The sequence below is a fragment of the Bittarella massiliensis (ex Durand et al. 2017) genome, assembly GCF_009876955.1.
Taxonomy (GTDB): Bacteria; Bacillota; Clostridia; order Oscillospirales; family Ruminococcaceae; genus Bittarella; species Bittarella massiliensis.
In genome coordinates, this window is the sequence record NZ_WWVY01000008.1 from 56,563 (window position 1) to 113,972 (window position 57,410).

A 57,410-nucleotide genomic window follows, 5' to 3' on the forward strand; every position below is an offset into this window, starting at 1 on the left:
GGGGATCATCAGGCGACCCTTTTTCGGCACCTGCGCCAGATGGCGCGACAGAGGGCAAAGAGCAGGTAGCAGGCCACGCAGCCCGAGAGGTTGAGGATCAAATCGTCGATCTCCACGGTGCGCACCAGAGAGCCGCAGAGCAGGTTGATCAGCAGCTGGCTGCCCTCGATGCCCAGGGAGATCCCCCCCGCCAGCAGAGCCACCCGCCCCAATTTCCAGCGGCGGGGCCAGAGGGCCGGCAGCAGCACCCCAAAGGGGGCGAGGAGGAAAAAGTTGCCCACCACCAGCCGCAGAAAGGGCCAGTAGTTTTGGATGGAGGCGCAGTTTTTGTAGATGAGGAGGGAGGATTCCAGCGGCCGGTACTGGATGTTTGCCAGCACGTACCGGACATTGGCCCCCGGATGCCACTGGCTGGGAAAGGCGATGGGGATGGTGAGGGAGAAGACCACCCCCGCCCAGAGAAAGAGCAGGGCCAGCAGCAGGAGGCGGCCCCCGCCCACCTCCCGCCCGCGGCGGGTGAAGAGGCGGCAGAAGAGAAAGGCCAGCGCCCCCAGCGCGGCGCCCCCCAGCGGGGTGAGGGAGAGAAAGCCGGGCAGGTAGCTGCCCAGCGGCGTGATCACCGGCATGGCAAAGTTCCTCTATCAAATATCGTCGAGCGGGCGCGCCCGCGGCGGGCCCGGTTCATTTTGCTGCAAAGGGGCGGGGGGGGGGGGGGCGACCGCGCGCCCCGCCCCCGCGCAAGGGTATTATACTCCTAACCCAGCGCCACGTCCAGTACCATCATCAGGGCAAAGCCGGCCATGGCGCCCAAGGTGCCGGCGTGGCCGTGCTCCCCCTCCTGGCTCTGGGGGATGAGCTCCTCCACCACCACGTAGATCATGGCCCCGGCGGCAAAGGCCAGCATCCAGGGCATGATGCCCGAGACGGTGCTGGCCAGCAGCACCCCGATCAGCCCGGCCACCGGCTCGACAAAGCCGCTGGCCGCGCCGTAGAAGAAGGCCTTCCCCCGACCCAGCCCCTCCCGGTGAAGCGGCAGGGAGATGGCGGCCCCCTCAGGGAAGTTTTGCAGCCCCATCCCCAGGGCCAGGGCAAAGGCGGCCGTCAGGGCCCCGGGCTCGCCGGTGGCGGCCAGGGCAAAGGCCAGGCCCACCGCCATCCCTTCGGGCACGTTGTGGAGGGTGACGGCAAAGACCAGCATGGTGGTGCGCTTGAAGGAGCTCTTGGGCCCCTCGGGCTCCCTCGCCCCCAGGTGGAGGTGGGGCAGCAGCCGGTCGAGCAAAAAGAGGAAGGCGCCCCCCAGCACAAAGCCGCCCAGGGCGGGGACCCAGCCGGTCTTCCCCTGCTCCTCGGCCATCTCGATGGCGGGGATGAGCAGCGACCAGACCGAGGCCGCCATCATCACCCCGGAGGCAAAGCCGAGAAAGCCCAGCCCCAACTTGGGACTCAGCTCCCGCCTGACAAAAAAGACCACTGCCGCCCCCAGGGCGGTGCACAAAAAGGTAAAGCCGGTGCCCAGGGCCGCCAGGGCCACCGGGTCGCTTGCCAAATGGGACATCAAAAGCCCCCTCCTCTCTCCTCGGCGGGCCGGGCGGGGGTCCCGCCCGGCCAAATGGGGCAAAAAACGGGTGCTGCCCACCCGCTCTCGCCGGTGTGCGGCACCCGCCCCGCGGCCCGCTTGGGGCCGTTTCGCCGTTTTTAGTAGTTTTCGGCCTTGATCTGGAAGTAGGCCTTGGGGTGCGAGCAGACCGGGCAGACATCGGGGGCCTTCTCGCCGATGACGATGTGGCCGCAGTTGGCGCACTGCCACATGACCTTCTCGCCCTTGATGAAGACGGCGCCGCCCTCCACGTTGGCCAGCAGCTTGCGGTAGCGGGCCTCGTGCTCCTTCTCGATCTCGCCCACGGCCTCGAACAGGTAGGCGATGTGGTCAAAGCCCTCCTCCTTGGCCTCTTTGGCGAAGGTGGCATACATGTCGGTCCACTCGTAGTTCTCGCCGGCGGCCGCGTCGGCCAGGTTGGCGGCGGTGTCGCCGATGCCGTCGAGGAGCTTGAACCAGATCTTGGCGTGCTCTTTCTCGTTGTTGGCGGTCTCCAGGAAGAGGGCGGCGATCTGCTCGTATCCCTCTTTCTTGGCTTTGGAGGCGTAGTAGGTGTATTTGTTTCTGGCCTGGGACTCACCGGCAAATGCGGTTTGCAGGTTGGCTTCGGTCTTGGTGCCCTTCAGGTTCATGTTTCATTACCTCACTTTTTAAATTTCCCCTCACAGGGATTTTTATTGCTGACAGGCCCGGCAGACGCCCCTGACGATCAGGTCGTGGGAGTGCACCAGAAAGCCTGTTTGGGACTGGATCTGTCCGTCCAACTCGGAGAGGGTGTCCAGCTGCACATCGTATACCCGGCCGCACTTCTGGCAGAGCATGTGATAGTGTTCGTCGGTGCGGCCATCAAAGCGGTCGCTCCCCTCCGGCATGCCGATTTTGTGGATCTGGCCCATCTGGGCCAGCAGGTTCAGGTTGCGGTAGACCGTGCCCAGACTGAGGCTGGGGTTGTCGGCCTTGAGGGCGGCGTAGACCATGTCCGCCGTGGGGTGCTCCCGGCTGGACTTGACTTCCGCCAGCACCAGCTCCCTCTGTCTGGAGTACTTCAAGCAGCTCACCTCTCTTTCCCTTCAAGTGATAACAGGAATCATTCCTATTTTCTGACACCAGTATACCAGAGGGGAAAAAGAAAGTCAACTATTATTATCCAATTTAATTCACACCGCCCCATCGGCAGAAAAAAGGCGGGTTTGCCGCGGCTCACTGCTACGCTTTCAGTATATCACAAATCCCCCGCGGACACACAGGTGATTTGTAAATATTTTTCCAAAATCAAATGCATATTTTGGAAGCTGGCCGCCGAAAATGGGTAAAAAGAGGGACATCCCCTGCCATCTTCGCCTTTTTTTGTGCAGGCCGTTGCAACTGGGCGGCAATATGGTATAATATGTGAGGATAGGGTCAGAGCGGCCCATCTAATCTGCAGCAGAGCAAAAATGGAGGTATCAACCTATGGCAAAAGTGAGTGTAAAAATCGATGACCTGGCAAAAGCGGTCCGTCTGTACGAGCTGGCTTCCGCCGCCAAAGACGAGGTTGCCGTCGAACAGGGCCAGTGGAGATCGCCGGTGGTATCCCCCCTGGGCTTCTTCGGTCTCTGCTCTTTCAACATGTCCGAGCCGATGACGGTCATCAGCGAGGACGAGGACTTCCTGGCAAAGGTAAAATCGGACGTGACCCTGAAAGCCGAGTAGACGCTGCCCGGCAAAGTTATCAATGAAGATACAAGCCTGGCCGGGCGGCTCCATCCACCCGGTCTCCCAAGGGGGGCGGTCGGCCCCCGGAGCGGCGGCAGCCGCCTCCGGGCGGCAGATACCGCCCCCTTTGGCGACCGGCCCGAACGGCCGGCAAAAAAATTGCGCCCTGGGCGCAGAAAAGTGGTGAGCAGATGAAGGAACGAATTCAGCGCTTTATCGAGGAGAACACCCCCGCCATGCTGGAGGACCTGCGCCGCCTGGTGGCCATCCCCTCCATGGCGCCGGTGGTGCCCGCCAGCGGGCGCTACCCCTACCTGGAGGGCTGCGCCAAGGCCCTGGACTACATGCTGGCCCGAGGGAAAGAGCTGGGCCTCTCCGCCGACAATGTGGACTACCACTGCGGGGTCCTCAGCTACGGCAGCTCAGCCGCGGGGTCCATCGGCATTGCCTGTCACCTGGACGTGGTGCCCCCCGGCTCCGGCTGGAGCCACGACCCCTTTGACATGGTGGAAAAGGACGGCCGGGTCTACGGTCGCGGGGTCAACGACAACAAGGGCGCGGCGGCCATGGCCCTCTACGCCATGAAGTTTTTGCAGGAGAGCGGCCTCCCCCTCAAGCACCGGGTGGATCTGATCCTCGGCTGCGACGAGGAGACGGGGATGACCGACATGCCCTACTACCTGAAACACCGCACCGCCCCCAAAATGACCCTGGTGCCCGACGGCACCTTCCCGGTCTGCATCGGCGAGAAGGGGCTGTGCGAGGGGGACATCATCTCCCGGCCCATCGACAACAGCCCCATCGTCGTCTTTGAGGCGGGGGTCGCTTCCAACGTGGTGCCCGACAAGGCCCACGTGGTCATCGACCGGGCGGGGCTGCCCCCGGTGGACGACGGCGAGCTGTTGGTGCGGGAGGAAAACGGCCAGACCATCCTCGACGCCTTCGGTCGCTCGGCCCACGCCTCCACCCCCGAAAAGGGGGACAACGCCATCGCCAAGGCGGTGCGCTACCTGCTGGACAACGACGTGGTGGACGGCTACGAGCGAGAGGTGCTGGAACTGTGCTGGGACCTCTCCTCCACCATCTACGGCGAGGGGTTCGGCGTTGCCTGCGAGGAGGAGGTCTTCAAAAAGCTGACCTGCATCTGCGGCACCCTCAACAAGAAGGAGGAGCGCTACCTGATTGGCTTCAACATCCGCTGGCCGATGGCCATCGACGCCGAGGCGCTGAAGGCGGGCATCGAGCTCTGCTGCGACGACATCGGCGGGGAGCTCTTCCTCCCCCTCTTTGACCCGCCCCACTACATCGACCCCGACCACCCGGGGGTGCGCACCCTCTGCGACTGCTACGACCGGGTCACCGGCGAGCAGTGCGAGCCCTATGTGGTTTACGGGGCCACCTACGCCCGCTACTTCCCCCTGGGGCTGACCTACGGCCCCTCCTTTGTCGGGGACGACGCCTCCCTGCCCGAGGGGTTCGGCGCCCCCCACCAGCCCGACGAGGTGATGCCCATCGCCACCCTGCAAAAGGCCCTGGGCCTCTACATCGAGACCCTGTTGGAATTGGACAGCGTTCTCTAAAAGGCCGACCGAGCCGTTTCAAAAGAGCTCTGCGCCCCCTCTGTGGGGGCCGGGGCTCTTTTTTTCTCTCCCGGCAGAATCCATGTGGGGGCAAGGGACTTGCGGGATAGAGGGGGCAAAGGGCGGGTAAAAGGCAGGCGGTGGGTGACCCGCGCTGGGCGCTTGCAGAGGGCTGGAAAGGGGCTTTGGGCAGAGGGCCGCCGCGCCGGAGCTCTGGAGGATGGCAGGGGCGGCCCCCTCCCGCAGCAGGCTCCTCTTCCCTGAAGGCCGCAGGGGAAAAGGGGACCTTGAAAGGACGGGGCAGCCTTGGCCGTCCCCCACCGTCCACCGCTTCTTTTTGCCGGCCAACCGCCTTTGGGCGCCGCCTTTCTGTGGAAGCACTCTGTAAAGGCACCTCCCTTTCCCCTGCGGCGGTGGGGTCGCCCCACACAGAGAGGGGGTGGGCAGGGCGCGACCCGGCCCTACTGGTGTGGCGGAGTGAGGGTGAAGCCCTTGTCCTGCATGCGGGGGAAGGGACAGAGCTCTGCCCTCTGATGTGAGGAGAAGCGGCGGACCACACCCCGCCTTACCATCACAAAGAGAGAAAAAAAAGGGGGGCAACTCCATCCTATCGATGTGGGAAAAGAGAGAGGGCACCCTACTCCGCTGCCGCAAGGAGAGGCGGAACAGTCTCTCTGTCCCACCGCCGCAAGGAGAGGCGGAGCGGCCTCTCTGCCCCACCGCTGCGAGGAGAGGCGGAGCGGCCCCTCTGTCCCACCGCTGCGAGGAGAAGCGGTGCGGCCCCTCTGTCCCACCGCTGCAAGGAGAGACGGAACGGCCTCTCTGCCCCACCGCTGCGAGGAGAGGCGGAACGGTCTCTCCGTCCCGCTGCTGCGAGGAGAGGCGGAGCGGCCCCTCTGTCCCACCGCCGCGAGGAGAAGAGGGGAAGTCGGCCCTTCCGCCTATCAGTACAGGGAAAAGGGGGCGGGCAGTGCCGACACACCCCATGGACGCAAGGGAAAGAGAGGCCGTCGGCGCAGGGAGAAAAGGGGCGAAGGGCCGCCACCCATCCCCACAGCGAGAGGCAGGCCGAGCGGCAACCCGGCCACCGCCGATGCAGGGGAAAAGGGCTGGATGGCCGATGGCCGCCCGGTGCTGATGGCACGGCAAAAACAGTCTGGGGCGGCACATCGACCACAGGGTACAGGGGCGGAGAGAAAAAAGGAGTGAACCGTCTCCGGCCCCTGCCGGGATAAAAAGGGGGGGACGCCCCCTCCCTTCCCCGCCGTCGCCCCGTCTCGGCCGCCCTCTTTGTATACAAATCGTATTTTTCGACTTAAAAACGACAATTTGTTTTCTGTTTTATTCCCTTTGAAAGGCAAATTTCTGCCAATTCTGCCACTTCCCCCCGCAGGCGCGCCGGGGCGCATATCCCCTGCAAAAGCCGCAACACTAATCTTCGCAACCCTATTTTGCAAGCGATGCAGCCCGCTGGCGGGCCGCACCCGGAAAGGACAGACGAGTATGAAAAAATGCGCCGCACTGGCTCTCTGCCTGGCCATCTGTCTCTCGATGGCAGGCTGCACCAACAATACCGGCGGGATCGGGAGCACCTCCTCCATCACCAAAAACCAGGACGGGGACGACACCTCCCGCGGCAGCGCCTTTGCCGCCAACGCCGGGACCACCGCCTCCAAGACCGACTACGACAGCCTGAAAAACAACAAGATCGGCTGGGGACAGGGGCGGGAGATGGACGACAAAAACCGCCCGGTGGCCGCCGTGGAGACCCAGCAGAAGCTGGGGGACGAGTACAACGCCGCCTTCATCGGCCCGGAGGACAAGGTCATCTACCTGACCTTTGACCAGGGGTACGAAAACGGCTACACCGGCAAGATCCTCGACACCCTCAAGGAAAAGCAGGTGCCCGCCACCTTCTTTTTGACCTACGACTACTGCAAGGAGGCCCCCGACCTCTGCCGGCGGATGGTCGCCGAGGGGCACACCCTGGGCAACCACTCCCAAAAGCACAAGTCCTTCCCCACCCTCTCGGTGAGCGAGGCCAACGCCGACATCGACTTCATGCACCAGTATGTCAAGGAGACCTTCGGCTACGATATGAAGGTCTTTCGCTTCCCCATGGGCGAGTACTCTGAGCGGATGCTGGCCGTGGTGCGCGACTACGGCTACAAGTCGATCTTCTGGTCCTACGCCTACAAGGACTGGGTGCCCGAGGCCCAGCCGGACAAGGCCGAGAGTTTGGAAAAGCTGAAAAAGAACCTCCACCCTGGGGCCATCTTCCTGCTGCACTCGGTCTCCAGCACCAACACCGCCATCCTCGGCGATTTCATCGACTACGCCCTCTCCCAGGGCTACACCTTTCAGACCATGTGACGCCGCCCTTCAACTGGCAGGCGGCCGGGGCGACCGGCCGCCTGCCTTTTTTGTAAAGTCTTTGTAAATCGCCCCCTCCCCTCTTAAGACAAGATTCCTTTTTTTGGATATTTTCTTGTCGCTTTGGGCGATCCATGCCGGGCTTTTTCCGGAGTATTTTAGCCAAAACATCGAAAAATATCGCCTTTGCAAAATAATATTAAAGTGCCCATAAAGAGCTGTTATATTGTCCCTGGCAAAAAGCGCCGACAAAACGAGCGGCCTTTTCCCGCGGCGCCCGCCTTTTAGGGACGGGCAGGGGGAGCGAGGCGGCGGACCAATTCTTGTGTTTTGGGGGAACGACATGAATTTCTTCAACTTTCTCTCGCTGGCCGGCGGGCTGGCCATGTTTCTCTACGGAATGAACATCATGGGGTCGGGGCTGGAGAAGCTGGCCGGCTCCAAGCTGGAGATCATCCTCACCAAGATGACCTCCAACATCTTCAAGAGCGTGCTGCTGGGGGCGCTGATCACGGCGGTCATCCAGTCCTCCTCGGCCACCACCGTCATTGTGGTGGGGCTGGTCAACTCGGGCATCCTCAAGCTGGACCGGGCCATCGGCATCATCATGGGGGCCAACATCGGCACCACCATCACCGCCCAGATCCTGGCCCTGGGGGACATCAGCTCCTCCAACTTCTTCCTGCAGCTGGTCAAGCCCACCGCCCTGGCGCCGCTGATGGCGGCCATCGGCATCATCCTCTTCATGTTCTTGCAGGGCAACAAGCAGAAAAACCTGGGCCAGATCCTGATGGGCTTCGGCATCCTCTTCATCGGGATGCAGTCGATGGAAAGCTCCATGGCCCCCCTGCGGGACCTGCCCCAGTTCGCCGACATTCTCACCGCCCTCTCCAACCCCATCCTCGGGGTGCTGGCGGGGACCATCCTCACGGCGGTCATCCAGTCCTCCTCGGCCTCGGTGGGCATTTTGCAGGCCGTCTCCTCCACCGGACAGCTCCGCTACTCCACCGCCATCCCCATCATCATGGGGCAGAACATCGGCACCTGCATCACCGCCATCCTGGCCTCCATCGGCGCCAACAAAAACGCCAAGCGGGCGGCGGCAGTCCACCTCTACTTCAACGTCATTGGCACCGCGGTCTTCCTCACCGCCATCTATGCGGTGCAGCACCTGGTGGGCTTTGCCTTCTGGAACGAGGCCATCACCCGGGCCGACATCGCCAACTTCCACACCATCTTCAACATCTGTACCACTGTGCTGCTGGCCCCCTTTTACAAGGGGCTGGGCAAGCTGGCCGAGATGTCCATCCGCTCCAAGAAGGGGGAGGAGGACCTCACCCCCGAGGTGCCACTGCTGGACGAGCGGCTGCTGGCCTCGCCGGGGCTGGCCATCGAGCAGGCCCGCAGCGTGGTACTGAAGATGGGGGAATACGGGCAGAAAAACTGCTCGAAGATGGTCTCGCAGCTGTTCAGCTACGACCAGAAGACCGCCGACAGCATTGCCGAGTACGAGGCGGCCATCGACAAGATGGAGGTCACCCTCTCCCGCTACCTGTTAAAGCTGACCAACCAGCCCTTGAGCGACCAGGAGAGCCGCCAGGTGTCCGAGATGTTCTGGCTGGTGACCGAGTTCGAGCGCATCGGCGACTACGCCATCAACGTGTTGGAGCGGGGCGGGGAGATCGCCGACAAGAAGGTCGTCCTCTCGGACATGGCCAAGAGGGAGCTGATCATCCTGGACAAGGCCATCGGCGAGATCTTGGGCAAGGCGGTCGCCGCCTTCCGGGACCGGGACGTGGAGGTCGCCCGGGAAATCGAGCCGCTGGAAGAGACCATCGACCAAATCAAAGACGAGCTGAAGGCCCAGCACATCGAGCGGCTGAAACAGGGCACCTGCTCCATCGACGCGGGGGTCATCTTCTTGGAGATCTTGACCAACCTGGAGCGGATCGCCGACCACTGCTCCAACATCGCCGCCTATGTGGTGGGGTACGAGGGGGAACAGAAGGGCGATTTCGACGCCCACCAGTACCGCCAGACCCTGCACGACGGGCGGGAGGAGGAGTACAACCGCCTCTACCAGGAGTACAGCGAGAAGTACTCGGTCCACTGACCGAACGCGAACCGACAAAAAGAGCCGCCCCGGCTGGGACGGCTCTTTTTTTGATTCAATAAGCGCTCTGCCAGTCGTCGCCCTCGTCCTCGTCCCCTGGGGGGAGAAAGGTCCAGAAGGAGGCGGGGTCCCGGGGAGCGCGGCTCTCCACCTCCACCGAAAAGATCCGGTTTTCGCAGGCGCCTTGCAGGGAGACCGGGGTCCACCCCGCCCCGGTGGGGGCGCCGAAGCAGACCTCCAGGCGGCCGGCGGTGACATTGAAGAGCATGGAGCGGAGGGTGCCCAGCCCGTCTTGATAGTAGGGGCAGGCGACCCCGTCGGGCATGGGTCGCTCCAGCAGGGCCTTGAGGGCGGGCCCGTCCAGCCGGCCCGCCCCCTCCTCCAGGGCGCGGCGGGCGATCTTCCAGCGCCGGACCGAGTGGCGGCCCCGGTGGTTGTCAAAGGGGCGCATCTCCTCATTTTGATAGTGGTTGGTGGCCACCAGCCACCGCTCGCTGTCGCGAAAGGAGAGGCGGTGCGCGCCGCCGACACTGGCCATCTCCGCCACCCGGGCGCGGCCGCTGCGGTCGGCCAGCAAGAAGACGTCGTTGGTGCGCAGGGGGAGCTGGGCCAGCAGATCGCTGGCCTCGGCCACTGTGGCGCAGCGCTCCAACAGAGCCCGCAGGACCACGGGGAACCAGAGCCCCTCCCCCTCGGCCGGCTGCAGGAAGGAACAGGTGGACATGGTGACGCAGAGCCCCCGGTCGTTCATCCCGTCCATCCGCCCAAAGAGGAGGAGGGAGAAGCCCGCCTGGGCCGGACTGCCCGCCGCCCGGGTGACACAGAGGCAGAGCTCGTCCGCAAACCCGTACTCGTAGCTGCGGGCCAGGTAGAGGTGTCCGTCCCGGGTGATGGCGGGGAGGGCGGCGATCTGGCTGCAGCGGCCGGGCTGACAGCAGCGATCGGAAAAGATGGCCAGCCGGCCGGGGCGGATGCCCAGGGCCTCACTGGTGCCGGCGATCTCCTCCCCCAGCCCGGGGATCGCCGCCTCCAGCAGCCGCATCTTCGCCCGCAGGGCGGGGCCGGTGACCTCCTCCCCCTCCGGCAGGAGGTTGATTTGCCGCAGGAGGGGGTTTTGCCGCAACTGGGCGGCATAGGCCTGCCCCACCTGGTAGCGGCTCCCCTCGGCCACAAGACTGCCAAACAAGACGCTTCTCTTCACCGGCATTTCCCCCAATCGTTTTTTCCACTTTAGCAGAATAAAAAATGTTTGGCAAGGGGGATCGGGGCCGCCCCATTTATAGACGGGTGCCCAGCCAGGAGATCGCCAGCCCCGCCCCGATGGAAAGAAGGGTGAGGCGGTAGCGGCCAAAGCCCCAGGAGGCGGGGATCAGCTCCTCCACGGCGATGAAGAGCATCACCCCGCAGACCAGGGAAAAGACCGCCCCCAGCAGGGCCGGCGAGAGAAAGGAGCCCAGCACCAGCCAGGCCAGAAGGGCCCCCACCGGTTCGGAGAGGCCGGAGAGAAGGGCGCAGCCAAAGGCGCGGGCGCGGCTGCCGGTGGACTGGTAGATGGGCATCGCCACCGTGACCCCTTCGGGGATGTTGTGCAGGGCGATGGCCAGGGCCACCGAGAGGCCCAGCCTCGCGTCCTGGTAGCCGGCCATGAAGGTGGCCATCCCCTCGGGGAGGTTGTGCAGCAAGATGGCCAGCATCGAGACCAGCCCCAGGTGAAAGAGGCTCCTCTTCCCCGGGGCGCTGCCGGGCGCCCCTTTCCTCGCGGCCGGCCGGTCGGGGACCAGCCGGTCAATGGCAAAGGTGAGGGCGATGCCCGCCAAAAAGGCGGCGAAGAGGAGCCAGAAGCCCCGCCTGCGGCCCAGCGCCCCGGCCAACAGGGAGATGGCTTCGGGAAAGAGGTCCCAGAGGCTGACGCCGGCCATCACCCCGGCGGCAAAGCCCAGGGCCGCCGCCATGGGGGTGTCGCTCCCCCGCCTGCCCAAAAAGACCGCCAGCGCCCCCAGCGCGGTGGAGAGACCCGCCGCGCTGGAGAGGGCCAGGGCCTGCAAAACGCCGCTGTCCACCGGGCAACCCCTCCCCTCTTTTCCACATATAGATATGCGCCGCGCATCGGGGCCATTCGGGAAGAGGGGTGGATGGGGGAAAACAAAACCGCCGGTGAAACAGAGGGCCAGCACCGGCCTTAAACGGGCGGCACCGGCAAACCGGCAGCACAGGAACCCGTTTCGCGCTGTCCACCACTCCAACCCCTGTTTTCGGCTCCTACAACGTCTTCCCCTTCAAGAAATCCTGTGAGAAAAGCACGCTGTCTCCCCCGGTAAAACCGAGCATCGGGGCGGGAACGCCGCAAAAAAAGGACCGCACCCTGCGGTGCGGCCCCCCAAAAAGCGGTCTGTACTGTGTCGGTCTGCGCCTAGAACTGCCAGACGCTGTACACGAAGGCGTCCGGGTCGTGGGGCAGGTCGTCGCCCTGCTCCAGCTCTTCGTGGATCATTTTGATGAGTCTCTGGCGGTAGGTGTCGTCATACCCCTCCATCACCGGCTCGACCTTGCTGGAGGACTCGAGGAAGTGGATGATGTCGCGGCCCATGGCGCGGCCCTTGTCGGTGTGCATGTCGTAGGCGTAGTCGGGGATCTCGAGCTTGTAGCCGCGGTCAAACTTTTTGATGGTGATGTTTTTCAGGCAGTCGGTGGAGCGCTCTTTGCTGCGGGAGCAGAGGAAGCGGATGGCGTGCATGAAGAAGAGAGGGCGATCCCCGTCGTTGTAGGGGAACTCCTGCCGGATCTTGTTGAGGGTGTAGACCACCACCGGGGCGTTGGTGTCGCCAAAGCCCACGTCCTCGACGGCCATGGCCATCAGGCGGCGCCACATCTTGTCCTCGAACTGCTCGCTGGTGATGTACATCTCGTAAGCCACGTCCACAGCGATCTCCTCTTTGCCGCGGCGGATGGACTTCTGCAGAGCGGAGACCAGTTCGTCACCGGGGATCCCGTTTCTGCTGGTGATGTTCTTCCAGGGGTCGTACGACATGAATTCTGCCATTTGAGTACCTCCAAAAATGCACAGCTCGATTTACAGTAGCTTTGCAGTAATGCGGCGCGCCGGGCGGTGCGCCACCTCTATAATAATCCATCTTTCCCCATAAAACAAGGGGCTTTTGTTGCAATGAAGCGCTGCCCGTGTTAAGATATATCTGTTATTTCGCTACATTTCGCGGATTTTTGCGGCAGCGGCGCAGACCCCCGGCAGAACGTCCGGCGCGCCGCGGAAACGGAGGGGACACAAATGATGAAAAAGCGATTTGCCCTGTACGCCACTGCGCTGCTGAGCCTCTGCCTGCTGGCGGGCTGCGGCGGCCCCAAGGCACCCCAGGACAAGGCGGCCATCGCCTATATGGAGGCGGTGGCAAAGGGGGACGCGGCGACCATGGCCGCGGCCGACGGCTACGACCAGGGGGAGATCGACTTGAGTTACTGCGCCGACGTGGTGGCCAAGCGCCGGGCCGAGGCCAAGTTCGACATTTTAGAGTCCACCGGCGACGACGCTTCGGGCTACACCGTCACCGTGGGGGCCACCTTTGTCGACCTGGCCGAGGAGTTTCAAAAGGCCTCGGAAGAGCAGCTGGCCGCCAGCTTGGAAGGCGACGATCTGAGCGAGGACGACATCGCCCAGAACATCGTCAAACAGCTGGAAAAGGGCGGCAAGGAGACCAAGTGGAAGATCGTCCTCAAGCTGACCAAGGAGGGCGAGGGCTACCGGGTGGACGTGAGCCAGTGTGCCGGGGACGTTGCCTCCATCTACAGCTGCGGGCTGAAAAACGCCCTCTAAGACCGACCGAATCCAAACCGGGCCCCTGCGCCAAATGTGGCGCAGGGGCCCGGTTTTGTTTGTTTACTAGGGGTGAAGCAGCCGTCGCAGCGGCTGCAAAAGGCCCTGCTGCCCCTTGATCTTGCGCCGCAGCCCCGCCGCCAGCCAGGCGATGGGGGCGGAGAGCAGGTACCAGAGAAAGGAGTAGAGGGGGCAGATCTGCCCCAGGAGATTGCCCGCCAATTGGGAGTAGTCCCAGACGCCCCAGTGCAGCCAGCGGTTGACCACACAGCCCACGCAAAATTCAATGCCGGTGATGACCGCATCCCCCACCAGGCACTTTTTCCAGAGGGGCATGGCGGGGTGCCTGCCGTTGACGGCGTAGAGGATGGAAAAACAGGTGCCCCCGGTGAGCACCATGGTCCAGTGGGTATATCCCCGCCAGAGCACCTCGATGGCGCCGTACCCCACACAGCCGATGGCGAAGACCGCCGCCGATTCCCCCGCTCGTTTCACCCAAAACCACTTCCCGTCTGTCACAAATTTCAACGGGATTAGTATTGGCGAAAGGGCGGGGATTATGGCTGGATAGTGTTGGGGACCAGATAGGGAAAAGGCGGTTGGGCAAACCTTCAAAGGCCCATTTTTTGAGAAAATTTGGTTTGGCCGACAGATGGCTTAGAACGGTCGTTGGAGAAAGCGCATTCGCACTTATGGGGAGACGATTCAAATGCTGCCGACGTCATAGTCAAGCTTCGATTACGCCCCGCGAGGGGCGATTTGGTGCGCTCTTGCCGAAATCACAGAGCGCAGAGACATTTCAATCCGCGCCCCACGAGGGGGCGATTTCTACATCTTGCCCTCTGTACTGCAGATCGATTTCATTTCAATCCGCGCCCCACGAGGGGGCGATTTGGCAAAATTGCCCTGTGCCGTCGACCTTCTCTCTTTATCTTCTCCCAAATGTCCAAAATCCAAAGGGATTTTTCATTTTCTTACAATTTAATCTGCAAAAAGGGGGCCGCAGCTGCCTCAACGCAGGTGCGAACCCCTCTGGAAAATACTGTGCGCTTCCCCTTCGCACCGCTAGAATATCAGCGGCTCCGTCACGTCAAAGCCCGGTTTGGCGCCGATGTGCTCCACCTTGTTCTGGTAGCGGTTCCCCAGATTGTAAAAGCGCAGGCTGTCCCTCTCTGGGTCGATGATCTGTTCTAGGCGGTGGCGAAGGGCTCTGCTCTGGGCCGCATCCACCACACACTCAAAGACAGAGTTCTGGACCCGCTGGCCACAGTCGACACATGCCTTGGCCACCCGGCGCAAGCGCCGTCTCCCCTCCGGCGTTTCGGTATTGACGTCATAGGTGATGAGCAAAAGCACTCCCTCTCCCCCTCACTTCCACAAAAAGGGTGGATAGCCATCCAAATCTCCCCGCAAAAATCGGGCGAGCAACAGGGATTGGGCATAGGGAACCAAACCCCACTCCAGCTTCTCCCCCAAAAAGGAGTGGGTGATCATCTCCTGTTTCTTTTTTTGCCAGGCGGCGAGGACCGTCTTTCGCGTGTCGTCGTCCATCAGGACCGCCCCGTTTTCCTTGCGGGCAAACCCCTTTTCCCCCACCTGCCGGTTGTTGACGAGGGTCAAAACAAAGCGGTCCGCCAAAATGGGGCGCAACTCCTCCATCAAATCCAGTGCCAGGGAGAGGCGTCCCGGCCGGTCGCGGTGCAAAAAGCCCACATAGGGGTCAAGTCCCGCCATCTGCAGGGCGGCGGCGACATCGTGGGAGAGTAGGGTGTAGACAAAGGAGAGCAGCGCGTTAAAGGGGTCGGTGGGTGGGCGGCGGCTCCTTTCTCTGAAAAAGAAGGTCTCTTTTTGCTGCAAGATCAGCTGGTCCAGCGCCGAGAAATACCGTCTGGCCGCCTCCCCTTCGATGCCCCGCAGAGCGTCCAGATTGCCGGCTGTCTGCAGCTGTTTCAGTCGCTCGGCTATTTCCTGTGAGGCGGCACGGATCTCCTCGGCGTCGAGGCGGAGGGCGTGGTCGCGGAGGGCCCTCTCCAGCACCCAGCGGCTGTTGTAGAGCTTTCCCGTCAAGATGGCGCGGGCGATATCGGCGCTGGCCACCTCACTGTCGGAGGCCCGGTACTGGGTCTTGCGCAGCACGACATTGCCCCGCTCCGCCCCCTCCACCCGCGCCAAAAAGCGGCCGTGGGCGGTGAGAAAGGTGAGGGCGATCCCCCGTTGGGCGCAGGCCCCCATCAGGGCTGGGCTGGCCCCGGTGTAGCCAAAGGCCACCACCCCTTCCAAGTTGTGCAGGGGCACCCGCCCCACCTGCGTCTTTCCCTTGGAGACGACGACATTTTCGCCCTCCAGCGCCAGATAGGCGTCGGGAGAGGTCACATAGAGGGTATTTTGTAGGATCCTCATGGGCATTCCTCCAGCCGTTCGCGGATGTATTCGGCTGCCGACGGCTCTTTGCAGAGGCGGGGCAGACAGATGTTTTTGAGGGAACAGGCATTGCAGCCCTTGCTCCATCTCCCCTTGGGGGTGTGCTGACGGCGGGCCAGGTCGTGCATCTCTGTCAACAGCCCTTCCACCCGCTGGCGAAGGGTGTCATTTAGCTCAACTGTGTGGCGGCGGGCCGTCTCGCCGTAGTAGAGATAGGCTTTGGGAATGGCCGGACAGGCCAGCATTTCCTCCAGACAGATGGCCTGGGCGCAGAGCTGCAGCTCGTCGGCCTCCCCCTCCTTGGGGCGGCCTCGCTTGTACTCCACCGGCACCGGCAGCCAAAGCCCCTCCCTGCCAAAGAGGGAGACGCCGCCGGGGCCGCGGTGAAATTCCACCACGTCGCAGTTTCCCGATATCCCCAGCCGCCGGGAGGAGACCGCCATCCCCCGGGAGATCAGCAGGTCCCCCCGCTTCTCGGCCCCAAAGGGGTCGTGCGCCTTTTCGTGGAGGATCTCCCCCTCGACGGTGCGCAGGTTCTCGGCCCACTGCATCTCGATATAGGCCAGCGCCCACTGGCGGCGGCAGAAGGCGAAGTGCTGCAGGCCGGAGAGCTGGAGGTACTCCTCCTCCCTATATTCCATCGCAGATCTCGGGCTCCAAGTCGGCGAGCGGGTCCAGGGTCACCACATAGTCGGCAAAGGAGTGAGGGATGTCGACCCCTTCCTTTTTCTGCACGTGGAGGCTGTGGTGCACCTTGGCCGAGGAGTGCTGCCCGCACTTGCAGCCGTGCTCCCACCAGTAGAGTTTGCAGACTTCCATGCTGCCGTCGGGGCGGGCCGAAGAGGCGTCGTTTTCAAAGAGGGTGCGAAGGGCCTCTTTGATCTTGTCCGCGTCCTCCCGGCTGAAGCCGGTCTTCTCCGCCAGCTGGCAGTTGATGCTGCCGTAGAATACATAGAGGCCAAATGGCACCCGGTGCTTCATCCCCATGGTGTCCGAGGACTTTTTGCTCTCGGTGACGCTGTTGACGCTCTTGGTGATCTGAATGCTCACCAGGTCCACCGGGTCGATGCTGATGGCCGGATGCACCGAAACCGGGCCCCGCACCCCCACCGATACATCCTCGCCTTTAAAGGCGAAGACCTGACCAAAGCTGCGGACGTCGGTCCAGGCCTCGCAGGCCGCCTTGGCATAGGCGTCTTTGTCCTTGGCGGCCTTCTGCACCGCCTCGCAGCCCTTGGCGCGGTCCTGCAAGCTCTTGTACCCGTCGTTCCGGCGGTCGTCGGACTGGACAAAAACGGGCTCTCCCATATCCATCAGCCGGTTGCGGATCTTCCGCTTGATGCAGACGTCGGAAATTTCCCCGTGGCCGTCGTAGTTGATGCGGGGGCGATTGCCGTTGAGGGGGTCGCCGTTGGGGTTGGCGTTGGTCACCGAAAGGATCACCGCAAAGTCGATTTTGTTGTTCAGAGCGCTCATCTCAAATATCCTCCTCTTTTACTGTTTGTCTTCCGACTGGCTCTCGGCGGGCGATTTTTCCTCGCTTTTGCCGCTCTTCTTGCTGGTCTGGATAAAGTGGTTCATCTGGCTGCTGTATCCCAGCAGATAGGTCTCGTCCAGCGGCTCGTCGTTGAAGTCGCCCTCTTCAAACATGTCGATGATTTGAAAGATGCCCTTTTCGTATTCAAAGGTCTGCCCCTTGTAGCGCAGCAGATAGGGTTTGAGCTGGCCGTCGATGATCTTCCAGGTGCGCCGGGGATGCGAGGCAAAGGCCTGCTGTAGCCGCTCGGCGTTGGTGGCGCGCTTTTCCTCCATCAAAAAGAGGGCGCGGCTCTCGATCTGGCGGGCGTAGGCCAGCAGCCGACCAAAGAGATAGCTGCGGTCGGTCTTTTGGGTGTCCAGTGCCATGGTCCATTCCTCCTTGTATTCACCGGTCGTATTCCAACCGTTTATCCGGTCGTTTTTCAGCTTGCGAATGAGGGCGCAGGCGATGCTGAGGGTCTTTCCGGCCTCCCACCCCTCCATCGCGATGGGATTGGACGCTCTGCGGGCGGCGCAGTGCACCAGGTCGGACGGCAGCTGGGCGCCCTCGATGATGCAGGGGAGCAGCCGCTCCAGCGCACTCTTTCTCAACTTGTCGTCCACATTGCGCCCGTAGGCTGTCTCGACAATGTCGATTGGGGAGGGAGCGCCGACAAAGGTCGCCGGCTCGTACTTGGGCTTCCCCTTCTTGTCCAATTCTCCCGTTGGGCGGCTGCGGTAGCGGTGCAGCCAGGTGCAACTGGTGTGCCACCGCCGGATGCGCTCCAGAAAGTCCTCCGCTGGCATCTCCCGGTAGTAAAAGACGGAGAGGCGGCCGGGGGTGGCCGAATCGAGGCCCAAGATCATGGCGTTCTCCCCCCCGTCCGGCACCCCGCTGTACCCGGCCAGGGCGCGGTTAAGCTGCGCGGCCCACCAATCGCCCGTATCCGCCCGGCGAGAAGGCGACTCAGGCACCTCGCCCGCAATGTCCATGCTGTCTGCACAGACCGAGGGCAATTTGCCGCCGCTGTCCCGCCAGGTGAGCACCACCTGGTCGCCGTTTTTGTAGCCCTGGCGAGAAATCAGCCAGCGCAGGGCGCTGTGGGCCTTTTCGGTGGTCTCCCGACCCAAGGAGAAGGCCTCTCGGGCGTCCCGAAAGCGACCGCGGTAGGTAAAGCCCGACGCGTCGTTGCTGGACACCAGTTTGGCCCCGTCGCCGGGGTTGCGGATCTTTTTGGGGCTCATCACCGAGACCGGCATCTCCCGGCCGGCGACAAAGCAGATGTCCCGCTCCTGCGGGGCGCGGTTTTGCCAGTCGATATAGCACTGCCGGACCGCCGCGCTGGCCCAGAGGCGGCTGTCGGGCGAAAAACTGCCGTCGGCGGGGAGAACGGTGAAGCGGACAAAGGCGTCCATCTGCTTGCCGCCGGTGCAGGCCCGGAAGATGGGGGGCAGCTCCTCCTTGGCGCCGCCCCACTTTTGCAGAAGATGGGCCTGCTCGTCCAGCCAGAGAATGCCGTCGGCCGCCAAATCGGCAATCAGCCGCCCCTTCTTTAAGTACTGCCGGACCGCCACGACAAAGGGGTGGCAGGCCGGGTCTTCGCACCAGCGGTCCAGCTGTTCCATATAGAGCTCGTACCCGCTCTTCTTCCCCGGCACACAGGCGGCAAAATCGCCCGCCAGGTACTGCAATTTGTCAAAGAGGGGGTGGGGTTCCAACCCGCTGGTGCGCCCGGCAGAGGACTCGGTGCAGGGGATGATGGTGGTCTGCTCCCCCTTCCCCTCGATGACCGATGAGCGGCCGGGGCAGATGTTCCCCTCGGTGTCGAGCACCAGCTCGATCTGCGCCAGCTGGGTGGTGTGATAGGCCGGGAGCAGGGGGACCCGCCCCGCCTGCACCACCCCCACCTGGTCGGCACAGCGGTCATAGGTCTCGCAGAGCTTTTGCATCCAGCTCACAGGCCCACCTCCTCTGCCAGGCAATCGCTGAGGGAGAGATTTTCCCCCGGAACAAAGGCTTTGGCTGAGCGCTCCCCCACCGGGTGAACCAGGGTGCACTCCTCTGGCCGGCAGAAGGCGATGACCCCCCGCTCCATCTTGGGCAGCCAGAGGCGGGTCTCCATCTGGGTGCGGCCCGTCTCGTCCGGGTAGTTGAAGCCGTGAAACATCACTCCAAAGGCCAGTTCCGGGCAGTCGTCATAGGCGCCTGGCCCCTCGCCGAAGGTGCAGGGCTCGACATAGCCCTGGCACTCCCGCGCGCCCAGGAAGATGTCCCGCCGGCCGCCCCGCTCCACCATCCGCTTGGCAATGGCGTAGTGCTTGTTCTCGTTTCTGTCGCAGGCCAGTTCGGGGCGGTGCTCGTTCCACTCAAAGTGGGCCTGCACCTGGTAGGCCACGTCGGTGAGATAGGTGTAGATGGACAGCTCGTTTTCATCGCTCTGGTACTTGATGGGGCGCACCCCCTTGGACTGGGTGCGGATGGGGTTGAGCACCCGCACTCGGTCGACGACCCAAGTAAACGTCGGCTTCCAGTAAATGGATTCCGCTATCCCCTTGAGGGCCTGGTAGGTGGGGACCTGATAGCTACACTTTTCGCCGCCCACCCGGGTCACCGGGTCACTGAAGAGGGCGTTCCGCCCGTAGACCAGAAAATCGATTCGGTTCTCCCGTTCCATTCTCTCCCGCCTTTCTGTGTAGTTTTGTTTAAAAATTCAGTAAAGAGAGCTCGCCGGGCTCTTTTTGCAGGCCCAGCTCGCTGTCGTAAAAGCGCTCATCCAGCGTCCAGACACCGGCCTCGGGCCGGTACTCCAGGGCCTGTTTCTCCGTCAACAGGTTCTTTTCGTAGTCGGAGATGTGCACCAGGTAGCGCTGGGCTTCCCTCAACTTGGCGGGCAACTGCCGGATGTCAGGACAGTTTGCAAACCAGTCGATCAGTTCCTTTGCCCCGCCATAGGGCACCAGCACGTCGATACCGCCCCGATCCTCGATGGCCTCAAAGAGGCGGCCCGCTGTATGGTAGGCGTGGTGGGCGGGGACGGTGATGCCCTCGCCCTCGCGCCTGTCCTTCCAAACTTCCTCCCCCGCCCGGTTGGCGGAGAGCAGATCAAAGAGCTCCACGTCGAAGGGGCAGTCGCTCTTTTTGGCGGAGACCGGGTAGTTGAGCTGCCCGTCCTGCCGGGCATAGTACTCCCGATAGTAGGCGTGGATGGTGGCGGGCGCCAGGTAGGTCCCCCCGTCCGCCTCTCCCCTGGCGATCTTTCTCGCCACCTGCTCGAGGATCGGGATACAGGCCTCCTGTGCGCGCCGGATGTCCGGCAGGGGGCCCAGTCTCTCCGCCCCGTATTTGACGATAAAGACCTTGCCGCGCCCGCCCTTGCCGTGGCGGTTGCAGCGGCCCGCCGCCTGGGCGATGCTGTCAAGGCCTGCCAGAGAGCGAAAGACGCAGTCAAAGGAGATGTCCACCCCCGCCTCGATGAGCTGGGTGCTGACACAGATGACTTTTTGGGGGCGCTCCAACTTTTCCTTTTTCGACAGCTGCTCGCACAGCACATCCAGCTTGTCCTGTCGGTGTTGGGAACAGAGCCAGTTGCTCAACAGGTAGTCGCTCCGCCCCTCCCCCTCCTCGCGCCGCCGGCACAGCGCTTCGTAGAGCGCCTGCGCCGCCGCCTTGGTATTGACCACCGCCAAGATGCTGTCGGCCTCTTCCAGCTGCTGCTCCAGCCGCTGGGCCAAGGTGTCGGCGGTGTGTTCCTGCCGGGTTTCGTCGATGACGTCGACCCGGCGGAATTGCTCGAAAATCTCCTCCACCCCCTCCACCATCTGGGCGTTGGGGCCGAGGAGAAGGGGGATTTCCCGGTCGTCCAGATTGGGCTGGGTGGCGGTGCAGAGGACCACCGAACAGCCGCAGACCCCCGCCAGATAATCCAGGGTGCCGTTGAGGAGGTGGAGGCATTTGATGGGGATGGACTGCACCTCGTCGAGGAGGATGACCGAACCGGCCAGCTGGTGAAACCGGCGGACCGAGGCGGATTTCCCGCTGAAGAGGGTGTTGAGGAACTGGACGGCCGAGGTGAGGATCATCGGCGCGTTCCAGCGCTCGGTGAGGAGTTGGTGGCGCGCGCGGCCGTCGTCCTCACCCACCTCTTTGCCCTCCGGCACCACCGCATCGCCATGGTGTTCCAGCAGGGCGTCTCCCGCCTTCAGTGTTTTGCCCAGCACGCCGGCGTTTTGGGTGAGGATGGACTTGTAGGGGGCGATGTAGAATATCCGCCGCATCTTCCAGCGGCGGGCGCAGGCCAGGGCGTAACGCACCGAGCTGAGGGTCTTCCCCCCGCCGGTGGGGACATAGAGCCGATAGATGCCCGGGACCCGCTGGGCAAAGGCCAGACAGGCGTCCGCAATCTCCCCCCGCGCAATCTCGATGGCATTTCTGTCGGGCATCCGGGCAAAATCCTGCATCTGCTTTTCCAGATTGTCGACCATCTGCTCCCACAGGGGGGCAACATCCACTTCCGGGGAGGGGGGTAGGCCCGCTTCAAAGAGATAGGCGTCGTAGCGGTCGGCATCGACAAGGGCGCTCTCCAGAAAGCGCTGTGTCATCCCGAACAAAAAGGCGTAGAGCGCGTTGGCTGAAGCGCCCGCCTTTTTGGCGATGTCCACCAGCACTTTTTTGTGCAGCTGCCACTCCCCCCTGGCCTGCGCAAAGAGGCGGTCCCACTCGCCCTTTTCCAGGCAGTCGGAGAAAAAGCGGGCAAACACTTCGTCCCAGTCCGGGGGCTTGCGGGGGGCGAGCCTGTTGCGCAGCGGCAAATCCCCATTTAAATCCAGGCAGTCGGGGAGACCGCTGTGGTGGCCGCAGATGGCGGCCACCATCAATTCGGACAGCAGCCCGTCCACCCCGGTCATGGGGTTGCAGTGCTCGACCCACCTGCCGCCGGCGGCGCTGTGGTTGACGGTGCCCCGCAGGGCGGGGAGGGCTTTGCGGATATAGTCCTGAAATTCCCGGCTGTACTTCCCCATGTCGTGGAGCAAACCCACCAGGTAGAAGGTGATGGGGAGACCAATGTCGAGACCCACCGTGCGGCAGCTCTCGGCCACCGCGGAAAGGTGCGCTTTGAGGGGTTGCTCCCTCTCGTCCCCAGTTTTGTGGGCAATATACACTGCGCCACCACCTTTTCACTATATTTATTTAAATAATACGCTTTTTGATTGGACAAATCAACCAATTCGCGACATTTTTTGACATTTGAACATTCGACGAAATCCGACAATTTTGGGGGAAAGAAATGGCCCGGAGATACCCGAGCCATTTCTGCCTATGATTTTGCCAGGTAAAAAAGCATGTCCCCCACCTGTGGGTCGGGGGAGGAGACCACATACCGCCTGCCGTAGGGCTCGATGGCGGGCTGCAAGTCCTCAAAGGGGTAGAAGTCCAATTGAATGGACTCCGGCTGCTGCAGCAAGAAATTGCAGACGTACTCCACCAGGTAGTAGCCGTCCCAACCGCTGCCGACGATGTGGAGGGATTCGATGTCTTGGGGCCGACGAGAATTCTCATGCCCCGGGTTCATATGCAGCTTGTCTGCATACATAAGCGATGCCTTCCTTCTTATAGTTTATTTGAAGACAGAGATCGCCTGCCCTCCTTTCTCCCCCGGGTTCCTTGACATCGCCGTATTTTGTGCGGTAAACTTAAAATGCAGTTTTAGGTTTGCCGTATTTTGACGGTGCCAATTGCTTTTGGAATAGCCTGCAGTGGTCAAGACTGTGGGCTATTCTTTTCATAGCGACTTTGGAGCTATCTCAACTGCCCTCGCCACTCATTGTATTTGCCCACGCACGTTTTGTCAATATGTTTTATTTTGTTTTTACTGAAATCAAATTAGCTTTGCACTTCAAAAAATTTTCTCTTGCACCCCATTGCCTTCGTATTGTATACTGTCTATGTTCATATCGTAGATATGCGGATTGAAAGAGTAAGAACAATATTTCCTGTAGCAAATTTTATTAGGAAAAAATGGGAGGTGAGAACACCTCCCATTTTTCTCGACAAAAAACTCCCCTGTAAGAACAGGGGAGTTCTGGTGAACCACCGGGGATTCGAACCCCGGACCCTTTGATTAAAAGTCAAATGCTCTGCCAACTGAGCTAGTGGTTCATATTCTGAAAAATGCGCCCGTAAAGCGCTTATTTATAATAGCACCTGCCCCCTGCAAAGTCAACACTTTTTTGCCAAATTTCCGGAAATCTGCGGGGCGGCTGGTCGGCCCCGCGCACCCTCTGCGCCGCTTTGAAGGGGACGTCTCTCCCCCCGCCGGCCGCGCTCCCCACTATCCTGCCCCACCGCGCAAAAAATATACCGATTTTTTGCCGGGCCGCCGGGGCGCAAAAAGCGAGCGGCGGCCACAAGTGGCCGCCGCTCTCCCATCGCCGTGCAGGCGTTTTCTTATATTTTATACAGGGCAGGTCCGGTCAGTCGCGCTCTTTGGTGGCGATCTTCGCCCTCACCATGTCGGTGAAGGCCTCCACCGACATGGCGCCCAGGTCGCCCTCGCTGCGGGAGCGGACCGAGACGTTGCCCTCGGACTGCTCCTTCTCGCCCACCACCAGCATGTAGGGGATCTTCTGCAACTGGGCCTCGCGGATCTTGTAGCCCATCTTCTCGGCGCGGTAGTCCCCCTCGACCCGGATACCCTGGCTGTCCAGCTGCTGCTGCAACTGCTGGGCGTAGTCGTGGAACTTCTCGCTGATGGGGACGATCTTCACCTGCACCGGGGCCAGCCAGGTGGGGAAGGCGCCGGCAAAGTGCTCGATGAGGATGCCGATGAACCGCTCGATGCTGCCAAAGACCACCCGGTGGATCATCACGGGACGGTGCTTTTGGCCGTCCTCGCCGGTGTACTCCAGCTCAAAGCGCTCGGGCATCTGCATGTCCAGCTGAATGGTGCCGCACTGCCAGGTGCGGCCGATGGCGTCCACCAGGTGGAAGTCCAGTTTGGGCCCGTAGAAGGCACCGTCGCCCTCGTTGATGGTGTACTCCCGGCCCAGCTCCTCCATGGCCTCCTTCAGGCCGTTGGTGGCGCGCTCCCAGTCCTCGTCGCTGCCCATGTGGTCCTCGGGCATGGTGGAGAGCTCGATCTTATAGGGGAAGCCGAAGAGGCTGTACACCTCGTCGATGAGGCGGATGACCCCTTTGATCTCGTCCTTGATCTGCTCGGAGGTCATGAAGATGTGGGCGTCGTCCTGGGTGAAGCAGCGCACCCGCATCAGCCCGTGAAGGGCGCCGGAGAGCTCGTGCCGGTGCACCAGACCCAGCTCGCCCACCCGCATGGGCAGGTCGCGGTAGGAGTGGGGCTGGGTCTTGTAGACCAGCATCCCGCCGGGGCAGTTCATCGGCTTGATGGCGAAGTCCTGCTCGTCGATGACGGTGGTGTACATGTTGTCCTTGTAGTGGCCCCAGTGGCCGCTGCGCTCCCACAGGGTGCGGCTGAGGATGATGGGGGTGCTGATCTCCTGGTAGCCGGCCTTGTGGTGGATCTCCCGCCAGTAGTCGATGAGGGTGTTTTTGAGCACCATCCCCTTGGGCAGGAAGAAGGGGAAGCCGGGGCCCTCATCCAGCAGGGTGAAGAGCTCCAACTCCTTGCCCAGCTTGCGGTGGTCCCGCTTTTTGGCCTCTTCCAGCAGGGCCAGGTGCTCTTCCAGCAAGCTGGCCTTGGGGAAGGCGGTGCCGTAGACGCGGCAGAGCATGGCCTTGTCCGAATCGCCCCGCCAGTAGGCGCCGGTGGCGCTGGTGAGCTTGACGGCTTTGACCTTGGAGGTGTCCAGCAGGTGGGGCCCGGCGCAGAGGTCGGTGAAGTCCCCCTGTTTAAAGAAGGAGATCTTCTCCCCCTTGCCGGCGTGCTCCTCGATCAGCTCCAGCTTGTAGGGCTGGTCGGCCATCAGCTCCTTGGCCTCAGCGGGGTCCAGCTCGAAGCGCTCCAGGGGCAGGGCCTCCTTGGCGATCTTCTTCATCTCGGCCTCGATCTTCTCCAGGTCCTCGGTGGTGAAGGGCTTCTCCACGTCGAAATCGTAGTAGAAACCGCCGTCGATGGCCGGGCCGATGGCGAATTTCACCCCGGGGAAGAGGTGCTGCACCGCCTGGGCCAGGACGTGGGAGGCGGTGTGCCAGAAAACCCGCTTGCCCGCCGCGTCTTCAAAGGTCAGTATCTCCAGGGAACAGTCCTTCTCCAGCGGCTGGCGCAGGTCGGCCACCTCGCCGTCCACCAGGCCGCCCACCGCGTTGCGGTAAAGGCCCATGGAGATCTGCTTGGCCACCTCCGCCACGGTAGAGCCCTGCTCCTCCTGCAGCGACGAGCCGTCTTTCAGTTTGACATCGATCATTGTTGTCTCCTCCTCACTGTGCGCCCGAAGGGGCGCTGTGTGCACAAGTTGCCGCGTCTGTGCGGCGGGGTCCAGAGGGGCTGGCGGCGGGAAGGCCGCGCCCTGCGCCCGGCCCGTCGGCCGCGGCGCAATAAAAAAACTTCACCCCTCGCATCTTCCAAGGGGTGAAGTCACACTCTCGCAAACTCCACGGTTCCACCCAAATTGCGCCCGGCAAGGGGCGCCACTCGTGCCAGGGGATAACGGCCCTGAGCCGGCAGGGATTGGCTGCACTCCGAGGTGGTACGCGGCCCCGCCCCACCCCGCGCCGCTTTCAGCCGGCGGCGGCGCTCTCTTTTGGGGGGAAGGTGGGCGCGCATGTCCTCATCTACGCTTTTTCTATTTTCATACTAGCACAGCTTTTCCCCCCTGTCAATCGCCATCTGAGCGCCTGGCAGGCCGCTTTTCGGCGAAAAAAAGCACGCCTATTGGAGGGGACTTCCGCCCCCTGCGCCCGTCTTTGCGCCTTGACAGCAACTTGTTCCTAATATAAAATAAGAACAGTGTCCTTTTTGTTCTAACTGCTAAAAAATACATGCTGAAAAGCAAAAAATTCAAAGAAAAGGAGGGATTTTCTCTATGCCATTTACGCCTGTAACCATTGCAATCATCGCCGTTTCAGCGGTGATTTTGGCAGTCGTCGCCTTTGCCGGCGGCTTTGCCTACCGCAAGAAAGTGGCCGAATCCAAAATCGGCGCAGCCGAGACCGAAGCGACCAGAATTGTAAATGACGCCGTGAAAGAGGCGCAGGCCCGCAAGAAAGAGAGCCTGCTGGAAGCCAAAGACGAGATCCTCAAACTGAAGACCGAAACCGACCGGGAACTGAAAGACCGCCGGGCGGACATCTCCCGCCAGGAGAAACGGGTCATTCAAAAAGAGGAGTCCCTGGACAAAAAAATCGCCGGGGTGGAGCAGAAGAGCGACCGGCTGGAGAAGAAGCTCAAGGACGCCGAGGACCGCCTGGCCGAGGCCGAGGCCATCAAGGCCAGCCAGTTTGAGACCCTGGAGAAGATCTCCGGCCTGACCGCTGAGCAGGCCAAGGCCCAGCTGCTGGAAAAGCTGGACGAGGAACTGACCCACGAGAAGGCCCTGAAGATCAACGCCTACGAGGCCCACCTGAAAGAGGAGCAGGACGAGATGACCCGCAACCTGCTGGGCCTCTCCATCGCCCGCTGCGCCGCCGACCACGCCTCGGAGGCCACCGTCTCGGTGGTGCCCCTGCCCAACGACGAGATGAAGGGGCGGATCATCGGCCGCGAGGGCCGCAACATCCGCGCGCTGGAGACCCTGACCGGGGTCGACCTGATCATCGACGACACCCCCGAGGCCATCACCCTCTCGAGCTTTGACCCGGTGCGCCGGGAGGTGGCACGGGTGGCCCTGGAGCGGCTGATCCAGGACGGCCGGATCCACCCCTCCCGCATCGAGGAGATGGTGAACAAGGCCAAAAACGAGGTGGAGAACACCATCAAACAGGAGGGGCACCGCGCCGTGATGGAACTGGGTATCCACGGCATCAACCCCGAACTGGTCAAGTTGCTGGGCCGGCTGCGCTACCGCACCAGCTACGGCCAAAACGTCCTCAACCACTCGATGGAGGTCGCCCAGCTCTCGGGCCTTCTGGCCGGTGAACTGGGGGTGGACGTGGACATGGCCAAGCGGGCCGGGCTGCTGCACGACATCGGCAAGGCCCTGGACCACGAGGTCGAGGGCTCCCACATCAAGATCGGGGTGGACGTGGCCAAGCGCTACCGGGAGAACCCCCAGATCATCCACGCCATCGAGGCCCACCACGGCGACGTGGAGGCCCAGACCGTTCTCGCCTGCATCGTCAAGGCGGCCGACGCCATCAGCGCCGCCCGCCCGGGCGCCCGCCGGGAGAACGTGGAGAACTACATCAAGCGGCTGCAGCGGCTGGAAGAGCTGACCAACTCCTTCGACGGGGTCGAGAAGTCCTTTGCCATCCAGGCCGGCCGCGAGGTGCGGATCATGGTCAAGCCCGAGGTCATCAAGGACGACGAGATGACCGTGCTGGCCCACGACATCGTCAAGAAGATCGAGTCCGACCTGGACTACCCCGGCCAAATCAAGGTGCACATCATCCGCGAGAGCCGGGCCATCGACTTCGCCAAGTAAGGCCGCACCCTTTTTCTGTACACAGAGCGCCCCGCGCCGGAGAAATCCCGGCGCAGGGCGCTTTTTTCGCCGCTTTTGTGCTATAATACCAGACAGGATCGGCCGCCCGGCCCCGGAGATGGGGCGGGCGGGCTTTTGAGAAGGGAGCGGAGAGATGTGAACATCCTCTTTATCGGGGACGTGGTGGGGCCAGCCGGCTGCCGCCACCTGCAGCGGGTGCTGCCCGACCTGCGGCGGCAGTACGGGGCCCAGCTGTGCATCTGCAACGGGGAGAACTCGGCCGAGGGGAACGGCCTCAGCTACGACAGCGCCCAGATGCTCCTGCAGGCCGGGGCCGACGTGATCACCACCGGCAACCACCTCTTTAAAAAGAGGGAGGCCCTCTCCCTCCTCGAGGAGATGCCCCACGTGGTGCGCCCCCTCAACTACACCCGGGCGCCGGGCTGCGGCTGGTACCTCTTTGACAGCATCCGCGGGCAGGTCTGCGTGGTCTCCCTGATGGGGACGGTCTTTATGGACGGCCTCCCCAGCCCCTTTGAGACGATGGACGAATTTCTCAAAGACCCGCCCTGCGAGACGGTGGTGGTGGACTTTCACGCCGAGGCCACCAGCGAGAAGCGGGCCATGGGGTTTTACCTGGACGGGCGGGTGGCCGCCGTGCTGGGCACCCACACCCACGTGCAGACCGCCGACGCCCAGATCCTGCCCGGCGGCACCGCCTACATCACCGACGCGGGGATGACCGGGCCTGCCGACTCGGTACTGGGGGTGAAAAAGGAAATCATTCTGGAGCGGTTCCTCACCCACCTGCCGAACCGGTTCGAGATCGCCTCCGGCCCCTGCACCCTCTGCGGGGTCGCCTTGGAACTGGAGGGCAAAAGAGCGAAAAATATCACCTCTTTTTGTGTATAACAACCATATATTTCCTTTGCTATTGTAAAAATATAGTCAATGTGTTACACTCTCTTTATCAGGAGTTCACCTTGTAAGGAGGGTGTTACATGGAAGTGTTAAAGGTGTCGTCCAAGTCCGCGCCCAACTCTGTGGCGGGCGCAATCGCAGCAGTGGTCAAAGAAAGCGGTGCGGCTGAACTCCAGGCGGTGGGCGCTGGCGCGATCAACCAGGCCCTCAAGGCGGTGGCCGTTGCCCGGGGCTACATGGCGCCGTCGGGGGTCAACCTGATCTGTATCCCCGCCTTTACCACCATCGCCATTGACGGGGAAGAAAAGACCGGTATCAAGCTCATTGTAGAGCCCCGCTGAATCGGGGTTCCAGGTCGGGTGGGGCGGTCCGACGCCCCGCCGTCAGCCAGCGCCGCTCGCGGGCGCTGGCTGTCTTTTTGTACCGCCCCGGGCGATAAGGGGCCCCATTTTGGCATAAACTGATAGGGGGGCGGACACCCCGGCCGCCCCCCAGTTTACAAAACGGCATTTATTCTCTATAATAGAGGTACCATTTTTCCGCATTTCTCCCCGCCCCCGCTGGGCGCCGGGCGAGAGGTGCCTGTTTTGATTGCTTTCAGGCGGGCGCGGGGGCAGCGCTCCCCCGCCCCGCCAGACGAATGGAAAAGGGAGTGACTTGGTTTGTTGAAATTAGAAAACCACCTGGGCACGACAACGATCACCACCGAATACTTTGCCGGTCTCATCGGCAACGTGGTCTCTAGCTGCTACGGCGTGGTGGGGATCTCCGCCTCGACCCCGATGCAGGGGATGTTGCGCCGGGTGTCCGGCCGCTCCACTCCCGCGCAGGGGGTCAAGATCAAGGCGATCGGCGACAAGCTGGTCGTGGACATTCACATCAAGGTCCTCTACGGAATCAACGTTTCCGCCATTGTGAAAAGCATCATGAACAAAGTCCGGTACGCCGTCTCCCAGGCCGTGGGTCTGCAGGTGGCAAAGATCAACGTCTTTGTTGACGACATGACGGCCGAATAAAGGGGAGTATTTGGATGATAACAGGACAACTGCTGCGCGACAGCATCATCTCCGGCGCCAACAACATTCAAAACCAGCGGTTGGCGGTGGATGAGTTAAACGTCTTTCCGGTGCCCGACGGGGACACCGGCACCAACATGTCCATGACCATCGGCAACGGGGCCAAAGAGCTGGCCGTGCTGCCGGACAGCTGCACCGTGGCCGAGGCCGCCAAGACCGCCGCCTCGGCCCTGCTGCGGGGGGCTCGGGGCAATTCGGGGGTCATCCTGTCCCTGATCTTCCGCGGCTTTTCCAAGGGACTCAAGGGGCTGGAGACCGCCTCCCCCGCCGACCTGGCCCGCGCCCTGCAAGAGGGGGTGGCCGGGGCCTACAAGGCGGTGATGAAGCCCACAGAGGGCACCATCCTCACGGTGGCCCGGGTGTCGGCCGAGCGGGCGGTGGAGTACGCCCCCCACGCCGAGAGCGCCGCCGATCTGTGGGCGCTGGTCTGCCAGGTGGCCGAGGAGACCCTGGCCGAGACCCCCGAACTGCTGCCGGTGCTGAAAAAGGCCGGGGTGGTGGACGCCGGCGGACGCGGGCTGCTGGTCATCTTCCAGGGGATGCTGCAGGTGCTGCAGGGCGGCCCGGTGGTGGAGGGCGAAAACCGCCCCGCCGAAAAGGCCAAAAAGGCCGCCGGCACCAAAGAGGTGGCCGGCGAGTTCGACATGTCCATGACCGAGCTCTACTGCACCGAGTTCATCATCAACCGGGGCGAGGACCGGCAGGATCCCCTGAAGCTGCGGGCCTTTTTGGAGGCCATGGGCAACAGCGTGGTCTTTGTGGACGACGAGGACATCATCAAGGTGCACGTGCACACCGGGGACCCGGGCGCCGCCTTGAGCGAGGCGGTCAAGTGGGGCTACCTGACCAACCTGAAAATCGAGAACATGCTCGAGCAGTACAAGGCCCGGCTGGCCGAGGGGGCCAACCCCGAGGAGGAAGTCCCCCCCACCTTTGCCGCCGACGAAGACGAGGACCGCTTTGATTACCAGCCGGTGGACCCGGACTGCGAGTACGGCTTTGTGGCAGTGGCCGCCGGCAGCGGCATCAAGACCCTCTTTTTGGATTTGGGGGTCAACGCGGTGGTCAGCGGGGGGCAGACCATGAACCCCTCCACCGAGGACATCCTCAAGGCCATCCACTCGGTGCCGGCCAAAACGGTGTTCGTGCTGCCCAACAACAAAAATATCATCATGTCCGCCGAACAGACCCTGGTCCTGGCCGACCGCCGGGTGGTGGTGCTGCAGACCCGCACCATCCCCCAGGGGCTCTCGGCCATGCTGAGTTTTGACCCCTCCGCCTCGGTGCGGGAGAACTCGGTGAACATGACCAAGGCCATCGACCACGTGGGCACCGGGCAGATCACCTATGCCGCCCGCAACTCCGACTACGACGGCCACAAAATCAAAGAGGGGCAGATGCTGGCCCTGTTGGGGGGCAAGCTCTCCTTCACCGAGAGCGACCTGCAGAAGGCGGTGGTCAAGCTGGTGCGCCAGCTCATCAAAAAGGACACCTCCTTCATCACCCTCATCACCGGGCAGGACGTCCCCACCGCCGAAAGCGAGCAGATCGAAAACGCCGTGCGCGCCCGCCTCCCCGAAGGGGTGGAGATGGCGGTGGTCTACGGCGGCCAGCCGGTCTATTACTACATCATTTCCGCCGAATAGAGAGCTGTTCGGCCCTTGGCGCGGCAGTGGCGGCGCAGCCGGTTGCAGCCGGCCGCCGCCCCTGCCGCCCTTTTATTTTCCCGCGAGAGGAGGAAGCGCCGTGGACGGACAGCGGGACCTGTTTTCCATCGACATACAGTACGTCAAAGGGGTGGGGCCGAAGCGGGCCGAGCTGTTTTCCAAGCTGGGCATCGACTCGGTGGGCGCCCTGCTGCAGTTTTACCCCCGGGCCTACATCGACCTGCAGCAGACGCTCCCCCTCTCACAAGCGCCCTTTGACGCCCCCTGCGCGGTGCTGGGGCGGGTGGTGCGCAAACTCCCCCCCGCCCGGCTGGGCGGGGGCAAGACCCTCTACAAGCTGCTGGCCACCGACTTCACCCAGGACTTTGCCGTCGTCTTCTGGCAAAACCGCTTCCCCTACGAGTCCCTCAAGGAGGGGCAGGACTACCTCTTCTACGGCAAATTCGGCGGCACCCTGACCCAGCGGGAGATCAACTCCCCCCTCTTTTTGCCCGAGGGGGAGCGGCGGGACCTGCTGCCGGTCTACCCCCTGACCAAGGGGCTGACCTCCAAGGCGGTGGCCACGGCGGTGGAAAACGCCCTCGCGGCCTACGGGGAGGAGATCCCCGACCCCCTGCCCGCCCCGGTGCAGGCCGAATACCAGCTCTGCCGGGCGGGGTACGCGGTGAAGAACATCCACCGCCCCGAGACCGCCCAGGCCGCCCAGACCGCCCGCCGCCGGCTGATTTTCGAGGAGCTGCTGGTGTTGCAGTTGGGGCTGGGCAGCCTCAAAAAAAAGGGGCGGGAGCACACCGACTTGCAGATCCCCGCCGCCGACCTGGGGCCCTTTTTGCAGGCCCTCCCCTACTCCCTCACCGGGGCGCAGCTGCGCTGCATCGGCGAGATCGGGGGGGACATGGCGGGGGCGGTGCCCATGAACCGGCTGCTGCAGGGTGACGTGGGCTCAGGCAAGACGGTGGTGGCCGCCGCCGCCGTCTACCGGGCCGCCCAGGCCGGGGTGCAGAGTGCCCTGATGGCCCCCACCGAGATCCTCGCCGCCCAGCACCACCGCACCCTGGAGGAGCTACTTCGCCCCCTGGGGCTGACCGTCGCCCTCCTCACCGGGTCGATGAAGGCCGCCGAGAAGCGGGCGGTGCTGGCCGGGCTGCAAGACGGCAGCACCGACTTGGTGGTGGGCACCCACGCCCTGCTGGGGGAGGCGGTCTCCTTTGCCGAGCTGGGGCTGGTCATCACCGACGAGCAGCACCGCTTTGGGGTCAACCAGCGGGGCGCCTTGGGGGACAAGGGCCGCGCCCCCCACGTGCTGGTGATGAGCGCCACCCCCATCCCCCGCACCCTGGCGCTGATCATCTACGGCGACCTGGACATCTCGGTGCTGGACGAAAAGCCCGCCGGGCGGCGGGAGATCGAGACCTTTGCCGTGGGCTACGGCCGCTACCAGCGGGCCCTGAACTTCGCCGAGAAGCAGATCGCCGCCGGCCACCAGGTCTACGTGGTCTGCCCCCTCATCGAGGAGGGGGAGAGCGAACTGGAGAGCGTGAGCGCGGTGCGCGACCAGATGGCCGCCTACCTCCCCCACCGCCGCATCGGCCTGCTGCACGGGAAGATGAAGGCCCGGGAGAAGGAGGCGGTGATGGCCGCCTTCTCGGCCGGAGAGCTGGACGCCCTCTGCTCCACCACGGTGGTGGAGGTGGGGGTGGACGTGCCCAATGCCAACCTGATGATGATCCACAACGCCGACCGGTTCGGCCTCTCGGCCCTGCACCAGCTGCGGGGCCGGGTGGGGCGCTCGGACTGCCAGAGCTACTGTATCCTCCTCTCCAAGAGCGGGGGGGAGGGGGCCCGCAAGCGGCTGCAGGCCATGTGCGAGAGCTCCGACGGCTTCGCCCTGGCCAACCTGGATCTGGAGATGCGGGGCCCCGGCGACTTTTTCGGGGCGGCCCAGCACGGCCTGCCCCAGCTCAAGATCGCCGACCTGCTCACCGACCGCACCACCCTGGCCGAGACCTCGGCCGTGGCCCGCCAACTGCTGGACGAGGACGCCACCCTCCGCCGCTGGCCCCTGCTGCGCCAGGCGGTGGGGCGGCTCTTCTCCTCCATCTCCGAAAACGGATTCAACTGACCGCCGCCGCGGCCCCACAAGAAAGGAAAGACCCGCCATGTCCACCCTCTTTCAAAACGCCACCCTCATCGACGAACAAGGGCGCCTCTCCCCCCACACCGACTTGCTGGTGGAGGGGGGACTCATCGCCCGCATCGGCCCCCACCTGCCGGTCGAAGGGGCCCGGGTGATCGACTGCACCGGGCAGTTTTTGACCCCCGGGCTCTGCAACCTCCACGCCCACACCCCCATGAACATCTTCAAGGGGATCGCCGAGGACGTGAACATCGACGACTGGTTCAACCGGGAGCTCTGGCCCTACGAGTCCAAGATCACCGACGAGGACATCTACTGGGGCTCCAAGCTGGCCATCGCCGAGATGGCCCAGAACGGGGTCACCGCCTTTGCCGACCACTACTTCGGCGGGGCGATGATCGCCCAGGCCGCCCGGGAGTGCGGGCTGCGGGCGGACATCGCCTACACCGCCTTCGGCTTTGGGGGGGACGCCGCCGCCGAGATACAGGCCACCGAGGACCTGATGGACGCCTGCGCCGGCGATCCCCTGGTGCAGGTGCGCTTCGGCCCCCACTCCCCCTACATGTGCACCCCGGAGGTGCTCACCGCCCTCGTCGAGCGGGCCCGGGCCCGGGGGGTGGGCATCCACCTGCACGTCTCCGAGACCGCCGCCCAGGTGGCCGAGAGCCGGGAAAAGTACGGCCGCACCCCCTTTGCGGTGGTGGCCGACTGCGGGGGCTTCACCCTGCCCTGTATCGTCGCCCACGCCCTCTACATCGAGGAGGGCGACCTCCCCCTGCTGGGGGAGGACACCTTTGTCGCCGCCTGCCCCAAGACCTATCTCAAGCTGGGGATGGGCGAGGGCGGGCTCTGGCGGCACTGGAAAAACCTCCGCCTGGCCACCGGCACCGACGGGGCGGCCAGTTCGGCCACCGTCAATCCGCTGGAACAGGCCCGTCTCTTCGCCCTGCTGGGCAAGTGGCGGGACCAGGCCGAGGACTTCGCCCTGAAAGACATCTGGCGGCTCCTCTTTGCCGGGCACCAGGCCCTGGGCTTTCACAGCGGCCGGTTAAAGGAGGGCTGGGCCGCCGACCTGAACGTCTGGTCGCTGGACGACCCCGCCACCGCCCCCCTCTACGATCCCCTGGCCGCCATCCTATACAGCGCTGACCCGGCGCGGGCCATCCGCCACACCCTGGTCGGCGGCCGCTTTGTCAAGGAGGACGGCCGCCTCACTTTCGACGTGGAGGAGATCTTGCGGGAGTCCGCCCGCTGCGCCGCCGCCATCGGAAGGCGGGGCAAAGGGGAGAGCAAACTCTTCTTTTGACACCCATCCCGACTTATTTTAAGGAGGAAACCGAGATGCCCGTCACCCCTGTGGACGACCGACAGACCGACTACCTGGCCCTGGTGCGCCAGGGCTATGACAACTGCGCCGCCGACTACTGCGCCGCCCGCAGCGGGGACCGGGAGCCGGCGCTGGACTGGCTGCTGCCCCTTCTGGCCCCCGAGGACCGGGCCCTGGACATCGGTTGCGGGGGCGGGGTGCCGGTGACCCGCGCCCTCTGCCAACGCTGCCGGGAGGTGGTGGGGGTCGACCTCTCCCCCGCCCAACTGGCCATCGCCCGCAGGCAGGTGCCGGAGGCTCGACTCCTCTGCGGCGACTTTCTGGAGCTGGCCATCGAGGGACCCTTTGCGGCGATCACCTGTTTTTACACCCTCTTTCACACCCGGCGGGACCTCCACCCCGCCTTTCTGCGCAAGGTGAAGGAGCTGCTGGCCCCGGGCGGCTACTTTCTCTTCTCCGCCGCCCGGGAGGACGAGCCCTCCTACACCGAGCCCGACTTCTTCGGCACCACCATGTACTGGAGCAACTTCGCCGCCGCCACCTACCGGGAACTGCTGGAGGAGATGGGCTTCTCGGTGCTTCGGAGCGAAGAGGTGCTCTGGGGCGCGGGGGAGCGCCACCCCTTTTTGCTGGCAAGAAAGGATAGCGACCGCTGAATCTCGCCCCTTCCCTCTCTTTTTCTCAAATATCGGGGAAAAAGAGGGGGATTTTCTTTGCCTTTTGTCGAATCATCAGCCCTTGCTCGGCTAACCATTCTTTTTTCCAATGGAGCGGGCCGGGGCGAATGGTGGCCGGCCTGTCCCGAATATGCTATACTAAAACCCATAGAAAACCTCGAGCAGCGCCCGGCGCACCGGCCCCTTCCGGTGCGCCGGGCGGTTCACAGGAAAGGCGGTACAGCAATGGGATACAGCTTAAATCACCGAGAGACCGACGCCCTCTTCGACCGGCTGGCGGCAGAGTACAAAATCTATGCCCCCAAGCGGTTTGCCAAGCAGGGGCGCTACTCGGACACCGACATCGTGCGCTATGACGAGATTCACACGGCAGAGGAGATCGTCTGGGACAAGAAGTCCGACTTCTCCGCCAAAGAGGTGCTCACCCCGGTGACCGAGCCCATCTTCTACTTCACCGAGGATGAGTACCGGGAGAGCGGGGCCCCAAAAAAGAAGATCCTCATCTTCCTGCGGCCCTGCGACATCAACGCCTTTGAGCACCAGGACCGCATCTACCTGGACAATGGCGGCTTCTGCGACAGCTACTACCAGCGGATGCGGGAGAAGACCCGCTTCGTGCTGATGGAGTGCACCGAGGGCTGGGACACCTGTTTTTGCTGCTCCATGGGCGCCAACAGGGCAGAGGAGTACAGCGCCGCCGTCCGCCACACCGAGGAGGGGATCCTCTGGTCGGTGAAGGACGAGGAGCTGGCCCCCCATTTCGCCGGCTGTGAAGAGGTCGATTGGCAGTTGCAGTTCATCGAGAAAAACCAGTTTGACGTCAAGATCCCCGAGATCGCCGACAAGGAGACCCTGGCCAAGCTGAAAAAGCACCCCATGTGGCAGGAGTACAACGACCGCTGTGTCAGCTGCGGCAGCTGCACCCTGGCCTGCAGCACCTGCACCTGCTTTACCACCCGGGACAAGATCTACAGCGAGAACGCCATGGCCGGCGAGCGCCGCCGGGTGCACGACTCCTGCCAGATCGCCGGATTCGACGCCATGGCCGGCGGGCACGGGTTCCGCACCACCCCGGCCGACCGCATCCGCTACCGGGCCCTCCACAAGGTGCACGATTACAAGGCCCGCTTTGGGGACTACCACATGTGCGTCGGCTGCGGCCGGTGCAGCGCCCGGTGCCCCAAGTTCATCTCCTTCCCGGCCATCATCAACAAGATGAGCGCCGCCCTGGAGGAGATCGCGGCCGAAGCGTCGAAATAGAGTGAGGAGGACGACCCTATGACAAATCCCGTGATGCCCAAAGCACACCGCATTTTACATATCAACCACGAGACGGAGATGGAGTACACCTTCCGCATCGAGGCCGACTTTGTCCCCGAGCACGGGCAGTTCTTTCAGCTCTCGGTCCCCCGGGTGGGCGAGTGCCCCATCTCGGTGAGCTCCTTTGGCGAGGGCTGGCTGGAATTCACCATCCGCGCCGTGGGCAAGGTGACCGACGAGCTGTTCTCCATGCGCCCCGGCGACGAGCTGTTCCTGCGCGGGCCCTACGGCAAGGGCTGGCCGGTGGAGGAGCTGCGGGGCAAACACCTGGTGTTTGTGACCGGCGGCACCGGGCTGGCGCCGGTGAAGAGCTGGCTGAACAAGCTCTACGACGAGCCGGAGATGGCCGAGAGCGTCCACCTGATCGCCGGGTTCAAAAACGAGGCCGGCATCCTCTTCAAGCCCGACCTCGCCCGCTGGAAGGAGCGCTTTTCCACCCACTACACCCTGGACAATGACCAGATCGAGGGCTGGAACACCGGGCTGGTGACCAAGTTCATCCCCGAGATCCCCTTTGACACCTTTGGGGGCAACTACGCCGTGATCATCGTCGGGCCCCCGGTGATGATGCACTTCGCCGCCCTGGAAGCGGTGAAATGCGGGGTGCCGGAGGAGAAGATCTGGGTCTCGTTCGAGCGCAAGATGTCCTGCGCGGTGGGCAAGTGCGGCCACTGCCGCATCGACGAGACCTACGTCTGCCTGGAAGGGCCGGTATTCCCGTACACTGTGGCCAAAAACCTGCTGGACTAAGGGGAGGCATTGAGGATGAACTGCGATATCAACATCAAACAACTGCAAAAAAACTGCTGGCGGCAGTCCAAGGTGCCCGGTGAATTCATGCTGCAGCTGCGGGTGCCCGGCTCCCTGATCGAAGCCAAGCACCTGGAGCGGGTGATCTACATCGCCAACACCTGGGGCAACGGCCTCTTTCACGTGGGGATGCGCCACACCCTGAACGTCCCCGGCGTCAAGTACGAAAACATCCCGGCGGTCAACGCCTACATCAAAGACTACATCTCCCAGGTGGAAAATGAGATGTGCGGGGTGGAGATGGAGGAGTCGGAGAACGGCTACCCCACCATCGGCGCCCGCAACATCATGGCCTGCATCGGCAACCGCCACTGCATTCTCGCCAACTACAACACCCAGGAGCTGGCCAAGAAGATCGAGCCCCTCATCTTCCCCAGCCACTACCACATCAAAATCGGGATGTCCGGCTGCCCCAACGACTGCGGCAAGGGCCAGTGCAACGACTTCGGCATCATCGGCCAGGCCAAGATGGACTACGTCTACGACCGCTGCATCGGCTGCGGCCAGTGCGTGGACGCCTGCAAAAAGCACGCCACCGGTGTGTTGAGCATGACCGAGGACAAAAAGGTCGCCAAGGACGCCTGCTGCTGCCTGGGCTGCGGCGAGTGCGCCGTGGTCTGCCCGGCCGGGGCCTGGGTGCGCCAGCCCAAGAAGTTCTTCCGCATCACCATCGGCGGCCGGACCGGCAAGCACACCCCCCGCCTGGGCAAGACCTTCATCAACTTCGCCACCGAAGAGGTGGTGCTGGGGGTGCTGGGCAACTGGCAGAAATTCTCCGCCTGGGTGCTGGACTACAAGCCCGTCTACATGCACGGCGGCCACCTGATCGACATGGCCGGGTACGAGAAGTTCAAGGAGATGATCCTCGACGGGGTGGAGCTCAACCCCGAGGCCAAGGTCGCCCAGCGGATCATGTGGGCCGAGAGCGAGATGCGGGGTCAAATCAACGTCATTCCCATCGGCGAGCATCCGGTGGCCGGCCCCCAGCAATAAAGGCGCGGTGCGCCTTTATTGCTGTTTGGCAGCAAAGCTCTGCGCACAATGTGCGCAGTTTTGCATAAGCAAAACCGCTTTGCAGCCCCGCTGCTGGGTAGGCTGTCGGATGCAGGAGCGCCCGGCCGAGGGGAGCAAGCCGCTCCCCCCTGCGCCGGCTGGAAGGGATGCTTTTCCCGGCACGCTGGGTATGCGCTGTTTGGCAGTTCTCCTCCGTCCGCTCCGCTCACGGTTTTGCTAAGGCAAAACCGGAGAGCAGCCCCGCTGCTGGGTGGGACGTCGGATGTAGGAGCGCCCGGCTGAGGGGAGCAAGCCGCTTCCTCCCTGCGCTGGCTGGAAGGGATGCTTTTCCCGGCACATCCAGTACAGTGCCGAACAGACCTGCCGCATCGGCAAGTGTTTGGCTCAGGCAGGACGAGGTGTTTGCCCTTCCACACCCCGTCAAAGGGGGAGGGAGCCTCTCCGGCAGGCCCAGACCGCGGGGCCACCCGCCAGAAAAGGGTCATCCCTGCCACGAAATGGCATGTACCTTGCACCCTGTAAAGGGCGCTTTTAGACAGATATTTGCGCGATCCACAAGGGCCAGGCGGCGACAGGCCGTTTGGCCCTTGTCTTTGCCCCATTGCCGGGCTTACAATAGAGAAAAGCGCTGCGCTTTGGCGCGGCATCCCGGCGCACCCCGCACAAACCCCACAAGAAGGAGGCTTCCCCTGTGAAACTCGTGATCGGCACCCGGGCCAGCCGGCTGGCCCTCATCCAAACCCAGTGGGTGGCGGACGCCCTTCGCCGCCAGAATCCGGCGGTGGAGGTGGAGATCAAGACCATCACCACCAAGGGCGACCGCATTCAGGACCTGCCCCTGGACCAAATCGGCGGCCAGGGCATCTTCACCCGGGCCATTGTCGCCGCCCTGCGCAGCGGCGAAATCGACTTGGCGGTGCACAGCCTCAAAGACATGCCCTCCGCCATGGAGGAGGGGTTGGACCTGGCCTGCGTCCCCGCCCGGGAGGACCCGCGGGACGCACTGGTGACCCGCCCCGGCATCGCCTCGCTGGAGGAGCTGCCTATGGGGGCCAAAATCGGCTGCGGCAGCAAGCGGCGCATCTGCCAGCTGCTGGCCCTCCGCCCCGACTTGGAGATCCGCCCCATCCGCGGCAATGTGGACACCCGCCTCGACCGCATCGAAAGAGATGGGCTGGACGGCACCATCCTGGCGGTCTCCGGCCTGAAGCGGCTGGGGTGGGAGGGGCACATCTGCCACCCCTTCTCCCCCGACGAGATGATCCCCGCCTGCGGCCAGGGGGCCCTGGGGCTGCAGATTCGCGCCGACGACCGAGCGGTAAAGGCCGCCCTGGCCCCCCTGGAAGACCCCCTGGCCACCCGTCAAGCAGCGGCAGAACGGGCCTTTCTCGCCGCCGCGGGGGGAAGCTGTCACCTGCCAGTGGGGGCCTACTGCCGGGTGGAGGAGGGCCGCTCCACCCTGCTGGGGATGCTGGGGACCGAAGACGGCCCCCTCTGGGTCGAGGGGCGGGAGAGCGCCCCCGCCGGGGAGGAGGCCGCCCTGGGCCGCCGTCTGGGCGAACAGCTAAAAGCCCAACTGGCCCGGCGCCTGCGGGAGACAGACCGATGAGCGGGCTTGTCTCCATCGTCGGGGCGGGGCCAGGGGACCCCGGTCTTTTGACCCTGCGGGCCGCCGACCGGCTGCGCCGGTGCGACTGCGTGGTCTACGACCACCTGGCGAGCCCCCGGCTGCTGTCCCTGACCCCCGCCGGCTGCGAGCAGGTCTACGCCGGGAAGGAAGCGGGCAACCACGCCCTCCCCCAGGAGGCACTCAACGCCCTTCTGGCGCAGAAGGCAAAGGAGGGCAAGCGGGTGGTCCGCCTCAAGGGGGGCGACCCCTACGTCTTTGGCCGCGGGGGGGAGGAGGCCCTCTACCTGAAGGGGGCGGGGGTGCCCTTTGAGGTGGTGCCGGGGGTGACCTCGGCGGTGGCGGGGCTCTGCTGCGCGGGCATCCCCATCACCCACCGGGGGCTCGCCACCTCCTTTCACGTCTACACCGCCGCCAGCCGCACCGGGGAGGACCCGGTGGACTGGGCCGCGGCGGCCCGGCAGGAAGGGACCCTGGTCTTTTTGATGGGGCTCTCCCGGCTGGAAAACACCTGCCGGAAGCTGCTGGAAAACGGCCTGTCCCCCGACACCCCGGCGGCGGTGGTGAGCCGGGCCACCACCCCCTTGCAGCGGACCGTCCGCGCCCCTCTGGGAAAGCTGGCGGCGGCGGTGCGGGCGGCCGAGCTGCCCCCGCCGGCCATCACCGTGGTGGGGCAGGTGGCCTCGCTGGGCGGGGTGTTGGACTGCTTTGAGGAGCGCCCCCTCTTTGGGCGCACGGTGGTGACAACCCGGCAAAAATCCCACGGCTTTGACCTCTCCGCCGCCCTGGAGGAGGCGGGCGCACGGGTGGAGCGGCTGGACGCCATCCGCATCCGCCCCTGTCCGGGGGAGGACCTGCAGCAGGCCTTTGCCCGGCTGGGGGAGTACAGCTACCTGATCTTCACCAGCCAGAACGCGGTGCGCATCTTCCTGGAGGAGCTCCGCCGCTCGGGCAGAGACCTGCGCGCCCTGGCGGGGCCCTGCCTCTGCGCCGTGGGCCCCGCCACCGCCGCCGCCCTGGCCCGGGAGGGGTTGACGGCCGACCTGACCCCGCCCCGCCACACCTCCGCCGGGCTGTGGGAGGTGCTTGGGGACCGGCTGGGGCCGGGCGACCGGGTCCTCTACCCCCGGGCCAAAGCGGTGCGGGGAAAGCTGGGGGAACTGCTTCCCACCCGCTGTCCCACCGACCAGGTGGTCCTCTACGAGACGGTGGAGGAGGCCCGCGACCTGGGGGGCGCCCTGGCGACCCTGCGGGGCGGAGAGGCCGATTACCTGACCTTCACCAGCCCCTCGGCGGTGGAGAGCACCCTGCGCGCCCTCGGCCCCGACCCGGCTGCCTGCCTGGCGGGCACCAAAATCGTCAGCATCGGCCCGGTGACCAGCGGCTGCCTGCGCGCCCACGGGCTGGAGCCGGCGCTGGAGAGCGGGCGCTGCACCGCCGAGGAGATGGCCCGGCTCATCGTCGAAGACGGCCGGACCTGAGCCTGTGAGGAGGAGATTTCCATGTCCTATTACCCGCTGATGATCCAGCTCACCGACCGACCGGTGCTGCTGGTGGGGGGCGGCCGGGTGGCCCGGCGAAAGGCCGATGCCCTCCTCTCCGCCGGGGCAGCCCTGCAGGTGGTGGCCCCGGTGCTCTGCGACCGACTGGCCCAACTGGCCGCGGAAGGGGCGGTCACCTGGCGGCAAGGGGTGTTCGCCCCCGCCGACTTGGAGGGGATCTTTCTGGCGGTGGCCTGCACCGACCGGCGGGAGGTCAACGCCCGCATCGGTGCCCTCTGCCGGGAGCGGGGGGTCCTCTGCTGCCTCTGCGACGATGCGGAGCAGTCGGACACCATCTTCCCCGCAGTGATAAAGCGGGGGGCATTTCAACTGGCGGTCTCCACCGGGGGGAAAAACCCCGGCCTCGCCAGGGAGGTGAAAAAGCGCCTCTCCCACCAGTTTGGGCCGGAGTACGCCGCCCTCTGCCAGGAGAGCGGCCGGGCGCGCCGGGCCATCCTCCGCGCCGCCCAGGGCGCCGAGCGGGAGGCCCTGCTGCGCCAGCTGGACGCCGCCGCCCTGGAGGGCACCGGTCTCCCCACCGAGGAGGACTAGGCCTGGACGGGCCGCTCCCAAAAGGGCGGCCGCCAAAATCCCCTTCTGTCCATCAGGCAGGGGATCTTTGCCATTTGTTTGGCGCCGTGGTATAATCTGAACAAAGAAAAAGGGGCTGCTCTGCCAGTCCTTTTTTAACGAGACAAGGGATGTGACGACCGATGAAGAAAAACACCAAGATCCTTCTGGCGGTGCTGGCGCTGCTGGTGGCCGTAGGGGCCCTGGCCGGGGTCTACCTGGCCCTGCGCCCAGGCACCCAGGCTGGGGCCAAAGCGGTGGTGGTGACGGTGGCCGCCGGGGAGAAAAGCGACGAGCACACCCTGCACACCGACGCCGAGTACCTGGGCCAGGCCCTGCTGGACGCTGGGCTGGTGAAGGGGGAGGACGGCCCCTACGGCCTCTACATCACCGAGGCGGGCGGCGTCTGTGCCGACAGCGCCAAGCAGCAGTGGTGGTGCCTGACCAAGGGCGGCGAGCCGGTGAGCACCGGGGTGGACACCACCCCCATCGCCGACGGCGACCGGTTTGAGCTGACCCTCACCACCGGCTACTGATGCGCCCGGCCCCCCGCCTCTCTCCTCGGCCCCTGGTGGTGACCGCCCTGCTGGCGGCCATCCTGCTGCTGGCGCAGATCAGCCTCTCCTTTCTTCCCAACATCGAGCTGGTGACCCTGCTGCTCCTCTGCTACACGGCGGTCTTTCCCCTGCGGCAGGTGCTGGGGGCGGTGCTGGTCTTTGACCTGTTGGAGGGGATCCTCTACGGCTTTGGCCTCTGGTGGGTGATGTACCTCTACGTCTGGCCCATCTGGGTGCTCCTCTCCCTGGCGCTGCGGCGAACCTCCTCCGGGGTGGTGCGGGCGGTGGCGGCAGGGGGGTACGGCCTCTGCTTTGGGGCCCTCTGCGCCCTGCCCTACCTGGCCTTTGGCCCGGGGGCAGCTCTGGCCAACTGGGTCTCGGGCATCCCCTTTGACATCGCCCACTGCGCCGGCAACTTCCTCACCACCCTGCCGCTCTACACCCCCTTGGTCAAGGGGCTCTCCCTGCTGCAGCGGCAGGGAGGAGGGGCCGCCACAGACGGGGATAGGCAGCCGTAGCTGCCCCTCTTACCCGGTCAAACAAATACAGCAAAAGGCCCCCCGGTGTAGGACAGATCCTACATCGGGGGGCTTTCTGTAAAAATCAGAGGCGAGGGGGAAAGACTGGAAAAGCCGGTGCCAATAGGCGGAGGGAGAACCAGAGGGCAAGGGCAAAGGCAGGGGGCAAGATAAAACCGGAGGCCCCTCGCGCCGGGACTTTTCTGATCAGACACTGTTTTGCCCTTTTCCCCCTGTACGGGGGTGAGACGCCGCGACGGACGGCAGCCAGTGAAAACGCAGATATTTCAGTTGGCGCATCGGCCGGGGCGCGACGGAACACTGTACGCGCCATCCGCGCCAAATACGGATTTCAAGCCACCCATCTGTGGAGGGTACGACCTTTGAACTGCTCGGTGGCGTTGAAGTCGATACAGCCATTTCAGTCCATATACCCGCGCGGGGTGCGACGTTGGTCTCCGGCAAATTCATCCGTTTGGTCATATTTCAATCCACGCACCCGCGCGGGGGACGGCTTTGACGTCGTGTCGGTCGGGTCTGTACTCTAATCCTACCCGCCGGGGCAGATCGCGGCTATCTCTCTCCCAGCGCCTCCAAAATGGAAATCAGATCTTGCGCCGCCGGGGAGCAGGCCCGCCCTTCGGGGAGGATGTAGGAGAAGCTGCGGCTGTAGGACTTGTGGGCGGGCAGTTCCACCAGCTCGCCGGAGGCCAACTCCCCCTCCACCACCAGCTGGGAGAGGACGGTCACCCCCAGCCCCTGCTTGACCATCTCCTTGATGGCGTAGTTGGAGTTGCAGACGGCGGCGTGCTCGACGAGGATATTGTTGGACTCGGTGAAGGCGCGCAGGTACTGTTCTGTCCCCGATCCCTTCTCCCGGGTGACCCAGGGCAGCTTTCCCAGCAGACTGGCCGAAAAACCGGGGACCCGCTGGGCCACCTGGGGGGCGGCCACCAGGATCATCCGGTCGGTGAAGAAGTCGATCCGGCGGAAGTTGTGGTGGATGTTGCGCCCCTCGATGAGGCCGATGTCCACCCGTCCCTCCGCCAGGGCATCGCAGGTCTGGCGGGTGTTGGCGATCTGCACCTCCACCACCACCTGGGGCCAGCGCTGGGCGTACTGCTCCAGCAGCCGGGGCAGCAGGAAGTTGCCGATGGTCTCGCTGGCGCCGATGCGCAGCCGCTCCTCCCCCTGGTGGCGGCAGGCCTCCACCTCCTCAAAGGTCTGGCCCAGCAGGGCCAAGATTTCCTTGGCCCTGCGGTAGACCACCTCGCCCTCAGCCGTCAGCTCCACCTGTTTGGAGTTGGCCGAGCGGGTCAGCAGCGTCACATTGCCGAAGAACATCTCCACCTTTTTTACCTGCTGGCTGATGGTGGGTTGGGAGAAGTTCAGCTTCTTCCCGGTCTTGGTAAAATTCTTGCTCTCCGCCACGTCGACGAAGGTCCTCAGCTCTTCAAACATGTGATCCCCCCTGGCCGGACCGACGGCCCGCACCTTTCGTTTTGCCTCTCTGCCCCGCTGTTCTCTCCGCCTGTGGGGCGCGGCCGAAAACCCGGCCTTTTTTCTATCATAGCACGCTTTTTCCCTTTTCTCAAACCCCTTTCGTCCCGCCCAAAGGGGAACATCTTCTCCCCCCGCGCCGCATATCCCTTGTAAGAGGATCAGGCGAAAAGGGGGCGGTCGGATGGCGGCAGCAGAGAGGAAAAACTGGGCCCGGCCGCTGTACAGCGCCGCCGCCCTCACCGCCCTTGGACTGGTGCTCAAGACCATGAGCATCGGCTTTAAGATCTACCTGTCGGGGATCATCGGTTCCCAGGGGATGGGGCTCTACCAGTTGGTCTTCTCCCTCTTCGGGTTTGCGGCCACCCTGGCCATGTCCGGCGCCCAGCTAGGGGTGACCCAGCTCTGCGCGGCCGCCATCGCCCGCCGGCAGTTCTCCACCCTGCCCCGGGTGCTGCGGCGGGCCGGTCTCTACGCCCTCTCCTTAGGGCTTCTCACCGGGCTAGGCGGGTGGGCCCTCGCCCCCCGGCTGGGGGCACTTTTGGGAAACGCCCAGACGGTGTACCCCTTTCGCCTGCTGGCTCTGGGTCTGCCCTTTTTGGCCCTCTCCGCCTGTCTGCAGGGATATTTTTACGCCGGCTCCAAAATCGTGCAGGGCACCCTGGCCAACGTGGTCAAACGGCTGTGCAAGATGGGGCTCACCGCCCTCCTCTTTTCACTGCAGCCCCCCGCCGGGGCGGCCGAGGCAGTGGCGACGGCCTGTTTTGCCTCCACCTGCGGGGAGGTGGGGGGCTGTCTCTATCTGGGCGCCCTCTACTGGCGGGGACGCCGCGACCTGCCCCCTGACCGGGGACCCGCCTGGGACGGCGGCTCCCTGGGACTGGCCTTCCTGCGCATCTGCATCCCGGTGGCCCTCTGCTCCTACCTGCAAAGCGGCTTCAACACCCTGGAAAACACCCTGGTGCCCCAGGGGCTGCAACAGAGCGGGACCAGCGCTGAGCTGGCCCTCTCCCAGTACGGGGTGCTGGGGGGGATGGTGCTCCCCCTCCTCTCCTACCCGGGGGCGCTGCTGGCCTCCTTCTCCATGCTGCTGATCCCGGTGGTGGTCAAGCTGCACACCCTGCAAAACACCCGCAAGCTGGAGGAGCTGATTGTGGCGGTGGTGCGGCTGACCCTCCTCTTCTCCTGCTTTGTCACCGGGATCTTTCTGGTCTTTTCCGACTCGCTGGCGGCCATCTTCCCCACCGGGGAGGGGGTCTCCGCCTTCTTGCAGGCCCTGGCCCCGCTGGTTCCCGTCCTCTTTCTCGACCACGCGGTGGACTGCGTCCTCAAGGGGATGGGGGAGCAAAACCGGCTGCTTTGGCACAACATCGCCGACATGGCCCTCACCGCCGCGCTGCTGGTGCTCCTCCTCCCCCGCTTCGGCATCCGGGGGTACATCGTCACCCTCTACCTGCCCTCGGCCCTCAACACCGGACTGGGGCTCTGGCTGCTCTGCCGGCGCACCGAAGTGGTGCCCCGCTGGGGGCTGTGGGTGATCCGCCCCCTGGCGGCGGCCCTGCTGGGGTGTGCCGGGGCCCGGTTGCTGCTGGGCCCCCTGCTGGCGGGGGGCGCTTCCCCCGGCCAGCTGCCCGCGGCCATCGGATTGTCGCTGGCCCTCTTTCTCCCCCTCTGCCGCCTCTTGGGCTGTGCCAAAAAAGCCGATTGGCAGACCCTGCGGCGGCTGTTGGGCAAGCCGGAGCGGCTGCCAAAGGGGAGGAACAAATAGGGGGCTTCTCTCCATCGCTCCCCTTCGGTTTTACAGCGAGCAAAAGGCCGCAAAGTCGCGCGACGGTACGACTTTGCGGCCTTTTCCACCCTCTTTTAAACGGCATTCAAAACAGACGACAAGACGACGAGAGAGCGGCGGGTGCCCTTTTGCCCCGGCACAGGTCGGTCTATCTGGAAGGGCGTACGTCCTCTTCACTGTCGGCGGGCAGACTTTGCAGGAGGGCAAAGAAGTGATTCGGCCCGCCGGTGCGAAAATATTGAAACCAGGATTCCAGGGTATTTGGCGCAAAGACGTCCAGGTGCTCAATGATCTGTTTTGCCCACGGCAGTGCCCCCGCAGAGCCTGCGGTGATCAGTTTGCCATCCGCCACCGACGGCTTGTCGACGTAAAAGCGCTGCCCCTTGTAACCGGGGGCGGCCATTTCGAGAAACCCTGGCCCATTGCTGGTGTGCGGGCGCCGATCCAACAGCCCCGCGCTGGCGAGAGCGGCAGTCGCCCCGCAGATCGCGCACACCGTGCCGCCCGCAGAGAGCAGCTCCTCTGCCTTGGCAATGATCGCGCCGTGCTCCGGGGCGTTCCAGCTCTCTGCGCCCGGCAGCAGCAGCGCGCTCGTTTTGCAGACGGCGAGGTCGTCAACGGAGCAGTCGGGCACAACCGTCAACCCGCCCATGGTGCGAATCGGTTCTCGGGAACAGCCGACTGTCTTGAGGGAGAGGCGGGACGCCTCCCTTTTGAAAAAACGGCCGGAGCACAGCTCCGCGGTCACGTGGCCCAACTCCCAGTCGGCCAACGTGTCGAGCACATAGATATAGACTGTCAACATACATTGCCTCCACCTTCCCCCCTGCCGTCTTCCGACAGGGGCGATTGATTTGTTCGCTTCTTTAGTGTAGCATGGCATTGTTGCCAGCTATATGGCAACAATGAAAGGGGGACGTCCAATGAAGGTGGACAGGCTTGTGGGGATGATCGTGACCCTCCTCAACAGGGGACGGGTGGGCGCACAGGAGCTGGCGGATATATTTGAGGTTTCGCCCCGCACCATCTACCGCGACATGGAGGCCATCAATATGGCGGGCATTCCCGTTCGCTCTACGCCGGGGGCGGGCGGCGGCTTTGAGATCATGCCGGACTTCAAGGTCGACAAAATGGTCTTTTCTGCCGCTGACCTCTCCGCGATTCTGATGGGGCTCACCAGCCTCTCCCAGATGGTGCGGGACGATGAGCTGGCAAACGCTCTGGCAAAGGTCAAGAGCTTTGTCCCCGCCGACCGGGACGGGGACATCGCGCTGCGGGCGAACCAGCTCTGCATTGATTTGAGCCCGTGGCTGGGCAATCCAGACACCCGGCCCTATTTGGAAAGGATCAAAACGGCCCTGCGGGACAGCCGGCTCCTCTCGTTTGACTATGTAGACCGCCGCGGAAACCGGACCGCTCGAACCGCCGAGCCGTACCGGTTTGTGCTCAAAAGCAGCCACTGGTACGTTCAGGCCTACTGCCGCGAGAGGGGGGACTTTCGCCTGTTCCGGCTGTCCCGCATCGCCAACTTGCGAGCAGAGGAGGAGCGGTTCACGCCGCGGGACTGTCCCCCGCAGATTTTGGATTTTTCGGAAGCGCTGGAGAGGATGCAAATAAAAATCAAAGTCCGCATCCATCAGTCGGCGTTGGAGAGAGCGCTCGACTTCTGCCGCTGCGAAGATGTGACGCCCGACGGCGACGAGCACTATATCGCCTCTTTCCCGTTTGTGGAGAACGACTACCACTACCGCATCCTGCTCGGCTTTGGGGACGCGTGCGAGTGCTTGGGCCCGCCCCACATCCGCGCTGAAATGGGGCGGAGGGCGCGCGGCATGGCCGCCCTTTACGAGGGCCAATAGATCGTTCCCTCCGCTCTCGTGGGGGCGCATCCTGGTCGCTGCGCCGACTGGGGCCGGTCTGCCCGCGCGGCAACAAAAAAATTTTCCTCCCCTGGCAGCCGTCCGGCCGGGATAGTTGTGCGACAGCAGCACATACTAGAGGGGAAGCGTCTTCACTTCAATAAAAAAACAAGACGGAGGGAATCACTATGAACTGCCATGCCAACCACTGCATCAAATGCACCGTTCAGCAGTGCAAAAACCACTGCGCCAACGAGGACTACTGCGCCCTGGACTGCATCACCGTCGGGACCCATGAGCTCAACCCCACCATGGACCAGTGCACCGACTGCAAGTCCTTTGAGCTGAAGTAGCTCTCTCCCCTCGCTTGCAGGGCGGCTTTTGCCGCCAAAAAACGCCCTCTGCCGGCCATGATTCCCGGCAGAGGGCGTTTTTCACTTGGATATTGGGGTGCGCGCTAGCGCAGGGGGACCGCCTTCTCGTAGACGGCCATGAACCGCGGGGTCACCCGCTTGTCCAGGTGGTACTTTCCGAAAAACCACTGTCCCAGTTGAAGCCGCTTCTGCACCTGGTCCAGGTAGAGGCCGTAGTAGCCGTCGGGCTTGGCCTCCAAATCGAGAAAGGCGGCGATGGAGTAGGGCGGCTCGTAGGAGACCACGCAGTCCACCCGCTGTCCCTCCAACCTGGCCAGAACGGCGTCCAGCTCCTCCTTCTTGGGGAGCTGGTCCTCGTAGAGGGTGCGGTCGACAATGTCGCAGTCCAGCGCCTCCCCCCCGCCGAAGGCCAGCAGGGTCTTCTCCCCCAGGCGGTAGGTCTCGCCGGTGAGCAGCTGGTAGAGGTTGCCCGATATCTGCCGCGCCCGGCCGCCGGCGTACTCCACCTCGGGGTACTGGCGCAGCAGGTCGTAATTTTCGTTGGCGCCGGGGACAAAGAGGGTGTGGTATTTGCGCTTGCCGATTTTTTGCAGGAGCTTCTCCTCTTTTTTTCCGCCCTCCCAGACAAAGCCGAAGTCGCCGCAGACCACCAGCACGTCGCCCTGTTTGAGATGGCGGATCTCCTTGCGCTCAAAGCGCCGGTAGTCGCCGTGGGTGTCCCCCGTCAGATAGAGCATCCCTAACCCTTCTCCCCCCGCCGTGAGCAGCGGCCGGTTTTTCCGCGCCGCGGCAGAATTAAGATTGATTTCATTGTTTTTTGCCGGTCTGTTTGGTATACTACATTAGATAAGACGCCGGCAGACCGGCCCCGCCGCGAATAGCGGCAGAGCCGGCGCTGGTTTTATAATACAATACTTAGAGGGCAGATGTCTAGATGAAACAAAAATTTGCGCGGGTTCTCACCGCTTTCGCAGTCGCCTTTACCCTATTTCTCCCCACCTTCCCGGCGCAGGCCGCCGTCTACGAGCCGGACTTCGAGATGGACAGCGCCCAGGAGGGGATCCTCCTCCTGTCCCTGGACACCGGGCAGGTCCTCTTTGAGCAAAACGCCGACACCAAGATGGCGCCGGCCTCCCTCACCAAGATTATGACCACCATCCTCGCCCTGGAAAACACCGAGAACTGGGAGGAGGAGACGGCCACCGCTCCCGACTACATCTACGACGAGTTTGTGGGGCTCAACGTCTCCACCGCCAACATCTTGCGGGGGGAGCAGTTGACCATCCAGCAGCTGGTCTACGCCATGATGCTGCAGTCGGCCAACGAGGGGGCCAGCGTGGTGGCCGACCACTTCGGGGGCGGCAGCATCGACAAGTTCTGCCAGATGATGAATCAAAAGGCCACCGAGCTGGGCTGCACCAACACCCACTTTGTCAACCCCCACGGCCTGGATGCGGACAACCACTACTCCACCCCCCGCGACATGGCCAAAATCGCCCAGTACGCCCTCTCCCTGCCCAACTTTTCCGAGGTGTGCGAGTCCAGCCGCTACACCATCCCCCAGACCAACAAGCAGGGCCCCCGCACCCTGGTGACCACCGTGCTGATGCAGGACCGCATCCGCGGGGGGGAGGGGATCTACTCCCCCTACATCAAGGGGATCAAGACCGGCACCACCGACAACGCCGGCCGCTGCGTGGTGACCCGCTATCAAAACAACGGCAAGGACTTCTTGCTGGTGATCATGGGCGCCCCCATGGAGGGCACCCAGAACAGGGCGTTTTTGCTGGCCAACAAGCTCTTCTCCTGGGCCGACAAGAACTTCACCCTCAAGACCCCCCTCAAGGAGGGGGAGGCCGTCCACCAGGTCAAGGTGGCCCACTCCTTCCAGACCGACAACCTGCTGCTCCAGGCCGGGTCGGACGTGAGCCTGCTGATGCCCACCAGCGCCGACGAGTCTTCGGTGCAGCTGGTGGTGACCCTGGACAGCGAAAAGGTGGCCGCCCCGGTGGAGAAGGGGCAGAAGCTGGGCACCGTCACCCTCAAGCTGGGGGGCGAGCCCATCGGCGAGACCACCCTGGTGGCCGCCGAGTCGGTCAAGCGCTCCACCCTGCTGTGGGTGGTGGACTCCATCAACGGCCTGCTGGCCACCACCACCGCCAAGGTGATCCTCGTCCTGCTGGGGCTCGCGGTGGCCGCCTATGTGGCCTACGTGGTGCTGGCCATCCGCCGGGAGAAGAAGAAGCGGCGGATCAAGCGCAACCGAAAGTACAAGATGTAAACCAAAAAAGAGGGGGCCCGAAAGGGCTCCCTCTTTTCTAGTAAAGTAAGGCCATTATAGCCTATTGGTCTTTACGTATTTGACCTATTCTCTCTTTTAAAAGAAACAATATATTTTTAAACGCAATGCCAGAGGAAAGGCAAATTATTAAATTGACCGGAATCGCCGTTTTTAAATCAGATGTAAAAGATCCAAATCCTATTGCGAACCATAGCATCTGTACTAGAAAAATATAGTATGTACTCTTACCTATTTCACTTAATAAGCGATCCAAAAAATAACCCATTTTCGGCATATAAGTGATAAAAAGCAGAGTCAGTAAAAGTGCATACGGTACTGTTGGCAAAGTGCTACTGCTCCATCTCCGGAATATGTGTGGGGTATATCCAGTATAAGTAAGTAAATAAATAAACAGCAAACTGATTATACTGTATAACTGAATCTTTTTTACATTATAATGTTTATCAAACAATATGATTCCACCCAATGCAAACGGAAGATAACGAACAAAAAGTAGCCTGTATACTTCGTCAGACACAAAATGATTGCACAATACTTCCAACAAAACGCTAATAACGGCTCCTCCTAAAATAGCAGCCTTTGGAGCCATGTGGTAAAACCAAAAAAGAAAGGGGAACAATACTAATAGCTGCAAATAGATTATTGTGTAATACCCGCCTGGCCCTATTGCACCACCCTTGAGCAATTGCGTAAAGAAATACCGAGTTGACATAATATCTTTAAAAATGACAAACCAAAAAAATTCTATAAATATTACAAAAAGATAGGGAATGATTACCTTCAATATATTTTTCTTCAATTTTTTTGAGTAATACAATTTTATTGAGCAACTGTTGGCTATAGAATGAGATTGCATATATCCACTAATTACTATAAAAATCGGAACAGCCATTTCTATAAAAAAGGGGAAAAAACAAATTTTCTAGATGGTTCATTAAAAGGGCAGTGCGTAATAATAACAGAAACAATACAAAGTGCCTTTAAGTAATCAAACTCATATTTTCTATTTTCCAAAATATAATCCTCTATTTTTTAAATCCATTCAAAATATACACAGTAGTATCCTATCATAAAAAAGGCTGCAAAAAAACAGTTTTGCAGCCTTCGGATTATCTGTATTTTAGATTCAAACCCTAATAGTTCGCAAACAGCTCCACCAGCAGCTCGCCGAACTTCTCCCGGTCCATGGACATGGCCACGGTGGTGTTGGGGGCGGGGGCGTCGTCGTGGTGGAAGGCGCGGGTGTCGGTGACGGTGCAGCCGGCGGAGAGGCCGCCGGTGATGTCCACCTCCACATAGTAGCGCTCGGTCTTCACGATTTCCGGGTGGAGGATATAGGCCACCGGCACCGCGTCGAAGATGATGCTCTCGCCCACGGTGAAGCCCCGCAGCAATTCGTTGCCGTAGGCCACGGCGGTGGGGTTCCCCAGCTCGATGAGCCGGTGGGCGTGGTCGGGGTTCACCCGGGCGTCCTCGCAGACTTCCAGCCCGCACATGACGATGGGCACCCCCGACTTGAAGACCATGTGGGCGGCCTCCGGGTCGACATAGATGTTGAACTCCGCCGAGGGGGTGGTGTTGCCGCTGTACACCGAGCCGCCCATGATGACCATCTCTTTGATTTTTTCCTTGAGCTCGGGGTGGGCCGCCAGCAGCACGGCGATATTGGTCAGGGGGCCCAGGGGGATCAGGGTGATGGGCTCGTCGCTCTCTCGTAGGATGTCGGCCATGAACTCCACCGCGCCGCGGGGGTCGGGGGCGATGTCGGGGTCGCCCAGCTCCTCCATCATGTGGGTGGGGTGGCCGTGGGTGTAGAGGGGCCGCAGCAGGGGCTGGGCCGCCCCCACGGCGTAGGGGACCGAGGGGTCGGTGATGGACAGGGTGCGCTTGGTGTTGAGCAGCACGTCGGGCAGGGTGTAGTTGCCCGCCACGGTGGTGACGCCCTTGACCTCCAGGCGGTCGCTGGCGATGGCCATGGCGATGGCAAAGGCGTCGTCAAAGCCGGTGTCGCAGTCCAGCAGCACGGGGATCTTCTTCATATCGTTTCTTCCTCCTCTTTTTTCTCGCAAAATGGAATCCAAAATTAAGTATAGCGGTTCTCCCGGCGGAAAACAACGGCCCGCCAAAACTTCGGCAGATGGTGCACTTTTCTGCCCCCTCTTTTGTGCCAGTTGCCGACACCCGCCTCCCCATACAGGGGGAAAGCGAGGCCTTTCCGTCCTTTCTCTCTCGGCCAATTCCACAAAAAAAGAGGCGCTTTCCTGTGCAAATGCGTCAACACAGCGGGGCCAATCGGTGGTATACTGGAACCTGTATGAAATGACTTGTCGAGAAGGGAGGCGCGCCTATGGCGCTGCAAAACGATCTGACCCGGGGCGGGGTGCGGGGGCACATCCTCCGCTTTGCCCTGCCCCTCATTGTGTCCAACCTCTTTCAGGCCCTCTACAACGCGGTGGACATGTTCTTTGTGGGCCGCTACACCGGCACCGCCGGGCTGGCCGCCGTGTCGGTCAGCGGGCCGATCATGAACATCATGATCATGACCATCACCGGCCTCTCCATCGGGGTGTCGGTGATGATCGCCAGCTATGCCGGCCGGGGGGAGGACGGCGAGGTGGTGCAGGCCGCCGGCACCTCCATCGCCCTCTATCTGCTGCTGGCGGCGGCGGTCACCGCCCTGGGCATCCTCTTCACCCCGCAGATCCTGCGGCTGGTGCAGACCCCGGCCGAGGCCTTCGACCAGGCGGTCGCCTACCTGCGCACCATCTTCGCCGGCATCGTCTTCATGTTCGGCTACAATCTGATCTGCGCCTTTCAGCGGGGGTTCGACGACTCCCGCTCCAGCATGATCTTTGTGCTGGTGGCCACCGTGACCAACATCGTGCTGGACTTTGTCTTTCTGCGCTTCTTTCAGCTGGGGGCCTTTGGGGCCTCGCTGGCGACGGTGATCTCCCAGTCGGTCTCCTTTTTCATGGGGGTGGCCTACTTCCGCCTCAACCGGCACGTCATCACCTTTCACCCCAAGACCATCCGCATCTCCCGGCCCCACCTGAAGAGGCTGCTCCACCTGGGGCTGCCCACCGCCGCCCAGCAGCTGCTGCTCAACGTGGCCATGACCACCTTCAGCGGGCTGGCCAACAGCTTTGGGTTGCAGGCCAGCGCGGCCTACGGCATCGGCATCAAGATCGACAGCTTTGCCATGCTGCCCAGCGACGCCATCAACGCCTCCATGTCCTCCTTCTCCTCACAAAACCTGGGGGCCGGCAAACCCGAGCGGATCACCGAGGGTCTCAAGGAGTCGATGAAGCTGGCCCTCCTCATCGCCGCTGCGGTGGCCGCCATTGTCGCCCTCTTTGGCAGCCGGATCGCCGGGGTCTTCAACAGCGACCCGGCGGTGCAGGAACTGGCGGGCAGCTATCTGCGGCTCTCCTGCCTCTCCTACTTCGGATTCGCCACCGTCCACCCCCTCATCGGTTTTCTGCGGGGGACCGGCAACTCGATGGTCAACTTCTACAACGTCTTTCTCTCCCAGTACGCCGTGCGCATCCCGGTGGCCTTTCTCTGCACCCGGCTGATGGGCTTTTCAGGGATCGCCGTCGCCGTGATCATCGGGCCCATCGTCTCCACCCTGCTCTATGCCTGGTATATTGCCAGCGGCCGCTGGAAGCGCTCGGCCGAGGCCAAAGAGGGGTTGGCCCTGGCCGAAAAGCGGAGGGCGCAGCCGGGCGACTGAGCCCCTGTGCACCCCCGCAAATTGGCGATTGACGCGCCGCGCCATTTTCAGTATGATAAGAAATAATAGGGTATATTTTTCCAGAGAGGGGAGGGCGAGCGGATGGAGCGAGTCATCGCCCAACTGCAGCAGGAAAATGAGCGGTTGGCCCAGCTGGCCCAGCGGGACTGGCTGACCCACCTCTACAACCGCATGGCCACCCAGGAGAAGGTCGACGAGGCCATTGCCCAGCGGCAGACCGGCCTTCTGCTGGTCATCGACGTGGACCAGTTCAAGCAGATCAACGACCGATTCGGCCACATTGCGGGCGACCAGGTGCTGCAGCAGATCGCGCAGGTGCTGCGCTATCTGGCCTTTAAAAGCGACATTGTCGGCCGGGTGGGGGGCGACGAGTTCGTCCTCTACATGCCCCTGGAACAGGACGAGCGGTTTGTCCGGGAGCGGGCTCGCCAAATCAAGGCCCGGCTGCGGGAGATCCCCGTCGGGGGCGCCAGCTTCCCCCTCACGGCCAGCGTCGGCAGCAGCCTCTACCAGCCCGGCGACGACTACCAGAGCCTGTTTGACCGGGCCGACCAGCACCTGTTGGAGGAAAAGCGCCGCCGCAGGGGCCGCGCCGCCAAACCCGCCCGGGGAGGGCGGGACGGCATCGCCACCGACATGCAGCTGATCCGGGAGGAGCTGTCCGAACAGCAGCCGGCCCCCGGCGCCTACTGCCAGGACTACGAGACCTTTCAGCGCATCTACCGGTTCGTCGAGCGCCGCCTGCAGCGGGTGGCGGGGAGTGTTTACATCATCCTCATCACCCTCACCGACGGGCGGGGCGACTACCCCGCCCTCGCCGACCGGGGGGCGCAGATGGACACCCTCAAGGAGGTCATCCTCCACTCCCTGCGGATGGGGGATGTCTTTACCCAGTACAGCAGCTGTCAATTCCTCATCATGGCGTCCGATCTCGAGGCGCGGGACATCGACGTGATCACCGGCCGCATCTGTGATCACTTCTACCGGGCCGTCGGCGGCCAGGATCTGCTGCTGCACCACTGCTATCCCCTACAGCCTGCCCAAAAGCAGGCCAGAGAGGGCTGAACCCGCAATCTGAACACGGCAAAGAAGGGCCGCCGTCCATCGAGGACGGCGGCCCTTTTGTCATCGACAGAGATCACCGGCGCTGCCGGTGGGGGCATATAAAAAGTGTTTGCCGCAAGTGCCGGGCAAAGCGGGCTGTCGCGCCGAAAGGGGACCGCAAGAAGGAACATTCGCCCATTTGCAGCCGCAGGGCAGGCGGCGCGGGGGATACAACGTTTTGCCGCACCTTCAAACGCCCACCAATACCAGGCCCTTATGAGGCCGGATCTATCCCCCGGCTTTACCGGCGGGTGTGACCTGCAACGGAAACATCCAGCCCTCTGGCCCTGCCGGGAGAGACAAATCGCCTTGGCGTAAAATCTCTTGAGGGGAAGGGCGCTGGGTGGACGACCGAAAAGCGGCCTTTGAAGAGCGGTAACAGGAGATGTTGCTCCAAATCGCCGGTGGCAGCGGGCGCGATGCACCCCACAGGGGATGCCCCCTGGGGAGCGAGGCCTGTATGGCGCCCCTTCAGACCGGCGCACGCCACCTGTCCCACCAGCCTTTTTGATTCACCCCTGCGGCGCGGTGGTCAACCGGTAGAGGGTGTAGCGGCAGGTGCTCTCCCCTTCCCCCTCCCCCGGTAAACGGGTGACGACCCAGAGGGCCAACCCCTCCCCGTCCTTTAGGGGAACAGCCTGCCAGTCGTCCGACAGGGGGATCGGCAGGGTGAGGAACCGCTCTCCCTCGCGGTCGTAGAGCCAGAGGGGGAGCCGCCCCTTCTCGTCCCGCTGGTCCCAGCAGAGCAGCCCGTCCGCCGACAGCACCGGGGCAGAACTGGAGATGCCGCTCCAGCCCATATAGCTGGCGAAGAGGGGGGTGAACGCCCCGTCCTGAAGGAGGCACCAGCCGTCGGAGATCCGCTCTGTTAGGTCGACGCCCGCGGCCTGCAACACGACCAGATCGCTGCCGCCGCCCTGAAGCCCCGCCCCCTGTCTGAGGAGGCTGTGCTCCCGCCTGTCAAAATCGGCGGACACCGCCAGCGCGCCGTCCTTCCCCGCCCCGATGCTGTACCAGCGGGAGAAGGCGTCATCGGGCAGGGTCTCCAACACCGTCCCGTCCAGCCGCACCAGCCGGACCAGCCCCTCCCCTTTTTGATAACAGCAGACCTGGCCGTCGCGGAGAATGGGGGCATAGCCGCCCTCCAGCAGGGTGGTCACCGCCCCGCTTTTCAGGTCGCAGCGCAGAAGGACGGTGTCGGGGAAGGGGCTGCGCTCCGGGTCGAACGCCCCCTCTTCGCCCGGGACGGCGCAGAAGTAGAGGGCGTCTTCCGCCAGCAGGTACCGCTC

At 63.2% G+C, this 57,410-nt stretch carries 50 protein-coding genes and 1 tRNA gene (1 of these 51 running past the window's edge); 27 read left to right on the forward strand and 24 right to left on the reverse strand.

Translation table 11 applies throughout. From position 1 onward, the window contains the following. Positions 1-8: 8 nt before the first annotated feature. From GT748_RS09880 to GT748_RS09895, 4 genes are all read right to left on the reverse strand, one after another. Complete coding sequence (locus GT748_RS09880; RefSeq protein ID WP_021659808.1) at positions 9-626, reverse strand: VanZ family protein; 618 nt, start codon at positions 624-626, stop codon at positions 9-11. Between the two features lie 128 nt (positions 627-754). Next, positions 755-1,555 (reverse strand): ZIP family metal transporter, encoded by an 801-nt coding sequence (locus tag GT748_RS09885; protein ID WP_021659807.1) that lies wholly within the window; start codon positions 1,553-1,555, stop codon positions 755-757. A 140-nt stretch (positions 1,556-1,695) separates the two neighbouring features. Further along, positions 1,696-2,229 carry a rubrerythrin gene (gene rbr, locus GT748_RS09890; RefSeq protein WP_021659805.1) on the reverse strand — a complete coding sequence of 178 codons (534 nt, stop codon included), beginning with the start codon at positions 2,227-2,229 and terminating at the stop codon, positions 1,696-1,698. A gap of 42 nt (positions 2,230-2,271) precedes the next feature. Continuing rightward, complete coding sequence (locus GT748_RS09895; protein WP_044992750.1) at positions 2,272-2,646, reverse strand: Fur family transcriptional regulator; 375 nt, start codon at positions 2,644-2,646, stop codon at positions 2,272-2,274. 403 nt (positions 2,647-3,049) lie between these two features. Between GT748_RS09895 and GT748_RS09900 the strand changes: the two genes are divergently transcribed. From GT748_RS09900 to GT748_RS09915, 4 genes are all read left to right on the forward strand, one after another. After that, positions 3,050-3,289, forward strand: coding sequence for a hypothetical protein (locus tag GT748_RS09900; RefSeq protein WP_021659802.1), 240 nt, complete (start codon positions 3,050-3,052; stop codon positions 3,287-3,289). Positions 3,290-3,483: 194 nt separating this feature from the next. Further along, positions 3,484-4,872 carry a Sapep family Mn(2+)-dependent dipeptidase gene (locus tag GT748_RS09905; protein WP_021659801.1) on the forward strand — a complete coding sequence of 463 codons (1,389 nt, stop codon included), beginning with the start codon at positions 3,484-3,486 and terminating at the stop codon, positions 4,870-4,872. 1,503 nt (positions 4,873-6,375) lie between these two features. Beyond that, the gene (locus GT748_RS09910) at positions 6,376-7,245 is read left to right on the forward strand and encodes a delta-lactam-biosynthetic de-N-acetylase (protein ID WP_021659798.1); all 870 of its coding nucleotides are present in this window, start codon (positions 6,376-6,378) and stop codon (positions 7,243-7,245) included. Between the two features lie 343 nt (positions 7,246-7,588). Beyond that, positions 7,589-9,358 (forward strand): Na/Pi cotransporter family protein, encoded by a 1,770-nt coding sequence (locus tag GT748_RS09915; protein ID WP_161213534.1) that lies wholly within the window; start codon positions 7,589-7,591, stop codon positions 9,356-9,358. A 55-nt stretch (positions 9,359-9,413) separates the two neighbouring features. On the opposite strand, the gene GT748_RS09920 is transcribed toward GT748_RS09915, so the two are convergent. The 3 genes from GT748_RS09920 to GT748_RS09930 form a co-directional block, all read right to left on the reverse strand. After that, positions 9,414-10,559 carry a C45 family autoproteolytic acyltransferase/hydolase gene (locus tag GT748_RS09920; protein ID WP_161213533.1) on the reverse strand — a complete coding sequence of 382 codons (1,146 nt, stop codon included), beginning with the start codon at positions 10,557-10,559 and terminating at the stop codon, positions 9,414-9,416. 76 nt (positions 10,560-10,635) lie between these two features. Beyond that, on the reverse strand, positions 10,636-11,418 hold the full coding sequence (zupT, locus tag GT748_RS09925; RefSeq protein ID WP_021659794.1) for a zinc transporter ZupT: 783 nt from the start codon (positions 11,416-11,418) through the stop codon (positions 10,636-10,638). A 350-nt stretch (positions 11,419-11,768) separates the two neighbouring features. After that, the gene (locus tag GT748_RS09930; RefSeq protein ID WP_021659793.1) at positions 11,769-12,398 is read right to left on the reverse strand and encodes a hypothetical protein; all 630 of its coding nucleotides are present in this window, start codon (positions 12,396-12,398) and stop codon (positions 11,769-11,771) included. A 246-nt stretch (positions 12,399-12,644) separates the two neighbouring features. Between GT748_RS09930 and GT748_RS09935 the strand changes: the two genes are divergently transcribed. Continuing rightward, on the forward strand, positions 12,645-13,184 hold the full coding sequence (locus tag GT748_RS09935) for a hypothetical protein (RefSeq protein WP_073261114.1): 540 nt from the start codon (positions 12,645-12,647) through the stop codon (positions 13,182-13,184). Between the two features lie 66 nt (positions 13,185-13,250). Here GT748_RS09935 and GT748_RS09940 read toward each other — a convergent pair whose 3' ends face one another. The 11 genes from GT748_RS09940 to thrS form a co-directional block, all read right to left on the reverse strand. Beyond that, entirely contained in the window at positions 13,251-13,679 is a 429-nt protein-coding gene (locus tag GT748_RS09940) for a putative ABC transporter permease (protein ID WP_044992746.1), read from the reverse strand. Between the two features lie 570 nt (positions 13,680-14,249). After that, positions 14,250-14,540, reverse strand: a complete 291-nt coding sequence (gene cas2 / locus GT748_RS09945) for a CRISPR-associated endonuclease Cas2 (protein WP_021659789.1) — start codon at positions 14,538-14,540, stop codon at positions 14,250-14,252. A gap of 12 nt (positions 14,541-14,552) precedes the next feature. Further along, a complete protein-coding gene (gene cas1c / locus GT748_RS09950; protein WP_044992745.1) occupies positions 14,553-15,584 on the reverse strand; it encodes a type I-C CRISPR-associated endonuclease Cas1c in 1,032 nt (343 codons plus the stop codon). Further along, positions 15,581-16,246: a CRISPR-associated protein Cas4 gene (cas4, locus tag GT748_RS09955; protein WP_021659787.1), complete on the reverse strand. Its 666-nt coding sequence runs from the start codon at positions 16,244-16,246 to the stop codon at positions 15,581-15,583. The genes cas1c and cas4 overlap by 4 nt, the downstream gene beginning before the upstream one ends. Beyond that, on the reverse strand, positions 16,236-17,081 hold the full coding sequence (gene cas7c, locus GT748_RS09960; RefSeq protein WP_161213532.1) for a type I-C CRISPR-associated protein Cas7/Csd2: 846 nt from the start codon (positions 17,079-17,081) through the stop codon (positions 16,236-16,238). Before cas7c ends, cas4 begins: the two co-directional genes overlap by 11 nt. An 18-nt stretch (positions 17,082-17,099) precedes the next feature. After that, positions 17,100-19,073 carry a type I-C CRISPR-associated protein Cas8c/Csd1 gene (cas8c, locus tag GT748_RS09965; protein WP_021659785.1) on the reverse strand — a complete coding sequence of 658 codons (1,974 nt, stop codon included), beginning with the start codon at positions 19,071-19,073 and terminating at the stop codon, positions 17,100-17,102. A gap of 5 nt (positions 19,074-19,078) precedes the next feature. Continuing rightward, on the reverse strand, positions 19,079-19,798 hold the full coding sequence (cas5c, locus tag GT748_RS09970) for a type I-C CRISPR-associated protein Cas5c (protein ID WP_021659784.1): 720 nt from the start codon (positions 19,796-19,798) through the stop codon (positions 19,079-19,081). 28 nt (positions 19,799-19,826) lie between these two features. Further along, positions 19,827-22,283 carry a CRISPR-associated helicase Cas3' gene (gene cas3, locus GT748_RS09975; protein WP_161213531.1) on the reverse strand — a complete coding sequence of 819 codons (2,457 nt, stop codon included), beginning with the start codon at positions 22,281-22,283 and terminating at the stop codon, positions 19,827-19,829. Positions 22,284-22,438: 155 nt separating this feature from the next. Beyond that, entirely contained in the window at positions 22,439-22,714 is a 276-nt protein-coding gene (locus GT748_RS09980) for a hypothetical protein (protein WP_021659781.1), read from the reverse strand. A 490-nt stretch (positions 22,715-23,204) separates the two neighbouring features. Further along, positions 23,205-23,280: transfer RNA gene (locus GT748_RS09985), tRNA-Lys, on the reverse strand. Between the two features lie 314 nt (positions 23,281-23,594). Continuing rightward, positions 23,595-25,502 (reverse strand): threonine--tRNA ligase, encoded by a 1,908-nt coding sequence (gene thrS, locus GT748_RS09990; protein WP_161213530.1) that lies wholly within the window; start codon positions 25,500-25,502, stop codon positions 23,595-23,597. Positions 25,503-26,120: 618 nt separating this feature from the next. Between thrS and rny the strand changes: the two genes are divergently transcribed. The 16 genes from rny (at position 26,121) to GT748_RS10070 (ending at position 43,439) form a co-directional block, all read left to right on the forward strand. Then, positions 26,121-27,677: a ribonuclease Y gene (gene rny, locus GT748_RS09995; protein WP_021661332.1), complete on the forward strand. Its 1,557-nt coding sequence runs from the start codon at positions 26,121-26,123 to the stop codon at positions 27,675-27,677. Between the two features lie 156 nt (positions 27,678-27,833). Next, positions 27,834-28,589 carry a TIGR00282 family metallophosphoesterase gene (locus GT748_RS10000; RefSeq protein WP_021661333.1) on the forward strand — a complete coding sequence of 252 codons (756 nt, stop codon included), beginning with the start codon at positions 27,834-27,836 and terminating at the stop codon, positions 28,587-28,589. A gap of 89 nt (positions 28,590-28,678) precedes the next feature. Continuing rightward, entirely contained in the window at positions 28,679-28,939 is a 261-nt protein-coding gene (locus GT748_RS10005; protein WP_021661334.1) for a stage V sporulation protein S, read from the forward strand. A 321-nt stretch (positions 28,940-29,260) separates the two neighbouring features. Next, a complete protein-coding gene (locus GT748_RS10010; RefSeq protein WP_161213529.1) occupies positions 29,261-29,614 on the forward strand; it encodes an Asp23/Gls24 family envelope stress response protein in 354 nt (117 codons plus the stop codon). A 14-nt stretch (positions 29,615-29,628) separates the two neighbouring features. After that, the gene (locus GT748_RS10015) at positions 29,629-31,320 is read left to right on the forward strand and encodes a DAK2 domain-containing protein (protein WP_021661338.1); all 1,692 of its coding nucleotides are present in this window, start codon (positions 29,629-29,631) and stop codon (positions 31,318-31,320) included. A gap of 100 nt (positions 31,321-31,420) precedes the next feature. Next, the gene (recG, locus tag GT748_RS10020; protein WP_368034098.1) at positions 31,421-33,463 is read left to right on the forward strand and encodes an ATP-dependent DNA helicase RecG; all 2,043 of its coding nucleotides are present in this window, start codon (positions 31,421-31,423) and stop codon (positions 33,461-33,463) included. A gap of 37 nt (positions 33,464-33,500) precedes the next feature. Beyond that, positions 33,501-34,784, forward strand: coding sequence for an amidohydrolase family protein (locus GT748_RS10025; RefSeq protein WP_021661340.1), 1,284 nt, complete (start codon positions 33,501-33,503; stop codon positions 34,782-34,784). Between the two features lie 35 nt (positions 34,785-34,819). Next, on the forward strand, positions 34,820-35,461 hold the full coding sequence (locus GT748_RS10030) for a class I SAM-dependent methyltransferase (protein WP_044993496.1): 642 nt from the start codon (positions 34,820-34,822) through the stop codon (positions 35,459-35,461). Positions 35,462-35,707: 246 nt separating this feature from the next. Continuing rightward, positions 35,708-36,742, forward strand: a complete 1,035-nt coding sequence (asrA, locus tag GT748_RS10035; protein WP_073261112.1) for an anaerobic sulfite reductase subunit AsrA — start codon at positions 35,708-35,710, stop codon at positions 36,740-36,742. Between the two features lie 18 nt (positions 36,743-36,760). Next, positions 36,761-37,552: an anaerobic sulfite reductase subunit AsrB gene (asrB, locus tag GT748_RS10040; RefSeq protein ID WP_044993007.1), complete on the forward strand. Its 792-nt coding sequence runs from the start codon at positions 36,761-36,763 to the stop codon at positions 37,550-37,552. A gap of 15 nt (positions 37,553-37,567) precedes the next feature. Further along, on the forward strand, positions 37,568-38,605 hold the full coding sequence (gene asrC / locus GT748_RS10045; protein ID WP_021660422.1) for a sulfite reductase subunit C: 1,038 nt from the start codon (positions 37,568-37,570) through the stop codon (positions 38,603-38,605). Between the two features lie 712 nt (positions 38,606-39,317). Further along, complete coding sequence (gene hemC / locus GT748_RS10050) at positions 39,318-40,235, forward strand: hydroxymethylbilane synthase (RefSeq protein ID WP_021660420.1); 918 nt, start codon at positions 39,318-39,320, stop codon at positions 40,233-40,235. Next, positions 40,232-41,734 carry a uroporphyrinogen-III C-methyltransferase gene (gene cobA / locus GT748_RS10055; RefSeq protein WP_021660419.1) on the forward strand — a complete coding sequence of 501 codons (1,503 nt, stop codon included), beginning with the start codon at positions 40,232-40,234 and terminating at the stop codon, positions 41,732-41,734. The genes hemC and cobA overlap by 4 nt, the downstream gene beginning before the upstream one ends. A 21-nt stretch (positions 41,735-41,755) precedes the next feature. Further along, the gene (locus GT748_RS10060; protein WP_021660418.1) at positions 41,756-42,346 is read left to right on the forward strand and encodes a precorrin-2 dehydrogenase/sirohydrochlorin ferrochelatase family protein; all 591 of its coding nucleotides are present in this window, start codon (positions 41,756-41,758) and stop codon (positions 42,344-42,346) included. Positions 42,347-42,507: 161 nt separating this feature from the next. Then, the gene (locus tag GT748_RS10065) at positions 42,508-42,900 is read left to right on the forward strand and encodes a DUF4430 domain-containing protein (RefSeq protein WP_021660416.1); all 393 of its coding nucleotides are present in this window, start codon (positions 42,508-42,510) and stop codon (positions 42,898-42,900) included. Further along, positions 42,900-43,439, forward strand: coding sequence for a hypothetical protein (locus GT748_RS10070; protein WP_021660415.1), 540 nt, complete (start codon positions 42,900-42,902; stop codon positions 43,437-43,439). The genes GT748_RS10065 and GT748_RS10070 overlap by 1 nt, the downstream gene beginning before the upstream one ends. Before the next feature lie 573 nt (positions 43,440-44,012). Here GT748_RS10070 and GT748_RS10075 read toward each other — a convergent pair. Continuing rightward, positions 44,013-44,900 (reverse strand): LysR family transcriptional regulator, encoded by an 888-nt coding sequence (locus GT748_RS10075; protein ID WP_044993006.1) that lies wholly within the window; start codon positions 44,898-44,900, stop codon positions 44,013-44,015. A 223-nt stretch (positions 44,901-45,123) separates the two neighbouring features. Here GT748_RS10075 and GT748_RS10080 point away from each other — a divergent pair, with 223 nt between their 5' ends. Further along, complete coding sequence (locus GT748_RS10080; protein ID WP_021660413.1) at positions 45,124-46,707, forward strand: MATE family efflux transporter; 1,584 nt, start codon at positions 45,124-45,126, stop codon at positions 46,705-46,707. A gap of 169 nt (positions 46,708-46,876) precedes the next feature. Here GT748_RS10080 and GT748_RS10085 read toward each other — a convergent pair whose 3' ends face one another. Further along, entirely contained in the window at positions 46,877-47,533 is a 657-nt protein-coding gene (locus GT748_RS10085) for a type 1 glutamine amidotransferase family protein (RefSeq protein WP_021660411.1), read from the reverse strand. Between the two features lie 118 nt (positions 47,534-47,651). Between GT748_RS10085 and GT748_RS10090 the strand changes: the two genes are divergently transcribed. Together GT748_RS10090 and GT748_RS10095 are read left to right on the forward strand one after the other, a co-directional pair. After that, positions 47,652-48,587 carry a helix-turn-helix transcriptional regulator gene (locus tag GT748_RS10090; protein WP_021660410.1) on the forward strand — a complete coding sequence of 312 codons (936 nt, stop codon included), beginning with the start codon at positions 47,652-47,654 and terminating at the stop codon, positions 48,585-48,587. 188 nt (positions 48,588-48,775) lie between these two features. Beyond that, positions 48,776-48,940 carry a DUF1540 domain-containing protein gene (locus GT748_RS10095; RefSeq protein WP_021660408.1) on the forward strand — a complete coding sequence of 55 codons (165 nt, stop codon included), beginning with the start codon at positions 48,776-48,778 and terminating at the stop codon, positions 48,938-48,940. Between the two features lie 104 nt (positions 48,941-49,044). Here GT748_RS10095 and GT748_RS10100 read toward each other — a convergent pair whose 3' ends face one another. Then, positions 49,045-49,698, reverse strand: a complete 654-nt coding sequence (locus tag GT748_RS10100) for a metallophosphoesterase family protein (protein WP_021660407.1) — start codon at positions 49,696-49,698, stop codon at positions 49,045-49,047. Between the two features lie 197 nt (positions 49,699-49,895). On the opposite strand from GT748_RS10100, the gene GT748_RS10105 reads away from it, so the two are divergent. Then, the gene (locus GT748_RS10105) at positions 49,896-51,242 is read left to right on the forward strand and encodes a D-alanyl-D-alanine carboxypeptidase family protein (protein WP_021660406.1); all 1,347 of its coding nucleotides are present in this window, start codon (positions 49,896-49,898) and stop codon (positions 51,240-51,242) included. 61 nt (positions 51,243-51,303) lie between these two features. On the opposite strand, the gene GT748_RS10110 is transcribed toward GT748_RS10105, so the two are convergent. Then, on the reverse strand, positions 51,304-52,155 hold the full coding sequence (locus GT748_RS10110; RefSeq protein WP_161213528.1) for an acyltransferase family protein: 852 nt from the start codon (positions 52,153-52,155) through the stop codon (positions 51,304-51,306). A gap of 241 nt (positions 52,156-52,396) precedes the next feature. Further along, positions 52,397-53,302, reverse strand: a complete 906-nt coding sequence (locus GT748_RS10115; protein WP_021660404.1) for a nucleoside hydrolase — start codon at positions 53,300-53,302, stop codon at positions 52,397-52,399. 308 nt (positions 53,303-53,610) lie between these two features. On the opposite strand from GT748_RS10115, the gene GT748_RS10120 reads away from it, so the two are divergent. Both GT748_RS10120 and GT748_RS10125 read left to right on the forward strand, forming a co-directional pair. After that, entirely contained in the window at positions 53,611-54,996 is a 1,386-nt protein-coding gene (locus tag GT748_RS10120; RefSeq protein WP_021660403.1) for an MATE family efflux transporter, read from the forward strand. A gap of 102 nt (positions 54,997-55,098) precedes the next feature. Beyond that, entirely contained in the window at positions 55,099-56,082 is a 984-nt protein-coding gene (locus tag GT748_RS10125; protein ID WP_021660402.1) for a GGDEF domain-containing protein, read from the forward strand. 551 nt (positions 56,083-56,633) lie between these two features. Here GT748_RS10125 and GT748_RS10130 read toward each other — a convergent pair. After that, positions 56,634-57,410, reverse strand: partial view of a hypothetical protein gene (locus GT748_RS10130; protein ID WP_021660401.1) — the 3' portion only. The gene runs 708 nt beyond the window's last position; the window shows 777 of its 1,485 coding nt (coding positions 709-1,485); the start codon falls outside the window, past its right edge — the gene reads right to left on this strand; it ends in the stop codon at positions 56,634-56,636.

Excerpts from the sequence above, each read along its gene's own strand:
- GT748_RS09880 (WP_021659808.1), bottom strand. The coding sequence starts at position 626 with ATGCCGGTGATCACGCCGCTGGGCAGCTACCTGCCCGGCTTTCTCTCC.
- GT748_RS09885 (WP_021659807.1), bottom strand. The coding sequence starts at position 1,555 with ATGTCCCATTTGGCAAGCGACCCGGTGGCCCTGGCGGCCCTGGGCACC.
- rbr (WP_021659805.1), bottom strand. The coding sequence starts at position 2,229 with ATGAACCTGAAGGGCACCAAGACCGAAGCCAACCTGCAAACCGCATTT.
- GT748_RS09900 (WP_021659802.1), top strand. The coding sequence starts at position 3,050 with ATGGCAAAAGTGAGTGTAAAAATCGATGACCTGGCAAAAGCGGTCCGT.
- GT748_RS09905 (WP_021659801.1), top strand. The coding sequence starts at position 3,484 with ATGAAGGAACGAATTCAGCGCTTTATCGAGGAGAACACCCCCGCCATG.
- GT748_RS09910 (WP_021659798.1), top strand. The coding sequence starts at position 6,376 with ATGAAAAAATGCGCCGCACTGGCTCTCTGCCTGGCCATCTGTCTCTCG.
- GT748_RS09915 (WP_161213534.1), top strand. The coding sequence starts at position 7,589 with ATGAATTTCTTCAACTTTCTCTCGCTGGCCGGCGGGCTGGCCATGTTT.
- GT748_RS09930 (WP_021659793.1), bottom strand. The coding sequence starts at position 12,398 with ATGGCAGAATTCATGTCGTACGACCCCTGGAAGAACATCACCAGCAGA.
- GT748_RS09935 (WP_073261114.1), top strand. The coding sequence starts at position 12,645 with ATGAAAAAGCGATTTGCCCTGTACGCCACTGCGCTGCTGAGCCTCTGC.
- cas1c (WP_044992745.1), bottom strand. The coding sequence starts at position 15,584 with ATGAGGATCCTACAAAATACCCTCTATGTGACCTCTCCCGACGCCTAT.
- cas4 (WP_021659787.1), bottom strand. The coding sequence starts at position 16,246 with ATGGAATATAGGGAGGAGGAGTACCTCCAGCTCTCCGGCCTGCAGCAC.
- cas7c (WP_161213532.1), bottom strand. The coding sequence starts at position 17,081 with ATGAGCGCTCTGAACAACAAAATCGACTTTGCGGTGATCCTTTCGGTG.
- cas8c (WP_021659785.1), bottom strand. The coding sequence starts at position 19,073 with ATGCAAAAGCTCTGCGAGACCTATGACCGCTGTGCCGACCAGGTGGGG.
- cas5c (WP_021659784.1), bottom strand. The coding sequence starts at position 19,798 with ATGGAACGGGAGAACCGAATCGATTTTCTGGTCTACGGGCGGAACGCC.
- GT748_RS09980 (WP_021659781.1), bottom strand. The coding sequence starts at position 22,714 with ATGTATGCAGACAAGCTGCATATGAACCCGGGGCATGAGAATTCTCGT.
- thrS (WP_161213530.1), bottom strand. The coding sequence starts at position 25,502 with ATGATCGATGTCAAACTGAAAGACGGCTCGTCGCTGCAGGAGGAGCAG.
- rny (WP_021661332.1), top strand. The coding sequence starts at position 26,121 with ATGCCATTTACGCCTGTAACCATTGCAATCATCGCCGTTTCAGCGGTG.
- GT748_RS10005 (WP_021661334.1), top strand. The coding sequence starts at position 28,679 with ATGGAAGTGTTAAAGGTGTCGTCCAAGTCCGCGCCCAACTCTGTGGCG.
- GT748_RS10015 (WP_021661338.1), top strand. The coding sequence starts at position 29,629 with ATGATAACAGGACAACTGCTGCGCGACAGCATCATCTCCGGCGCCAAC.
- GT748_RS10025 (WP_021661340.1), top strand. The coding sequence starts at position 33,501 with ATGTCCACCCTCTTTCAAAACGCCACCCTCATCGACGAACAAGGGCGC.
- GT748_RS10030 (WP_044993496.1), top strand. The coding sequence starts at position 34,820 with ATGCCCGTCACCCCTGTGGACGACCGACAGACCGACTACCTGGCCCTG.
- asrA (WP_073261112.1), top strand. The coding sequence starts at position 35,708 with ATGGGATACAGCTTAAATCACCGAGAGACCGACGCCCTCTTCGACCGG.
- asrB (WP_044993007.1), top strand. The coding sequence starts at position 36,761 with ATGACAAATCCCGTGATGCCCAAAGCACACCGCATTTTACATATCAAC.
- asrC (WP_021660422.1), top strand. The coding sequence starts at position 37,568 with ATGAACTGCGATATCAACATCAAACAACTGCAAAAAAACTGCTGGCGG.
- cobA (WP_021660419.1), top strand. The coding sequence starts at position 40,232 with ATGAGCGGGCTTGTCTCCATCGTCGGGGCGGGGCCAGGGGACCCCGGT.
- GT748_RS10060 (WP_021660418.1), top strand. The coding sequence starts at position 41,756 with ATGTCCTATTACCCGCTGATGATCCAGCTCACCGACCGACCGGTGCTG.
- GT748_RS10065 (WP_021660416.1), top strand. The coding sequence starts at position 42,508 with ATGAAGAAAAACACCAAGATCCTTCTGGCGGTGCTGGCGCTGCTGGTG.
- GT748_RS10070 (WP_021660415.1), top strand. The coding sequence starts at position 42,900 with ATGCGCCCGGCCCCCCGCCTCTCTCCTCGGCCCCTGGTGGTGACCGCC.
- GT748_RS10075 (WP_044993006.1), bottom strand. The coding sequence starts at position 44,900 with ATGTTTGAAGAGCTGAGGACCTTCGTCGACGTGGCGGAGAGCAAGAAT.
- GT748_RS10080 (WP_021660413.1), top strand. The coding sequence starts at position 45,124 with ATGGCGGCAGCAGAGAGGAAAAACTGGGCCCGGCCGCTGTACAGCGCC.
- GT748_RS10085 (WP_021660411.1), bottom strand. The coding sequence starts at position 47,533 with ATGTTGACAGTCTATATCTATGTGCTCGACACGTTGGCCGACTGGGAG.
- GT748_RS10090 (WP_021660410.1), top strand. The coding sequence starts at position 47,652 with ATGAAGGTGGACAGGCTTGTGGGGATGATCGTGACCCTCCTCAACAGG.
- GT748_RS10095 (WP_021660408.1), top strand. The coding sequence starts at position 48,776 with ATGAACTGCCATGCCAACCACTGCATCAAATGCACCGTTCAGCAGTGC.
- GT748_RS10100 (WP_021660407.1), bottom strand. The coding sequence starts at position 49,698 with ATGCTCTATCTGACGGGGGACACCCACGGCGACTACCGGCGCTTTGAG.
- GT748_RS10105 (WP_021660406.1), top strand. The coding sequence starts at position 49,896 with ATGAAACAAAAATTTGCGCGGGTTCTCACCGCTTTCGCAGTCGCCTTT.
- GT748_RS10110 (WP_161213528.1), bottom strand. The coding sequence starts at position 52,155 with ATGGCTGTTCCGATTTTTATAGTAATTAGTGGATATATGCAATCTCAT.
- GT748_RS10115 (WP_021660404.1), bottom strand. The coding sequence starts at position 53,302 with ATGAAGAAGATCCCCGTGCTGCTGGACTGCGACACCGGCTTTGACGAC.
- GT748_RS10120 (WP_021660403.1), top strand. The coding sequence starts at position 53,611 with ATGGCGCTGCAAAACGATCTGACCCGGGGCGGGGTGCGGGGGCACATC.
- GT748_RS10125 (WP_021660402.1), top strand. The coding sequence starts at position 55,099 with ATGGAGCGAGTCATCGCCCAACTGCAGCAGGAAAATGAGCGGTTGGCC.